General features: G+C 56.5%; 56 protein-coding genes and 1 tRNA gene (1 of these 57 cut by a window edge). 20 read left to right on the plus strand and 37 right to left on the minus strand.

All coding sequences use genetic code 11. From position 1 onward, the window contains the following. A partial coding sequence (gene glyA / locus R5H23_RS01925) for a serine hydroxymethyltransferase (RefSeq protein WP_317214137.1) occupies positions 1-1260 on the minus strand: 1260 nt, incomplete at its 3' end. A gap of 92 nt (positions 1261-1352) precedes the next feature. Between glyA and R5H23_RS01930 the strand changes: the two genes are divergently transcribed. The 3 genes from R5H23_RS01930 to R5H23_RS01940 are packed head-to-tail and all read left to right on the plus strand — an operon-like array spanning position 1353 to position 4178. Beyond that, the gene (locus tag R5H23_RS01930) at positions 1353-2786 is read left to right on the plus strand and encodes an amino acid permease (protein WP_317214139.1); all 1434 of its coding nucleotides are present in this window, start codon (positions 1353-1355) and stop codon (positions 2784-2786) included. A gap of 25 nt (positions 2787-2811) precedes the next feature. Then, positions 2812-3810, plus strand: coding sequence for a porphobilinogen synthase (hemB, locus tag R5H23_RS01935; RefSeq protein WP_167386146.1), 999 nt, complete (start codon positions 2812-2814; stop codon positions 3808-3810). Positions 3811-3866: 56 nt separating this feature from the next. Beyond that, positions 3867-4178, plus strand: coding sequence for a YraN family protein (locus R5H23_RS01940; RefSeq protein WP_317214588.1), 312 nt, complete (start codon positions 3867-3869; stop codon positions 4176-4178). Positions 4179-4180: 2 nt separating this feature from the next. Here the strand turns inward: R5H23_RS01940 and R5H23_RS01945 are convergent, their stop codons facing one another. From R5H23_RS01945 to purB, 9 genes are all read right to left on the minus strand, one after another. Further along, entirely contained in the window at positions 4181-4480 is a 300-nt protein-coding gene (locus R5H23_RS01945; RefSeq protein ID WP_215767377.1) for a hypothetical protein, read from the minus strand. Between the two features lie 192 nt (positions 4481-4672). After that, entirely contained in the window at positions 4673-5008 is a 336-nt protein-coding gene (gene grxD / locus R5H23_RS01950; RefSeq protein ID WP_046901638.1) for a Grx4 family monothiol glutaredoxin, read from the minus strand. An 88-nt stretch (positions 5009-5096) separates the two neighbouring features. Further along, positions 5097-5327: a BolA family protein gene (locus tag R5H23_RS01955; protein ID WP_046901639.1), complete on the minus strand. Its 231-nt coding sequence runs from the start codon at positions 5325-5327 to the stop codon at positions 5097-5099. A gap of 3 nt (positions 5328-5330) precedes the next feature. Beyond that, on the minus strand, positions 5331-7535 hold the full coding sequence (gene purL / locus R5H23_RS01960) for a phosphoribosylformylglycinamidine synthase subunit PurL (RefSeq protein WP_317214142.1): 2205 nt from the start codon (positions 7533-7535) through the stop codon (positions 5331-5333). Then, entirely contained in the window at positions 7532-8233 is a 702-nt protein-coding gene (gene purQ / locus R5H23_RS01965; RefSeq protein ID WP_317214143.1) for a phosphoribosylformylglycinamidine synthase subunit PurQ, read from the minus strand. The genes purL and purQ overlap by 4 nt, the downstream gene beginning before the upstream one ends. Continuing rightward, positions 8230-8619 (minus strand): Rap1a/Tai family immunity protein, encoded by a 390-nt coding sequence (locus R5H23_RS01970; RefSeq protein ID WP_064272889.1) that lies wholly within the window; start codon positions 8617-8619, stop codon positions 8230-8232. The genes purQ and R5H23_RS01970 overlap by 4 nt, the downstream gene beginning before the upstream one ends. Further along, the gene (gene purS / locus R5H23_RS01975) at positions 8616-8858 is read right to left on the minus strand and encodes a phosphoribosylformylglycinamidine synthase subunit PurS (RefSeq protein WP_046901643.1); all 243 of its coding nucleotides are present in this window, start codon (positions 8856-8858) and stop codon (positions 8616-8618) included. Before purS ends, R5H23_RS01970 begins: the two co-directional genes overlap by 4 nt. After that, entirely contained in the window at positions 8858-9619 is a 762-nt protein-coding gene (gene purC, locus R5H23_RS01980; protein ID WP_046901644.1) for a phosphoribosylaminoimidazolesuccinocarboxamide synthase, read from the minus strand. Before purC ends, purS begins: the two co-directional genes overlap by 1 nt. Positions 9620-9762: 143 nt before the next feature. Beyond that, complete coding sequence (gene purB, locus R5H23_RS01985; protein WP_317214144.1) at positions 9763-11094, minus strand: adenylosuccinate lyase; 1332 nt, start codon at positions 11092-11094, stop codon at positions 9763-9765. Between the two features lie 81 nt (positions 11095-11175). Between purB and R5H23_RS01990 the strand changes: the two genes are divergently transcribed. From R5H23_RS01990 to R5H23_RS02000, 3 genes are read left to right on the plus strand one after another with little or no spacing between them, the layout of a single operon-like run. Beyond that, positions 11176-11787 (plus strand): YjbE family putative metal transport protein, encoded by a 612-nt coding sequence (locus R5H23_RS01990; RefSeq protein ID WP_317214145.1) that lies wholly within the window; start codon positions 11176-11178, stop codon positions 11785-11787. Further along, complete coding sequence (locus R5H23_RS01995; protein ID WP_317214146.1) at positions 11768-13642, plus strand: transglycosylase SLT domain-containing protein; 1875 nt, start codon at positions 11768-11770, stop codon at positions 13640-13642. Before R5H23_RS01990 ends, R5H23_RS01995 begins: the two co-directional genes overlap by 20 nt. Continuing rightward, entirely contained in the window at positions 13629-14114 is a 486-nt protein-coding gene (locus tag R5H23_RS02000) for a nicotinamide-nucleotide amidohydrolase family protein (RefSeq protein ID WP_317214147.1), read from the plus strand. Before R5H23_RS01995 ends, R5H23_RS02000 begins: the two co-directional genes overlap by 14 nt. 62 nt (positions 14115-14176) lie before the next feature. Here R5H23_RS02000 and R5H23_RS02005 read toward each other — a convergent pair whose 3' ends face one another. From R5H23_RS02005 to R5H23_RS02060, 12 genes are all read right to left on the minus strand, one after another. After that, on the minus strand, positions 14177-14497 hold the full coding sequence (locus tag R5H23_RS02005) for a hypothetical protein (protein ID WP_046901649.1): 321 nt from the start codon (positions 14495-14497) through the stop codon (positions 14177-14179). Between the two features lie 94 nt (positions 14498-14591). Continuing rightward, entirely contained in the window at positions 14592-15062 is a 471-nt protein-coding gene (locus R5H23_RS02010) for a type II toxin-antitoxin system RatA family toxin (protein WP_046901650.1), read from the minus strand. Then, positions 15062-16030 (minus strand): lipoyl synthase, encoded by a 969-nt coding sequence (lipA, locus tag R5H23_RS02015; protein ID WP_086633185.1) that lies wholly within the window; start codon positions 16028-16030, stop codon positions 15062-15064. Before lipA ends, R5H23_RS02010 begins: the two co-directional genes overlap by 1 nt. Before the next feature lie 5 nt (positions 16031-16035). Next, complete coding sequence (lpdA, locus tag R5H23_RS02020; protein WP_317214148.1) at positions 16036-17442, minus strand: dihydrolipoyl dehydrogenase; 1407 nt, start codon at positions 17440-17442, stop codon at positions 16036-16038. 3 nt (positions 17443-17445) lie between these two features. Beyond that, entirely contained in the window at positions 17446-18678 is a 1233-nt protein-coding gene (locus R5H23_RS02025; RefSeq protein WP_317214149.1) for a pyruvate dehydrogenase complex dihydrolipoamide acetyltransferase, read from the minus strand. Positions 18679-18684: 6 nt separating this feature from the next. Next, positions 18685-20052 carry a pyruvate dehydrogenase complex E1 component subunit beta gene (locus R5H23_RS02030; protein ID WP_317214150.1) on the minus strand — a complete coding sequence of 456 codons (1368 nt, stop codon included), beginning with the start codon at positions 20050-20052 and terminating at the stop codon, positions 18685-18687. A gap of 5 nt (positions 20053-20057) precedes the next feature. Further along, the gene (gene pdhA / locus R5H23_RS02035) at positions 20058-21062 is read right to left on the minus strand and encodes a pyruvate dehydrogenase (acetyl-transferring) E1 component subunit alpha (RefSeq protein WP_317214151.1); all 1005 of its coding nucleotides are present in this window, start codon (positions 21060-21062) and stop codon (positions 20058-20060) included. A gap of 166 nt (positions 21063-21228) precedes the next feature. Continuing rightward, positions 21229-22152 carry an indole-3-glycerol phosphate synthase TrpC gene (gene trpC / locus R5H23_RS02040; RefSeq protein ID WP_317214152.1) on the minus strand — a complete coding sequence of 308 codons (924 nt, stop codon included), beginning with the start codon at positions 22150-22152 and terminating at the stop codon, positions 21229-21231. After that, positions 22149-23240, minus strand: coding sequence for an anthranilate phosphoribosyltransferase (trpD, locus tag R5H23_RS02045; RefSeq protein ID WP_317214153.1), 1092 nt, complete (start codon positions 23238-23240; stop codon positions 22149-22151). The genes trpC and trpD overlap by 4 nt, the downstream gene beginning before the upstream one ends. Beyond that, positions 23237-23833 carry an aminodeoxychorismate/anthranilate synthase component II gene (locus tag R5H23_RS02050; protein WP_203549023.1) on the minus strand — a complete coding sequence of 199 codons (597 nt, stop codon included), beginning with the start codon at positions 23831-23833 and terminating at the stop codon, positions 23237-23239. Before R5H23_RS02050 ends, trpD begins: the two co-directional genes overlap by 4 nt. 48 nt (positions 23834-23881) lie before the next feature. Beyond that, positions 23882-25294, minus strand: a complete 1413-nt coding sequence (gene trpE / locus R5H23_RS02055; RefSeq protein ID WP_317214154.1) for an anthranilate synthase component I — start codon at positions 25292-25294, stop codon at positions 23882-23884. Then, complete coding sequence (locus tag R5H23_RS02060; protein WP_317214155.1) at positions 25294-27231, minus strand: peptidyl-prolyl cis-trans isomerase; 1938 nt, start codon at positions 27229-27231, stop codon at positions 25294-25296. Before R5H23_RS02060 ends, trpE begins: the two co-directional genes overlap by 1 nt. Positions 27232-27354: 123 nt before the next feature. On the opposite strand from R5H23_RS02060, the gene tpiA reads away from it, so the two are divergent. From tpiA to kdsA, 4 genes are all read left to right on the plus strand, one after another. Continuing rightward, a complete protein-coding gene (gene tpiA, locus R5H23_RS02065; RefSeq protein WP_211504188.1) occupies positions 27355-28149 on the plus strand; it encodes a triose-phosphate isomerase in 795 nt (264 codons plus the stop codon). Further along, the gene (gene secG / locus R5H23_RS02070; protein WP_061510564.1) at positions 28146-28496 is read left to right on the plus strand and encodes a preprotein translocase subunit SecG; all 351 of its coding nucleotides are present in this window, start codon (positions 28146-28148) and stop codon (positions 28494-28496) included. Before tpiA ends, secG begins: the two co-directional genes overlap by 4 nt. 62 nt (positions 28497-28558) lie before the next feature. Then, positions 28559-30190 carry a CTP synthase gene (locus R5H23_RS02075; RefSeq protein WP_317214156.1) on the plus strand — a complete coding sequence of 544 codons (1632 nt, stop codon included), beginning with the start codon at positions 28559-28561 and terminating at the stop codon, positions 30188-30190. Further along, positions 30187-31011, plus strand: coding sequence for a 3-deoxy-8-phosphooctulonate synthase (kdsA, locus tag R5H23_RS02080; RefSeq protein WP_215767394.1), 825 nt, complete (start codon positions 30187-30189; stop codon positions 31009-31011). Before R5H23_RS02075 ends, kdsA begins: the two co-directional genes overlap by 4 nt. Here the strand turns inward: kdsA and R5H23_RS02085 are convergent. Next, positions 30999-31484 carry a DUF3429 domain-containing protein gene (locus R5H23_RS02085; protein ID WP_046901665.1) on the minus strand — a complete coding sequence of 162 codons (486 nt, stop codon included), beginning with the start codon at positions 31482-31484 and terminating at the stop codon, positions 30999-31001. The genes kdsA and R5H23_RS02085 overlap by 13 nt on opposite strands. Before the next feature lie 102 nt (positions 31485-31586). Between R5H23_RS02085 and eno the strand changes: the two genes are divergently transcribed. Next, on the plus strand, positions 31587-32867 hold the full coding sequence (gene eno, locus R5H23_RS02090) for a phosphopyruvate hydratase (protein ID WP_317214157.1): 1281 nt from the start codon (positions 31587-31589) through the stop codon (positions 32865-32867). A 147-nt stretch (positions 32868-33014) separates the two neighbouring features. Further along, the gene (locus R5H23_RS02095; protein WP_046901667.1) at positions 33015-33344 is read left to right on the plus strand and encodes a septum formation initiator family protein; all 330 of its coding nucleotides are present in this window, start codon (positions 33015-33017) and stop codon (positions 33342-33344) included. Between the two features lie 114 nt (positions 33345-33458). Here R5H23_RS02095 and rpmG read toward each other — a convergent pair whose 3' ends face one another. After that, the gene (gene rpmG, locus R5H23_RS02100; protein WP_046901668.1) at positions 33459-33626 is read right to left on the minus strand and encodes a 50S ribosomal protein L33; all 168 of its coding nucleotides are present in this window, start codon (positions 33624-33626) and stop codon (positions 33459-33461) included. Positions 33627-33933: 307 nt separating this feature from the next. On the opposite strand from rpmG, the gene lexA reads away from it, so the two are divergent. Further along, positions 33934-34659, plus strand: coding sequence for a transcriptional repressor LexA (lexA, locus tag R5H23_RS02105; RefSeq protein ID WP_317214158.1), 726 nt, complete (start codon positions 33934-33936; stop codon positions 34657-34659). A 52-nt stretch (positions 34660-34711) separates the two neighbouring features. On the opposite strand, the gene R5H23_RS02110 is transcribed toward lexA, so the two are convergent. The 4 genes from R5H23_RS02110 to R5H23_RS02125 all read right to left on the minus strand — a co-directional run bounded on the left by R5H23_RS02110 (position 34712) and on the right by R5H23_RS02125 (position 39375). Next, positions 34712-35320: a hypothetical protein gene (locus tag R5H23_RS02110; RefSeq protein WP_317214159.1), complete on the minus strand. Its 609-nt coding sequence runs from the start codon at positions 35318-35320 to the stop codon at positions 34712-34714. 101 nt (positions 35321-35421) lie between these two features. Beyond that, positions 35422-36024 (minus strand): CDP-diacylglycerol--glycerol-3-phosphate 3-phosphatidyltransferase, encoded by a 603-nt coding sequence (pgsA, locus tag R5H23_RS02115; protein WP_086633199.1) that lies wholly within the window; start codon positions 36022-36024, stop codon positions 35422-35424. A 109-nt stretch (positions 36025-36133) separates the two neighbouring features. Further along, on the minus strand, positions 36134-38053 hold the full coding sequence (gene uvrC, locus R5H23_RS02120; RefSeq protein WP_408874320.1) for an excinuclease ABC subunit UvrC: 1920 nt from the start codon (positions 38051-38053) through the stop codon (positions 36134-36136). Between the two features lie 314 nt (positions 38054-38367). Next, entirely contained in the window at positions 38368-39375 is a 1008-nt protein-coding gene (locus tag R5H23_RS02125) for a dipeptidase (RefSeq protein ID WP_317214160.1), read from the minus strand. Positions 39376-39455: 80 nt separating this feature from the next. Here R5H23_RS02125 and R5H23_RS02130 point away from each other — a divergent pair, with 80 nt between their 5' ends. Further along, positions 39456-40253 carry an exodeoxyribonuclease III gene (locus tag R5H23_RS02130; RefSeq protein WP_317214590.1) on the plus strand — a complete coding sequence of 266 codons (798 nt, stop codon included), beginning with the start codon at positions 39456-39458 and terminating at the stop codon, positions 40251-40253. Between the two features lie 17 nt (positions 40254-40270). Here the strand turns inward: R5H23_RS02130 and R5H23_RS02135 are convergent, their stop codons facing one another. Further along, positions 40271-41005: a response regulator transcription factor gene (locus R5H23_RS02135; RefSeq protein ID WP_086633203.1), complete on the minus strand. Its 735-nt coding sequence runs from the start codon at positions 41003-41005 to the stop codon at positions 40271-40273. 157 nt (positions 41006-41162) lie between these two features. On the opposite strand from R5H23_RS02135, the gene R5H23_RS02140 reads away from it, so the two are divergent. Next, a complete protein-coding gene (locus tag R5H23_RS02140; protein WP_317214161.1) occupies positions 41163-41672 on the plus strand; it encodes a L,D-transpeptidase family protein in 510 nt (169 codons plus the stop codon). On the opposite strand, the gene R5H23_RS02145 is transcribed toward R5H23_RS02140, so the two are convergent. After that, positions 41669-43492 carry a sodium:proton antiporter gene (locus R5H23_RS02145; protein WP_086633204.1) on the minus strand — a complete coding sequence of 608 codons (1824 nt, stop codon included), beginning with the start codon at positions 43490-43492 and terminating at the stop codon, positions 41669-41671. The genes R5H23_RS02140 and R5H23_RS02145 overlap by 4 nt on opposite strands. 97 nt (positions 43493-43589) lie before the next feature. On the opposite strand from R5H23_RS02145, the gene R5H23_RS02150 reads away from it, so the two are divergent. Further along, the gene (locus tag R5H23_RS02150; protein WP_317214162.1) at positions 43590-44120 is read left to right on the plus strand and encodes a GNAT family N-acetyltransferase; all 531 of its coding nucleotides are present in this window, start codon (positions 43590-43592) and stop codon (positions 44118-44120) included. Here the strand turns inward: R5H23_RS02150 and R5H23_RS02155 are convergent. The 3 genes from R5H23_RS02155 to R5H23_RS02165 form a co-directional block, all read right to left on the minus strand. Beyond that, positions 44062-45396 (minus strand): RsmB/NOP family class I SAM-dependent RNA methyltransferase, encoded by a 1335-nt coding sequence (locus R5H23_RS02155; protein WP_317214163.1) that lies wholly within the window; start codon positions 45394-45396, stop codon positions 44062-44064. The two genes, R5H23_RS02150 and R5H23_RS02155, sit on opposite strands and share 59 nt — an antisense overlap. A gap of 56 nt (positions 45397-45452) precedes the next feature. Then, a complete protein-coding gene (gene guaB, locus R5H23_RS02160) occupies positions 45453-46946 on the minus strand; it encodes an IMP dehydrogenase (RefSeq protein ID WP_317214164.1) in 1494 nt (497 codons plus the stop codon). A 151-nt stretch (positions 46947-47097) separates the two neighbouring features. Then, a tRNA-Gln gene (locus R5H23_RS02165) sits at positions 47098-47171 on the minus strand. A 158-nt stretch (positions 47172-47329) separates the two neighbouring features. On the opposite strand from R5H23_RS02165, the gene R5H23_RS02170 reads away from it, so the two are divergent. From R5H23_RS02170 to R5H23_RS02180, 3 genes are all read left to right on the plus strand, one after another. After that, positions 47330-48454, plus strand: a complete 1125-nt coding sequence (locus tag R5H23_RS02170; RefSeq protein ID WP_317214165.1) for a Ppx/GppA phosphatase family protein — start codon at positions 47330-47332, stop codon at positions 48452-48454. Further along, positions 48451-49251, plus strand: a complete 801-nt coding sequence (locus tag R5H23_RS02175; protein ID WP_317214166.1) for an RlmE family RNA methyltransferase — start codon at positions 48451-48453, stop codon at positions 49249-49251. The genes R5H23_RS02170 and R5H23_RS02175 overlap by 4 nt, the downstream gene beginning before the upstream one ends. 85 nt (positions 49252-49336) lie before the next feature. After that, positions 49337-50698, plus strand: coding sequence for a sodium:solute symporter (locus R5H23_RS02180; protein WP_317214167.1), 1362 nt, complete (start codon positions 49337-49339; stop codon positions 50696-50698). Here R5H23_RS02180 and R5H23_RS02185 read toward each other — a convergent pair. From R5H23_RS02185 to hpnD, 4 genes are all read right to left on the minus strand, one after another. Then, positions 50666-51298, minus strand: a complete 633-nt coding sequence (locus R5H23_RS02185; protein WP_317214168.1) for a hypothetical protein — start codon at positions 51296-51298, stop codon at positions 50666-50668. The genes R5H23_RS02180 and R5H23_RS02185 overlap by 33 nt on opposite strands. Continuing rightward, complete coding sequence (shc, locus tag R5H23_RS02190; protein WP_317214169.1) at positions 51298-53286, minus strand: squalene--hopene cyclase; 1989 nt, start codon at positions 53284-53286, stop codon at positions 51298-51300. Before shc ends, R5H23_RS02185 begins: the two co-directional genes overlap by 1 nt. 73 nt (positions 53287-53359) lie before the next feature. Continuing rightward, positions 53360-54655: a hydroxysqualene dehydroxylase HpnE gene (gene hpnE / locus R5H23_RS02195; RefSeq protein ID WP_317214170.1), complete on the minus strand. Its 1296-nt coding sequence runs from the start codon at positions 54653-54655 to the stop codon at positions 53360-53362. A 5-nt stretch (positions 54656-54660) separates the two neighbouring features. After that, on the minus strand, positions 54661-55536 hold the full coding sequence (hpnD, locus tag R5H23_RS02200) for a presqualene diphosphate synthase HpnD (RefSeq protein ID WP_317214171.1): 876 nt from the start codon (positions 55534-55536) through the stop codon (positions 54661-54663). Positions 55537-55672: 136 nt separating this feature from the next. Here hpnD and R5H23_RS02205 point away from each other — a divergent pair, with 136 nt between their 5' ends. Next, positions 55673-55716: the 5' end (the start) of a cupin domain-containing protein gene (locus tag R5H23_RS02205; RefSeq protein WP_064272913.1), read on the plus strand. 400 nt of this gene lie beyond the right edge of the window; 44 of the gene's 444 nt are visible here — the first part of the coding sequence; the start codon lies at positions 55673-55675; its stop codon lies off the right edge, out of view.

The raw sequence follows: 55716 nt of genomic DNA on the forward strand, positions 1-55716 counted from the left end.
CTTCACTTCTTCATGGACACGGTTGGTCGTGTCATTGACATCGCCCTCTTCCAGAGCCGCCGTCAGAACTTCGTCTATCATGCGGGCAATGGTGCGGAACTCGTCTTCGCCGAAACCACGTGCCGTTGCAGCGGGGCTGCCCAGACGAATGCCAGACGTGACGAACGGCTTTTCCGGATCGAACGGAATGGCGTTCTTGTTGGCTGTGATGCCAGCGCGTTCCAGAATTTCTTCCGCAAGCTTGCCCGTCACCTTCTTGGGGCGAAGATCAACCAGCACCAGATGGCTGTCCGTGCCACCCGTCACGATGTCGAAGCCACGAAGCTGGAGTTCGTCGGCCAGTGCCTTCGCATTAGCCACAACGCGCTTCTGGTAGTCGCGGAAGTCGTCCTTCAGGGCCTCACCGAAGGCAACGGCCTTGCCAGCGATGACATGCATCAGCGGACCACCCTGAAGGCCTGGGAAGACCGCAGAGTTGATCTTCTTGGCGAGCTCAGCGCTGTTCGTCAGGATGATGCCACCACGCGGGCCACGTAGCGTCTTGTGAGTCGTGGACGTCACGATGTCAGCATACGGTAGTGGGCTCGGATACAGGCCAGCGGCAACCAGCCCGGCAAAATGAGCCATGTCCACCATCAGATAAGCGCCAACTTCGTCAGCAATCTTCCGGAAGCGCGGGAAGTCGATCACGCGCGGATAGGCGGAACTGCCTGCAACGATGATCTTCGGCTTATGCTCACGAGCCAGCTCTTCCATCTGATCGTAGTCGATCAGACCGTCCTGCGCGCGCACACCATACTGAACGGCGTTGAACCACTTGCCGGAGTAGTTCGGAGCCGCACCGTGGGTCAGATGTCCGCCAGCCGCGAGGCTTAGACCCAGAATGGTGTCGCCCGGCTTTGCCATTGCCATGAAGGCTGCCTGATTGGCATTGGCGCCGGAATGCGGCTGCACGTTTGCAAATTCTGCGCCGAACAGCTTCTTAAGGCGCTCGATAGCAAGGGTTTCAACGCGGTCCACGTCAACGCAGCCACCATAGTAGCGCTTGCCAGGAAGGCCTTCAGCGTACTTGTTGGTCAGAACAGAGCCCTGCGCTTCCATCACGGCAAAAGATGCCATGTTCTCGGACGCGATCAGCTCGATACCATCCTGCTGACGGGTCAGTTCGTCATTCAGAATTGCTGCAACTTCGGCATCAGCCTCTTTCAGAGGCGCGTGGAAAAAAGGATTCAGCGTGGACTGGCTGGCGTGTTCCGACATCGTGGTCCATTCTCCAGGGTGAGTTCGCCCCGTCACTACCGCAGAATGCGCGCGTCGGCAAAAACAATCCGTGTTTCCAACGAGGATCTTTCATGACCAATCCGCTCTGGCGGACCAAGCCTGTGTCTTCCGCTGCGTCTGACAATACAGGCCTGAAACGTGTTCTTGGCCCCTGGCACCTCATCGCACTCGGCGTCGGTGTGACCATCGGTGCCGGCCTGTTCTCCCTGACAGGCGTTGCAGCAGGCCAGAATGCAGGCCCTGCCGTCACGCTGTCCTATCTTATCGCCGCCCTCGCCTGCGGATTTGCCGGCCTCTGTTACGGCGAACTGGCTGGCATGATCCCGTCTGGTGGGTCAGCGTATTCCTATGCCTATGCGTCCATGGGTGAGTTGATCGCCTGGATCATCGGCTGGGATCTCGTACTTGAATATACAGTGGGTGCGGCCGCTGTGGCCTCTAGCTGGTCGGGCTATGTGTCCTCCCTGCTCTCCGGCTGGGGCATTACGATTGATCCGCGGCTTCTGGCAACACCCATGACACCTGTGACACTGGCGGATGGGTCAGTGGTCAGTGCCTGGTTCAATTTTCCGGCGGTTCTGGCTATCTGGGTCGTGACAGCCTTGTTGATGCGTGGTGTCAGCCAGTCTGCCGCCGTGAATAACGTCATCGTGGTGATAAAGCTGGCGGTGATCGCTCTGGTGCTGGTGTTCTGCATCCCGCATATCAAGCTGGCAAATTACCATCCCTATATTCCACCGAATGACGGCACCTTCGGGCATTTTGGCTTTTCGGGCGTGATGCGTGCCGCGGGGATGGCATTCTTTGCCTATCTGGGATTCGATATCGTCTCCACAACCGCGCAGGACAGCAAAAATCCAGCCCGGGATATCCCGGTCGGCATTATCGGAAGCCTGCTGATCTGTGGTGTTGTTTATGCAGTGTTCTCTGCGGTTCTGACGGGCGTTGTGAACTATAAAGTCATGGCGAATGATCCAAGCCCGGTTGCAACAGCGATTGATGCTGCTGGTGCCCCCTGGCTCGCCAGTCTCGTGAAACTGGGGATTACAGTAGGATACGTTTCTGTCCTGTTTGGGCTTCTTCTGGGTCAGGCGCGTGTATTTCTGGCCATGTCGCATGATGGGCTGCTTCCGAAAGTCTTCGCGAAGTTGAACACGCGCACGCATACGCCCTGGACGTCCCACCTTTGCTTTGCCGCCCTGACAAGTGTTCTGACTGCAGTGCTGCCGATTGGTGAGTTGGGCAACATGACCTCCATCGGAACCCTGCTTGCGTTCATCATTGTTTGTGTCGGCGTTCCACTCTTAAGGATGAAGGAGCCTCAGGCCTCACGCCTTTTCCGTGTGCCCGGTGGGCCGATTATTCCGGTTCTGGGCGTGTTGTCCTGCGGTGCGGTTATGGTGTCTCTGGATATGCTGACATGGGTTCGGCTGGTGGTATGGCTCGTGATCGGGCTGGCGATTTATTTCTGTTACGGAGTACGTCACAGCCTGCTTTCCAGATAGAAAATATAGGAGCATGATTGGGGGCATGACGAACGCATCATTCCCCCTCTTCCGCCCGCGGCGTAATCGCCACGATGCCTTTACACGTCGGCTGGTTCAGGAAAATCGACTGCACGTCGATGACCTGATCTGGCCGATTTTCGTTTGTGAAGGCGAAAACCAGCGCCAGAAAGTGTCCTCCATGCCCGGTGTTGAGCGCGTCAGCCTCGACAATCTCGTGGAGCATGTCCGTCCGGCTGTTGAGCTTGGCATCCCGGCGGTTGCCATCTTCCCCATCACGCCCGTCGAACTGCGTGATGCAACCGGTACTGAAGCCCTGAACCCGGACAATCTGATGTGCCGCGCATCGCGCGTCATCAAGGAAGCTTTTCCGGAGCTCGGCGTCATTGGTGACGTGGCACTCGATCCCTACACGGATCATGGCCATGACGGCGTTATTAAGGACGGCCGTATCCTCAATGACGAGTCTGTCGAGATCCTGCGTCAGCAGGCCCTCAATCAGGCCCGTGCTGGAAACGACATTATTGCGCCGTCTGACATGATGGATGGTCGTGTGCAGGCAATCCGCGAAACACTTGATGCCAACGGCTTCGAGACCGTCCGCATCATGGCCTATACCGCGAAATACGCTTCTGCTTTCTACGGCCCGTTCCGTGATGCGCTGGGATCAGGTGGCCTCCTGACGGGTGACAAGAAAACCTATCAGATGGACCCGGCCAATTCGGACGAAGCTCTTCGTGAAGTCGAACAGGATATTCGTGAAGGTGCGGACATGATCATGGTCAAGCCGGGAATGCCGTATCTGGACATTATCCGCCGCATCCGTGACCGTTTCGCTGTGCCGACCTTTGCCTATCAGGTGTCCGGAGAATACGCGATGCTTGCCGGAGCTATACAGAATGGCTGGCTTGAGCGGGATCGGACCATTATGGAGAGCCTTATCGCTTTCAAGCGTGCTGGCTGTAACGGCATTCTGACATATTTTGCGATTGATGCTGCCCGTCTTCTGAAAGAAGACCGCTGATAAATCGTCGCGCACGAGGCGTTCAGGCTTATTACGGAGGCCTGAACGCAGAAGAAATCGCAAGGCGCCATATGGTGGAGGCAGGGCTGGAAATTCTGGCTCAAAGGCTCAGAACGCCATATGGCGAAATCGATCTTCTGGTTGCGGATGAAGACTGGGTTATCGCTGTCGAGGTAAAAAGCCGTTCCACACTCAGGGATAGCGTGGAAGCCCTTCAGCCTCGTCAGGCTGAGCGGCTGATGGCAGCCTTCGAGTATGTCCTTGCGACCAGACCAGACTGGTCACGCCCAAACACGCGTTTTGACGTTATAGCTGTCAATCGTGAGGGGCAGGCGCGACGCATCATAGATGCGCTACGCCTCACATAATATCAGGTGCGACGGCTACGAACGTGGCGATGAGCTGTTGTCGCGGTAGCTGCATGTGGGCGGTAAGCCACGTTACGGATCACAGCGTGATGTCCGCTCCATGCCATTGAGTGGCTTGCAGAGTGACGAGCAAAGTGAACAGCCGGACGGTGGTAAACCGGGGTTGCTGTCAGCGCATCAAATGTCAGCTTGCTGGCTTCGTAATCAGTGATGGCTGCACGGGCATGAGCCTTTCCGGCTCCCATGCATAGTCCAACGCCCATAATGCCGAGAGCAATTCGGCCAGCCCACTGTCGCGCCATTGATGTGTTTCCATCCCTGTTTTGATGGAACTACCGTATGACGTAATCAGAGGGTTCGACAACCCCGATGGGAAAAGTTTTAGAAAAAATCAAGGTCTTGCCACTTTTGGACACATCATGGCTGAATTGTGGCGTCTGCAAGCCTTGAAAAAGGTTGAATTCCGGCCGTTTCAGCGGCCGGAATTAACGAAATCAGGCATTCGCCGTAGCGATTCCTTTTTCGGTCAGCAGAGTCTCAAGTTCACCGCTCTGGTACATGTCCGTCACGATGTCGCAGCCACCAACGAACTCACCTTTGACGTAGAGCTGCGGCACGGTCGGCCACTGTGAGAAATCCTTGATGCCCTGACGAAGCTCAGCGCTTTCAAGAATGTTGCAGGTCTCGAACGGCACGCCAAGGTGGTTCAGGATCTGCACAACGCGCGCAGAGAAGCCGCACTGTGGGAAGAGTTTGTCACCCTTCATGAACAGCATGACCGGGTTTGCGTCGATCAGGTTCTGGATATGCTGGAACACGGTCTCAGACATTGGTTTTTCCTTTTGTCGGCATCAGGGAGAGGCAATGCCCTCCCTGGCTGTCAGCAGTCACTTCAGAAGGGAATGATTCCCCCTGAGTTCAAGGGGTCAGGGTTTTGAGAGCCATTGCATGCAGCTCAGTACCCATGCGGGTTCCGAAGGCATCATAAACCAGTTTGTGCTGGCGTACACGAGAAAGCCCTTCGAATGCCGTGCTGACCACGGTGCAGGCGTAGTGATCCCCGTCCCCGGCCAGATCCTGAATTGTGATCTGGGCATCGGGAATAGCGGCGAGGATAGTCCGTTCGATTTCGGATGCTGTCATCGGCATATGTCAGGCGTCCTCACCCATGAATTTCGGGAAGAATGCTGCGTTGATGTCGCGCAGTCTGCTGGCTTTTAGTGCAATACCATCCGCAAGCTTCAGTTCCTTGCCGCCGGAATGACCCAGCTTGCGGGCGGGGACATGAGCTTTTTCGGCTGCGGCAAGGAGGGCCTGAGCGCTTTTGGTCGCCACAACATAGCACGCTTGATCTTCACCGAACCAGAAAGCATGCAGCGGAATGTTGGATGGGGGTGCATTCAACACGCATCCAACATCTCCAGCCATGACCATCTCAGCCAGTGTCACGAGAAGACCGCCATCTGCAATATCGTGGCAGGCCGTGACCGACCCGGCTTCAATCTGTCCGCGCACAAAGTCACCGTTCCGGCGCTCTGCAACAAGATCAACATGAGGTGGAGCACCGTCTTCGCGATGGCAAATTTCACGGAGCCACAGGGACTGTCCGAGTTCCCCACGGATTTCGCCGATCAGAACCAGATCATGATCTGCAGGCATGGACAGTCCGATGGACCGCGAAGCATCTGCCAGAACACCCAGAGCGCCGATCGCTGGTGTCGGGAGAATAGCCTGGGCCAGACCTGATGGTGAACGTGTCTCGTTATACAATGAGACGTTGCCACTCACGACCGGGAAATCCAGCGCACGGCACGCCTCACCCATGCCTTTGATGGCTTGAGCAAACTGAGCCATGATTTCCGGGCGTTCCGGATTGCCGAAATTCAGGTTGTCCGTCACGGCCAAAGGCTTCGCACCTGTTGCCGTAATGTTGCGCCATGCTTCGGCAACAGCCTGTGCTGCTCCGGTTTTCGGGTCAGCCTGACAGTAACGCGGGGTGCAGTCCGTCGTCAGGGCGAGACCCAGACGCGTTCCTTCCACGCGCACAATGGCAGCATCTGCTGCACCTGGGCGACGCGCCGTATTCCCGCCGACGGATGCATCGTACTGGTTCCAGATCCATGCGCGGGACGCCAGATCCGGGCAGCCGATCAATGTCAGCAGAGCATGCTCAATCCCTACCGGGTCTGCAGGTGGCTGGATGTGCCGTGGGGCGTCCAGCGGAACAGTCGGGCGATTGTAGATCGGAGCTTCATCGGCCAGCGGTGCCAGCGGAATATCCGCTTCGACCTGTCCGTTGTGCTTGATTGTGATGCGGCCACTATCTGTCAGTTGCCCGACGATCGCGAAATCCAGTTCCCATTTTTCAAAGATGGCCCGGGCCTGCTCGGTGCTTTCAGGCTTGAGAACCATGAGCATACGCTCCTGGCTTTCAGACAGCATCATTTCGTAGGCTGACATGCCGGGTTCGCGCTGCGGAACGGAATCAAGGTCAAGCTCAATACCGACGCCACCCTTCCCTGCCATTTCAACAGCAGAAGACGTCAGGCCAGCCGCACCCATATCCTGAATGGCCACGATCGCATCGGTGGCCATCAGTTCAAGGCACGCCTCGATCAGCAGCTTCTCGATGAACGGGTCACCCACCTGAACGGTTGGGCGCTTGGAGGCGGCCTCATCGTCGAACTCGGCGGAGGACATGGTAGCGCCATGAATACCGTCTCGACCGGTTTTGGAGCCAACATAAACAACCGGATTTCCAATGCCTGCAGCAGCAGAAAGGAAGATCTTGTCCTGCTTGGCAACACCGACTGTCATCGCGTTGACGAGCGGGTTGCCGTCATAGGCCTTGTGGAAGTTGACTTCCCCGCCGACTGTCGGAACGCCGACGCAGTTGCCGTACCCACCTACGCCGCGAACAACACCATCGACGATACGGCGCGTTCCCGGGTTCTTTGGGTCACCGAAGCGCAGGGCATTCAGGTTGGCGACCGGACGCGCGCCCATGGTGAACACGTCACGCAGGATACCGCCCACGCCTGTCGCTGCGCCCTGATAAGGCTCGATGAAGGACGGATGGTTGTGGCTTTCCATCTTGAAGACGGCAGCCAGACCTTCGCCGATATCAACAACACCCGCGTTTTCGCCCGGCCCATGAATGACCCATGGAGCTTTGGTTGGCAGCGTCTTGAGATGGATGCGGGAGGATTTGTAAGAACAGTGCTCGGACCACATGACCGAGAAAATGCCAAGTTCTGTAAAGCTGGGCGTGCGGCCCATGATGCTCAGGAGCTTGTCATATTCCGCAGGTGTCAGGCCGAACGACTGGGCCAGTTTGGCGTCGATTGTAACACTCATCCGACGAGAGCCTCCACCAGGCCTTTGAAGAGCGGCACGCCGTCAGTCGCGCCGATTTCCGGGTCAGTCAGGTTTTCAGGGTGCGGCATCAGGCCACACACACGGCCATTTTCACTCAGGATACCAGCGATCGAGCGCGTGCTACCGTTGGGATTGGAGTGGCGATTGCCCTCTGAGACCTGTCCATCAGTAGCACAATAGCGGAATGCAACCCGCCCCTCTCCTTCGAGACGCTCAAGCGTTTCAGGTGAGGCCGTGTAGTTGCCATCGCCATGCGCAAGCGGTGCACGGAAAATGTCGCCGCTCTTCCATCCTTGCGTGAATGCCGACGCGGCATTTTCAACTTTGAGGTGGCAGTCCTGCGACAGAAAGCGCAGGCCAGCGTTGCGAAGCAGTGCGCCTGGCAGAAGATGCGTTTCCGTCAGGATCTGAAAGCCGTTACAGACACCGAGAACATGGCCACCCTTCTCAGCGAAAGCTTTGACTTCGCGCATGATCGGAGAATGAGCAGCCATGGCACCACTGCGCAGATAATCCCCGAAGCTGAAACCCCCTGGCAGAACCACGAGATCCAGATCACCAAGGGATGTGTCCCGGTGCCAGATCATCTTCGGGGTCTGGCCGGAAACCAGCTTCAGGGCGTGCACCATGTCGCGCTCCCGGTTCGTGCCAGGAAATACGACGATACCTGCCTTCATTTCTGAGCCTCCGGAGCCGTATGGCAGGGGTAAGCGTCATGCAGGGCGCGGTAAACGGCCTTGCCGCCCGACTGCGTCAACGCATCATTATGAGCGTGCAGCCAGGAAATCAGCTTGCCGCGGACCTGCGTTGTCGTTTCGCTGACCGGAACACAAAACGCGACAGGCGCGCCAGCGTCATCGGCGTAGCTGTCATATTTCTTGGACCAGACTTCGCTGTCCATGACGCCTGCGAGATACGCGTCACAGAGAGCGGTAGACTTGCTGGCTGAGCACATGTTGCCCAGAGCTTTTCCGGAGACCTTGGAAACGCGCTGTGCATGAGCAGGAGCCGCAGCTACGGTCACGAGACCGGCAGCCAGAAGAGCAGCGGAGAAGAGCTTCATGCCGCCACCTCGACGCTGAAGTCTTCAATGACCTCGTTAGCCAGAAGAGCGCGGGCCATGGCCTCACCCTCCGCAAGAGCTGCAGCATTGTCCTGCGCGGCAACGTCCAGTTCGATCACGCGATTCACGCGGACTTCACCAACACCTTTGAAACCCAGAGACTCAAGAGCGTGGCCCACGGCTTTGCCCTGCGGGTCAAGCACGCCATCTTTCAGAGAAACGAAAACGCGGATTTTCATTATACTGCCTCCGGACCCTTGAGGTCTCCATTACTGGCTTCGGGCAGGATCCCGAGACGCCGTGCAACTTCCTGATAAGCTTCTTCGACCCGGCCCATGTCCCTGCGGAATCGGTCCTTGTCCATTTTCTCGCTGGTCTTGCTGTCCCACAGGCGGCAGTTATCAGGAGAGATCTCGTCAGCGACGATAATCCGCATCTCCTCGCCTTCCCAGAGACGGCCGAATTCCAGCTTGAAATCAATGAGGGTGATGCCAACGCCCATGAAGATGCCCATCAGGAAATCATTGGTCCTGAGAGCAAGCGTATTCATGTCGTCCAGGTCCTGTGGTGAGGCCCAGTCGAATGCGGCAATATGCTCTTCAGAGACCATCGGGTCCCCGAGAGTATCGTTCTTGTAGTAATATTCGATGATTGTGCGCGGCAGACGGGTCCCTTCAGGGATGCCAAGGCGCTTGGCGATCGAGCCCGCCGCAACATTGCGGACCACCACTTCGAGTGGAATGATCTCGACTTCGCGGATCAGCTGCTCACGCATGTTGAGACGGCGAATGAAGTGCGTTGGGATGTTGATGTCGTGCAACTTCATCATCAGGTATTCGCTGATGCGGTTGTTCAGAACACCCTTCCCTGTGATCACGCCACTTTTGGCGCCGTTTCCGGCGGTGGCGTCATCCTTGAAATACTGCACGAGCGTTCCGGGCTCGGGCCCTTCGAAAAGAACCTTGGCTTTGCCTTCATAGAGCTGGCGGCGGCGGGCCATGAGCAATCCTTACTGCGTTGCGCCGTCCCGTTTGTCAGGGATGCGGAAACGGCTGGTCCAGCGACGGTTTTTCGGTTCCATAGCATTGCGGAACCGGAACCGCGAGAGTGCGGGAAAACTATTCCCGCCCCCGTTTGTCCAGATTAACTGAAAATGCGGTTAAAGATGCGATCAACCTGGCTGAGATGCTGCGCCGGATCGAAGGCCCGGTCCAGAACTTCCGCACTGACACGGCCGGCAACTTCCGGATCTGCTTCAAGATTCTCGCGGAACGTGCGGAAGTCAGGGTGTCCCAGCTTCGTCCATGTCTCCATGGCGTTGCGCTGGACGATCCGGTAGGCGTCCTCGCGGGAAATACCAGCGCGGGCCAGAACCAGCAGCACTTCGCCGGAATGAACAACGCCACCAAGGCTTTCCATGTTGGCGATCATCTGGTCCGGATAGACCATCAGCTTTTCCATCATACCAGCCAGACGCATCAGAGCGAAATCAAGCCCGATCGTGGCGTCAGGGCAGATGTTCCGCTCCACGGCCGAGTGGCTGATGTCACGTTCGTGCCACAGGGCAACGTTTTCCAGTGCAGGCGTAACATGAGAGCGAATCAGACGAGCAAGGCCTGTCAGATTTTCGGACAGCACCGGATTCCGCTTGTGCGGCATCGCGGAGCTGCCCTTCTGGCCCTTGTGGAAGAACTCTTCCGCTTCGCGCACTTCCGACCGCTGCAAGTGGCGAACTTCAACAGCCAGACGTTCAATGCCGCTGGCAATTACGCCCAGTGTGCAGAAAAAGGCTGCGTGACGGTCGCGAGGGATAACCTGCGTGGAGACGCTTTCGGCAACAAGTCCCAGCTTGTCGGCAACGTATTCTTCAACGGCTGGGTCAATATGAGCATAAGTGCCGACCGCACCGGAAATGGCACAGACAGCGATTTCTTTGCGGGCCTGAAGCAGACGCTCTTTGTTGCGCGCGAATTCTGCATAATGGCCAGCCAGTTTCAGGCCGAAGCTGGTCGGTTCCGCGTGAATGGCGTGGCTGCGGCCGATCGTCACGGTCAGCTTGTGCTCGTATGCGCGCGTCTTGAGGGCAGCGAGAACGCGCTCCAGATCTTCAAGAAGAAGGTCGGAAGCCTGTGTCAGCTGAACGGACAGACATGTGTCCAGCACATCCGAAGACGTCATGCCGAGATGAACGAAACGGCTGTCCGGACCAACTTTCTCTGCCAACCATGTCAGGAACGCAATCACGTCATGGCGCGTTTCTGCCTCGATCTCGTCAATCCGGGCCAGGTCAGCGTCGGAGAATGCGGCCATTGCGGCATCTCCCTTTTCGCGGATCGTTTTGGCTGATTCGGCAGGGATTGCGCCCTGTTCCGCCATGGCTTCACAGGCCAGGGCTTCAATTTCGAACCAGATACGGTAACGGTTGGCGGGCGACCAGATTGCGGTCATCTGGGGGCGGCTATAACGCGGAACCATGAGAACTCCGGAGGCGAGTGGGGCTTTACGGAGGCTGCTTAGACCAAATACGAGGATATTGCACGGACCCCTTTTGGAAGAATGACAACCTTGCTCCCTGATACTTTCGTTCACGGCCTGTTTGCGCTGGCGCAGGTCACCCTCATTGATATCACGCTCGCGGGAGACAACGCTGTTGTCATCGGGATGGCGGTTCGTAGCCTTCAGGGGCGACAGAGGCGTCTGGCCATTCTGATCGGCACGGCGTTTGCGGCCGTCCTGCGAATTGGGCTGGCACTGGTTGCAGCCCGTCTTCTGGCTATTGTGGGCCTGACGCTTGCAGGCGGCTGTCTGCTGCTCTGGGTCTGCTGGAAAATGTATCGGGAACTCCGGCACAGTGATACGGATGTTGAGGTTGACGCCCCTTCCCGTCTTGGGCCAGCCATTATCAAGATTGTCATTGCCGATCTTTCCATGAGTCTGGACAATGTCCTTGCTGTCGCAGGAGCTGCTGTTGGCCATCCATGGATTCTCATGGGTGGCCTTGCGTTCTCTGTGTTGCTGATGGGCGTTGCCGCGTCGTTCATTGCCGGGCTTCTGGCCCGTTACAGCTGGATCGCATGGTGTGGTCTGTTTGTCGTTCTGGGTGTGGCGATTGAACTCATCATCCGCGGCGGAGGAGAAATCTGGCATCATGTTGTGCTGCCGAACTGACCGACCACTTCTTCTGGCTGCTGCCCTGTTTCTTGGGGCGGCAGCTCCTTTGCCCTCTACACCCACGGTTCAGGACCGACTGGCTCAGTGGCTGTCACTTGTTGCGCCTTCAGCCACAGACCGACCTGCGGACGACTATGCCGCCTTTCTTCTGCAGACCCCGGTCTGGCCGCAACGCGCCAAAATTCTGTGGCGATATCAGAATGCCCTTACGCATACATCTGATCCTGAAACTTTAAACCGTCTCTGCCCGGCTCTTCCCCTGACACTCGTCTCGGCGTTCCTGAACTGTCAGGATCATCTCCCCAGTGGAGTGAATGAAGCGCACAGGCTTTGGGTCTCTGGTGCGGGAACCGCTCAGGAAGAAGGTGCTCTTCTGGCGCGATATGTCACTGTCTTCAGTGCGGATGATCAGTGGCAGCGTTATGCGACTCTTGAAGCCAGGGGTCAGCTTTCGGCGGCGGGACGTCAGATCCCTCGCCTGCCGCCAGAGCGTCAGGCCCTTGCACGAGCGAGACTCGCTGAACGATCCGTCTCCCCTGATGCCGACAGCGCATTTGATGCTTTATCTCCTGCGGAGCGTGCAGATCCCATTTTAATCCGCTATCGCCTGCGGGCTCTTCGGCGCGGAGACCACCTGGATGACGCTTTGGCGCTCTGGAATGATGCAGGTTCACGTCTGCAAGCTGCGGCTCCTTCTCATGAATGGTCCAGTGAAAGAGCAAGTCTCGCTCGCGCCCTACTCCTCGCAGGTCGTGTGCAGGACGCTTATGCCCTGTCGCAGGACACAACACTGCCGCTCACAGAAATCGACCGTCAGGAAGCGCAAAATCTCTCGGGCTTTATTGCTCTTCGACTATTGAACACTCCCGACCAAGCGGAGGAGTTTTTCAAGCCGCTCCAGCAGGCTTCCTCACTCGCGATGCAGGCTCGAGGCTGGTACTGGACCGCGCGCGCGCGCCAGGCCGCAGGGCACTCCGGAGACGCGCAGGACGCATTTGAGCATGCGACACATTTTCCCACGACGTTCCATGGGCAGCTTGCTCAGGCGGCTCTTTCCGGGGAGCAGTCTTTTATTTTGGTCGGAACGACGTCTCAGGAATTCGATAGTGCGCTCCAGCAAAGCTTGCACTCTCTTCCATCGGTGGCATCAGGAGACTTGCAGCGACAGGATCTCGTCGAGGCGGCCACCGACCTGATGCAGTCAGGAGATCAGGAACACGCTAAAGACTTCCTCCTGCTTCTTCTGATCGCTAATCCGACGCCGCAAGGCCAGAAGGCAGTGGCAGACCTTGGCTCACGTCTTAATGTTCCTGCCGCTGAAGTCTTTGCCGCTCATGCCTTGTCACGAAAAGGCGTTGCCCTTTATCCGCAGGGTTTCCCTAATCCATGGCCGGAAGCATCGACTGTTCCAGATGGTTTGCTTCCAGCCGTCATCAGGCAGGAAAGCGGCTTCGATTCTGCTGCGATCAGCGGGGCTCATGCCATAGGGCTGCTTCAGATCTTACCTGGAGCTGCGACGGATGTTGTGAGGCGCGCCCATCTGGGGGGCATGAATGTCTCCGCAGCGGCACTCCTAGATCCTCAGACCAATCTGACCGTCGGGAATGCTTACGTATCCCAGTTGCTCGCGCGCTTTGATAACGTCATTCCCTATGCCTTGGCTGCTTATAATGCCGGGCCGCATCGGGTGGATCTGTGGCTCAAAGCAAATCCACCTGCCGATCCTTTATCTGAAGATGGCATTCTAGATTGGATCGAACGTCTCCCTTATCGGGAAACGCGAATGTATATCGAAAATATCGAAGCTAACATGATGGTTTATCGGGTGAGCGCTTCCAATGTCGGCAACTGATTTTCGATCACTTTGTGAACAAGTACTCGCGCATCTGGCGGCAAGAAACCTTCGCCTTGTGACTGTGGAAAGTTGCACGGGCGGGATGATTTGCGCGGCCCTCACCGATATTGCAGGGTCGTCCAGCGTGATCGAAGGCGGCCTTGTGACCTATTCCAACGCCCTGAAAAGCAGCGCTGCTGGCGTTCCTGCAGACACTCTTGCTCGATACGGCGCAGTCAGTGAAGAGACGGCACGCGCCATGGCGGAGGGCGCATTGTGGCATGCTGCAGATGCGACAGTAGCGGTTTCTGTCACGGGAATAGCAGGACCAGACGGCGGAAGTGCTGAGAAACCTGTGGGAACTGTTTGCTTCGGGCTGGCGTTTTTTCCAGGAAAGGCAATTTCAGAACGACATGTTTTTTCGGGAGATCGAACTGCAGTCAGAAAAGCTACGGTGAGACATGCTCTTGAAATGATCCTGAAGGCCTGAACAAAAAAAAGCCCCCACCGATCTGGTGAGGGCCTTTATGGCAAACCGTGCGAACTGAGGAATTACTGACCGTCAGTCGGTGCCGTTGCTGGCATTGTTGATGCCGCTGGCGGTACGGTCGGGACCGGCGCCGTAGGAACAACCGCAGACGTCGGTGCCGTTGCAACCGGAAGCGGAGCTGCTGGAGCCTGTGCCTGAACTGGCGTCTGAGCCTGCTGGAGCGAGCGAGCGTTCAGAGCGTCTGTTGCAGACGCTTCATCAGACTTCTGCATGTGCGAAGCCGATTTTTTGCCATGGTGATGTCCATGGTGTTCGGCCATAGCCGGAGAAGCAGCAGCAATCAAAGCCGAGAAGGCAAATGCGCCGAAGGTAAATTTCTTCATTGCGTAATCCTTTCATGACACCATTCGGTGCTTGGGGCTCAAAACGCCACATGCGCCAAATGGTTCATGACGTATTACGAATTCTTTCCTGTAATCAGGAAAGTCCCGGCTGCGGAGTACGGGTTTGTGGCGTCTGTACGCCATAGATATCACGAGCCCGCTTGATGAAGGCTGAGACCATCAGACGAACGCCTTCATTAAAAACAACACCCATCGCATTCTGAAGCAGACGAGACCGGAACTCGAAGTCCACAAAGAAATCCACCAGGCAGCCACGCGGGTCAGGTGTGAATGTCCAGACGTTGTTCAGATACCGGAAAGGCCCTTTTTCATAGCGGACGCGGATACGCGAAGGGCATTCCAAGGTCACACGGCTCGTAAAGGTTTCACGGAACGGACCGAACCCGATTGTCAGGTCAGCTACCAGTTCATGCTCCGTCTTGGATTTGATAGTCGCTTTGACGCACCATGGCAGAAACTGCGGATATCTCTCCACATCTGCGACCAGATCAAAAAGTTGCTCCGGCGTGTAGGCAATCAACCGTTGCTCGGCATGTGTCGGCATCAGGGACTTTCTTTCAGACGGCTGTTTCGCGCAGCCTGCAGCTTCGCGAAGTCACTGTCCGCATGATAGGAGGATCGTGTCAGAGGGCTTGCACTGACCTGGAGAAATCCTTTGGAACGGGCAGCCGCAGCATAGCCGTCAAATTCTTCCGGGGTAACAAACTTTTCGACCGATGCATGCTTTACGCTCGGCTGAAGGTACTGTCCCAACGTCAGAAAATCGACGTCAGCGACCCTGAAATCATCCATGACCTGCCATACTTCCATCTTCTCCTCACCAAGGCCAAGCATCAGGCCGGACTTGGTGAAAATGGATGGATCAAGCCTCTTCACACCGTCCAGCAGACGCAGGGACTGATAGTATCGCGCACCCGGACGAATAGTGGGATAGAGACGTGGCACAGTCTCGATATTGTGATTGAAAACGTCCGGTCTGGCTTCCACGACAACCTCAAGAGCGCCTGGCTTTCTCAGGAAGTCAGGAGTCAGGATTTCGATTGTCGTGCTCGCTGAAGCCGTCCGGATGGCTTTGATCACATTGGCAAAATGACGCGCCCCACCATCCGCAAGATCATCACGGTCCACCGATGTAATCACAACGTGCTTGAGACCGAGCTTTGCTACAGCTTCTGCCACCCTGCGAGGTTCGTCTTCGTCCAGCGCCTTGGGCAGGCCGGTTGTGACGTTGCAGAACGCGCAGGCGCGCGTGCAGATCTCTCCCATGATCATCATGGTGGCATGACGCTGAGACCAGCATTCCCCGATATTCGGGCAGGCAGCCTCTTCGCACACCGTAACCAGATTCGCTTCCCGCATCAGAGCTCGCGTCTCGTGATAGACGGGATGATTGGGCGCCTTGACCCTGATCCAGGACGGCTTGCGCTGGATCGGGTTATCGGGGCGATGCGCCTTCTCCGGATGACGGGGAGAAGGCGCTGACCGATGATCAATGGTGATGCGCTGGGACATGATGCTCAGATATGGAGCGGGCCATCGAAGGCCGCCAGAGTCGCTTCATGCATCGTCTCGGAGATTGTCGGATGCGGGAAAACCGTTTCGATCAGTTCTGCTTCCGTCAACTCACTGGTCCGGGCGATAACATAACCCTGGATCATTTCCGTGACTTCGGCACCGATCATATGAGCACCAAGAAGCTCTCCGGTGGTTGCGTCAAACACGGTTTTGACCATGCCTTCCGTCTCACCCATCGCTACGGCCTTGCCATTTGCCATGAACGGGAAACGACCGACGCGGACCTTGTGACCAGCGGCTATAGCCTTCTCTTCGCTCAGACCTACCGAGGCAATCTGGGGACGAGAGTAGGTGCAGCCCGGAATGTTCAGTGCATGCAAAGGCTGCGGCGAACGACCGGCAATCTTCTCGACGCAGAGAATACCTTCATGGCTTGCTTTGTGAGCCAGCCACGGAGCGCCTGCAACGTCACCGATCGCATAGATGCCCGGCTCTGCCGTGCGGCAGAAGCCGTCGGTGATGATATGAGTGCGATCGACCTGGACTTTGGTGCCTTCCAGTCCAAGATCTTCAACGTTCCCGACAATGCCGACAGCGCAGATTACCCGATCTACCGTCAGATCAATCGTGCCAGACGCACTTTCAATCGTGGTGGAGACCTCATTTTCGCCCTTCTGCAGCGCTCCAACCTTTGCGCCGGTGATGATTTTCATCCCCTGCTTCTCAAAGGCCTTGCGGGCAGTGGCGCTGATTTCCGGATCTTCGGCAATCAGAATGCGATCCGCAACTTCAGCAATTGTGACTTCGCTACCCATGTTACGGTAGAAAGACGCGAACTCGATGCCAATAGCGCCAGAGCCAATGACCAGAAGACGCTTTGGAAGCTCAGCAGGGGTCATGGCTTCACGCGCACCCCAGATCAACTTTCCGTCCGTCTCAAGACCTGGAAGCTGACGACCTCGCGCCCCTGTTGCCAGGATCACGTTGGGCGACTTGATGACTGCGACTTTAGCACCGTCTTTTGTGATGGAAACCTTATGTGCTTCCCCTGCCCGTCCAGCCAGTTTTGCACGACCGTCAAAGGTCGTGACCTTGGCCTTCTTCAGCAGGTGAGCAATTCCGCCACCCATACGGCGTGCAATGCCGCGGGACCGGGCCACAATCTTCGGAAGATCAAAAGACACATTCTCGGCGGAGAAGCCGAACGTGTTCAGATCATGCAAAAGATGATGAATTTCCGAGGAGCGCAGGAGCGCCTTGGTGGGAATGCAGCCCCAGTTGAGACAGACACCACCAAAATGCGTGCTCTCCACGATGGCAACGCTCATGCCAAGCTGACTGGCTCGGAGTGCTGCAACGTAACCGCCAGGACCGCCACCAACAACGATCAGATCGAAAGTATCGGACATGGATCAGACCACCAGAGTGTAAGGGTTCTGTACGATGTCGCGCAGGGCATTGAGCCACTGTGCGCCAAGCGCGCCATCAACGGCACGATGATCAACAGAAAGTGTCGCCGTCATGACGGTTGCAATTGCAAGCTGGTCTCCCCGAACCACGGCACGTTTCTCGCCCGACGCAATAGCCAGGATACCAGCCTGCGGCGGATTGATGATCGCGGCGAAATCGCGGACGCCGAACATCCCCATGTTGGAGATCGAGAACGTCCCACCTTGGAATTCTTCCGGCTTCAGCTTTCCTGCGCGGGCACGCTTGGCCAGATCCTTGGCTTCACGACTAATTTCGCGCAGGGACTTCTGGTCCGCATTCCGAATAATTGGGGTGATAAGGCCATCTGGAATGGATACAGCCATCGAGATGTCCACATTATCGAAATGCAGCGTCTCTGAATCTGTAAACTGGACGTTCAGACCCTGCACCTTCTTGAGTGCCAGCCCTACGGCCTTGATCATCATGTCGTTTACAGAGAGCTTGAAGCTATTGTCTTCAGCCGTCGCGTTCAGTTTAGAACGGAGCGCAAGCAGAGCATCAAGCTCAATGTCCACAGATACATAGAAATGCGGCACCTGCGTTTTTGATTCCGTCAGGCGTCGCGCAATGACTTTACGCATCGTGGAATTCGGAACGCGCGTTACGGAACCCTCACTAGCAACAGGTGCTGCGGGCGTAGCTTTCGGTGCGGTCGTAGCCGGCTGGCCGCCCTTCTCCACATCGCGCTTTAGAATACGACCGTTTGGTCCCGTTCCGTTGAGCGACGCGAGAGCAATTCCGCGCTCTTTTGCCATACGCTTTGCAAGCGGAGAAACAAAAATGCGCTCAGAAGTGTCTGCCGTAACTGCTGCCTTGGTGACGAGCGTAGGTGCATTTACGGGAGCAGCAGGCGCATCAACGGCAGCTATTGTGGCGGGTGCCTGTGCTGAAGACGCTGCTGGAACATCTTCGCCTTCTTCGACAAGAATGGCGATAGGTGTGTTAACAGCGACACCTTCCGCGCCTTCCTGAACAAGGATACGGCCGAGAATTCCTTCATCTACCGCTTCAACTTCCATCGTGGCCTTGTCGGTCTCGATTTCAGCGATTACGTCTCCGGCAGAGACCGTATCGCCTTCGTTTTTAAGCCAGCGGGCCAGCTTGCCCTCAGTCATTGTCGGCGACAGGGCCGGCATCAGAATATCGATTGCCATTGTCGGTCAGTCCCCGAACTGCTTGCGGACCGCTTCCACAACCCACTCGGGTTTCGGAAGTGCCAGTTTTTCAAGATTGGACGCGTAGGGCAGCGGCAGGTCAAGCCCGCAGACGCGCGCCGGAGGAGCATCAAGCCAGTCAAAAGCCTGCTCAACGGCGACCGTGCAGATTTCTGCGCCGATACCCGCAACCGGCCAGCCTTCTTCAACGGAAACAATCCGGCTCGTCTTCTTGACGCTCTTGATGATCGTTTCAGTATCAAGGGGCCGCAGCGTACGAAGGTTGATGACTTCGGCTTCAATGCCCTCTTCTGCCAGCTTGGCAGCGGCATCGAGCGCAACGCCAACCATGATGGAGAACGCAACCAGGGTCACGTCTTTACCTTCACGCTCGATCTTGGCCTTCCCGATCGGCAGGATGAAGTCTTCATCCGTAGGGCATGGGAATTTCTGGCCGTACAGGATCTCGTTTTCCAGCACGACGACCGGGTTCGGATCCCGAATAGCTGCGCGCAGAAGACCCTTCGCATCCGCGGCGGACCACGGAGCAACGACCTTCAGGCCAGGAATATGAGCATACCAGCTTGCAAAGCACTGGGAGTGCTGAGCGCCGACGCGTGCCGCGGCACCATTCGGGCCACGGAAGACAATCGGGCAGCCCATCTGCCCGCCGGACATGTAAAGCGTCTTGGCGGCAGAATTAATAATATGATCAATGGCTTGCAGCGAGAAGTTCATTGTCATGAACTCAACGATAGGCTTCAGGCCCGTCAGAGCCGCGCCGACCGCCATGCCAGTAAAGCCGTGCTCGGTGATTGGCATGTCGATCACACGCTTTTCACCAAACTCATCCAGCAGACCCTGGCTGATCTTGTAAGCGCCCTGATACTGGGCAACTTCCTCACCCATCAGGAAGACGTCTTCATCACGGCGCAACTCTGCAGCCATCGCATCCCGAAGAGCTTCGCGAACCGTAATGTTTTTCGTTTCGCCCCAGTCTTTCTCGTCGTCAGCCTGCTTGATAGCCGGAGCTTCGACAATGGCAGGTGCGGATGGAGTTTCGATAGCAACTGATGCACCAACAGCTGGATCGGCTGAACGCGTCACGTTTTCGGCGGCGGCTGCGTCTTCGCCATCTTCAAGAAGGACAGCAATAGGCGTGTTGACAGCAACGCTCTCGCTGCCCTCGGGCACGAGAACCTTCCCGAACACACCGTCATCAACGGCTTCGACTTCCATCGTGGCCTTGTCGGTTTCAATCTCGGCGATCACATCGCCAGACTTCACTACATCGCCAGGCTGACGAAGCCAGCGTGCAATTGTACCTTCGGTCATGGTCGGCGACAGGGCCGGCATCAGAATCAGAGATGCCATGGAAATCAGGCCTCCACCAAAATGTCAGTCCAGAGTTCGGACGGATCCGGCTCAGGACAGGTCTGTGCAAATTCAACAGCGTCCGCCACTACGGCTTTCACTTCGGTTTCAATGTCCTTGAAGATGCTTTCTTCGATGCCGTTGCGCAGCATTTCAGCCTTCAGGGTTTCAATCGGATCACGTGTCCGACGCATTTCTTCAACTTCAGCACGATCACGGTATTTGGCCGGATCAGACATGGAGTGCCCGCGGTAACGGTAGGTTTCCATTTCCAGCAGGAAAGGCCCCTTCCCGGAGCGGCAGTGTTCCATGGCTTCCTGCGCAGCCTGGTGGACGGCAAAAATGTCCATACCATCGACCTTGCGGCTCGCGATGCCCCAAGGCTCAGCATTACGAGAAAGGTCTTTGGAGGCAGAGGCACGCTCAATGGACGTGCCCATGCCGTACCTGTTGTTCTCGATGACGTAGATGCAGGGAAGTTTGTGCAACGCTGCGAGATTGAAGCTCTCGTAGACCTGTCCCTGAGCTGATGCGCCTTCGCCAAAATAGACGATGGAGACTTCGTCCGTGCCCCGATACATGTTCGCAAAGGCCAGGCCCGTGCCTAGAGCCACCTGCGCACCGACGATGCCATGGCCGCCGTAGAATTCTTTTTCGCGGGAGAACATGTGCATGGAGCCACCCTTGCCGCGTGAATAGCCGCCTGCACGCCCGGTGAGCTCTGCCATTACGCCGCGGGGTGTCATGCCGGCCACGAGCATCTGGCCATGATCACGGTACGAGGTGATGGACTTGTCACCCTGCTTCATGTTCAGACCGATGCCGGCCACAACCGCTTCTTGCCCGATGTAAAGATGGCAGAAGCCGCCAATCAGGCCCATTCCGTAAAGCTGGCCAGCTTTTTCCTCAAAACGTCGGATAAGAAGCATGTACTTGTAGGCTTGCTTCATTGTTTCCGGCGAAAGGGCCGGACCATTGCTCCGGTAGGAAGCGGACGTTGTCTCGCCCATGGCAGGTCTCCTGCAAATGCACAAATCTGGGGAAGCTCTTACCGTCACTCGACCCGGAAGGCCAGAGTGGCCCCAGTTACATCTCCGAAAGGAAAAGCAGGAGGGCGTGAGCTCAATGCGGAATGACAAGGCTGAGAGGGGAAGATCGCCCTCTCAGCAGAAAAAATTAGACGAAACCTAAAAGACGGCGTGCAGCCTGGCCTGGATCTTCTTCACGAAGGAGGCTTTCTCCGACAAGCACGGCACTCGCGCCGACTTCCCCGACTTTTAGAAGATCATCCTGGGTTTTAATGCCGCTCTCAGACACAACCAGACGATCAGGTGGGACCATAGGGGCCAGATCAAGCGTTGTCTGAATGTCTGTCTTCAGGGTGCGGAGGTTTCGGTTGTTGATGCCGATCAAAGACGTGTCGAGCGCAAGAGCCCGGTTCAGTTCGTCAGCATCATGCACTTCAACCAGCACATCCATGTCCAGGCCACGTGCAATTCCAATGAGTTCCGATGCCTGCGTTTCTGTCAGGGCGGCCATAATCAGAAGGATGCAATCCGCTCCAATCAGACGACTCTCGTGGACCTGCCAGGGATCAAGAATGAAGTCCTTGCGCAGGATTGGAAGGCTGCAGGCCTCGCGAACGGCACGGATATCATCTGTGCTGCCGTGGAAGCACGATCCCTCCGTCAGAACAGACAGGCACGTTGCACCAGCAGCCTGATAAGACAGCGCAATTTCAACAGGATTGAAATTCGGGCGGAGTACGCCAGCAGACGGAGACGCCTTCTTGATTTCCGCGATTAGTCCAACCTGTCGGTCTGCGGTCAGATGCTGAAGAGCTTGACCGAAGCCTCGTGTCGGCGCCGTGACTTCACGCGCGCGCACCGTGATCTCCTTGAGAGACATGATCTGTGAACGCTGTTCTACATCCACCCGTGTGCGGGCGCAGATGCGAGCAAGAACGTCGCTGCGATCGGTTGTCTCGACGGCGGGATCCTTGATGGGCGGCGTGGTCGTCTCCGGAACTTCCGGGTCAGGAAACTGCTCTACCCCTTCAGGTGCATAGGTCATCGCGGGTCGCTGATGCATGAAGGTCATGATAGTCCTGCGTTTGTTTTTATAAGGGTGGAATTTGTAATGGCCGCTCTGTCCAGAGCTGCGAGCGCGGAGCCATCGTCGATGGCATTTGCTGCCAGAGCTACATTGTTACGAAAAGCCTGTGCGTCAATTGTGCCGTTCTGCACGACGCTACCTCGGCCTGCCACATGCAGGGCAGCTGCAGCATTCAGAAGTACAGTATCACGATACGGGCCAGGAGCGCCATTGAGGAGTGCGCGCAGTGCGACGGCGTTCTCTTCAGCGTTTCCGCCGCGAACGGCAGAGATTGGGGTTCTAACCATTCCCGCCATCTCGGGCTCGAATGAAAGGGAGAGAACTTTCGCATCTTCAAGGCAGACAATCTGAGCTGGGCCTGCCAGCGTTAGTTCATCGCTGCCGCCCTCATCTGTGGTTCCGTGAAGAGCCCAGACATGCGTGCTGCCAAAATTGGCCAAAGTCCGGACGACAGGTTCGCACCACCGGGCATCAAAAACACCGATAAGCTGGCGATGAACCTGCGCAGGATTGCAGAGGGGGCCAAGCAGATTGAAGAGAGTCCTGAAGCCAAGAGCTTTCCGGATCGGTGCGGCATGACGCATCGCGGGATGATGAAAAGGTGCGGCCAGAAAGGCCAGATTGTTTTCACGTAGCCGATGGGACTGAAGCGTCAGGTCATCGGTCGGGGGAATACCCAGAACTTCCAGTACATCCGTGGCGCCGGAGCGGGATGAAAGTGCCCGATTGCCATGTTTGGCCACAGGAACGCCGAGGCCTGCCAGAACGAATGCAACCGCAGTGGAGACATTGAGCGTCCCTAGCCCATCTCCGCCCGTTCCGCAGACATCCAGGGTGTTATCAGGCACGTCAGGCAAGGCCGTCATATACCGTCGGACGGCCTGAACTGCGCCTGTCAGCTCCGCCTCTGTTTCACCGCGAACTTTAAGAGCTGTCAGAAATGCGGCGAGTAAAGGAGCGTCTACGGAGCCGGCCATGATGGCGGAAAATGCGACATCAGCTTCGTGCGATGCTAGACATTTGCCATCAGCAACCTTGCGAAGCACGGCTGCAAAATTTGTCTTTCCTGTCATGCCGCTTCAGTAGCTTTGTGCTGAATACCGGCAATGGTCAGAAAATTAGAAAGAAGTTCACGGCCTGCAACCGATGCGATGCTTTCAGGGTGAAACTGTACACCGTGAATGTCGTAGTCCCGGTGGCGAATGCCCATGATCACGCCATCTTCCGTAGAAGCGTTGACGATCAGTTCGGGAGGAATGGTCGCGGGATCAAGCGTCAGGCTATGATAGCGCACGACGTTTACGGGGTTCGGTAAGCCTGCAAAAACACCCGTCCCGTCGTGATTTACAGGGCTGATCTTTCCGTGCATCGGCACGGGCGCACGAACGACAGTAGCGCCAAAAACCTGACCGATGGCCTGATGTCCAAGGCATACGCCAAACACGGGAAACTTTCCGGCTGCTGCCCGGATCAGCTCGCAGCAGATCCCCGCACCATCTGGTGCACAAGGACCTGGCGAAATCACAATGGCAGACGGGTTGAGCGCAAGTGCTTCGTCCACGCTCAGCGCGTCATTTCGTCTCACATCACATTCAACACCCAGTGCGCCCAGATGGTGGACGATGTTGAATGTGAAGCTGTCGTAGTTGTCGATGAGCAGGATCATGGCAACAGGATGGCCTTCACGTTTCGTTACGTCAAATGCAACATTGTTTCAGGATTTTGCTGCGTTGGAGACAGCAACTTCGGCCGCCCTGAAAAGAGCCCTCGCCTTGACCTGTGTTTCACGAAATTCGGAATTGGGATCGCTGTCTGCGACCACACCGCAGCCGGCCTGAACATACATCTGGCCGTTTTTGAGAACGGCCATACGGAGCCCGATGCAGGTGTCCATTTCCCCGTCTGCTCCGAAATATCCGACGCATCCTGAGTATGGCCCCCGACGGGTCGGTTCCAACTCATCGATGATCTGCATGGCGCGGATTTTTGGCGCTCCGGTCAGGGTTCCTGCCGGGAATGCCGCGACGAGGGCATCCATAGCCGTTTTGCCTGCTTTGATCTGCCCTGTGACGGTTGAAGAGATGTGCATCACATGGCTGTAGCGTTCGATCACGAACTGATCCGGAACTTCGACTGTGCCAAGTTCGGAAACACGTCCGACATCGTTGCGGCCCAGATCAATGAGCATCAGATGTTCAGCCAGCTCTTTTTTATCGGCGAGCAGTTCTCTCTCGAGTGCCAGATCATGCTCCCGATCCGTTCCACGAGGACGTGTCCCGGCTAGCGGACGAACCGTGACTTCCCCTGCCCTCAAACGAACAAGAATTTCGGGGGAAGATCCGACCAGCGCGTAATCTTCCAGCTCCATCAGAAACAGGAACGGCGCCGGATTGACGCGGCGCAGGCTGCGATAGAGGGCAAGCGGTGAAAGTGGAAACGGCGTAGTAAACCGTTGGCTCGGGACAATCTGGAAGGCATCTCCCGCCGCAATGTAATCCTGTGCCTTGCGGACGTTCGCTTCAAACTGCTCCTGCGTCATATTGCATGACGGCGGTGACAACTCACTTCCTGCTGGAAGTGTCTCGCTGGCATTTTCCAGTGGAGCAGCAAGGGCTTCACGCGCGCGATCCAGAAGCGCATGGCCTTCTGCTTCTGTCATTGAGCCCCGGATAGGCACTGCAAGGGTCAGCTCATCACGCACGGAGTCAAAGACCGCGAAGAGCTGCGGACGGATCATGATCCCTTCCGGCAGGTCCAGATCGTTGATGGGAGCATTCGGCAGAAATTCCATCTGCCGCACCATATCGTATCCCAGAACGCCGAAGACACCGCCGATCATGGGAGGCATATCGACCGGCAGCGTCATCTGGCTCTGGTCGATAATGTCCTTCAGGGTCTCCAGCGGGTTCCCCTCCAAGGGCGTCCCGTCCAGAACCGCTTCGCCGTTACGGCACTTCCAGACCAGATCAGGCAGAAGTGCAATCACGGAATATCGACCACGCGCGGCTCCACCCTCCACACTCTCCAGAAGCATCCGATACGGATCATCAGAGAGGCGTGACAATCGAAGGTAGGCTGAGACAGGCGTTAGAAGGTCTGCGGCTTCAATGCTGTGAACGATGCTCATCACTGCGCTCCGCCTGCGTTCCCCGGTGACGTGGACGCCACGACCTGATTGAAGAGGTTGGTGTTCAGGTGCGACACCGGCACTGTTTTTTCAAGGCTGGCGTCCAGGGCCGCAGGGATATCAGCCTGAAGAGCCTGAACGTACTGGGCCGACAGTTCCTTTTGGAGAGAGGCAGCATCTGCTTCTGCACCCGGCTTCTGTCCTGTCACGTTGACGATCCAGAACGCATCCGGCCCTTCATACATTCCTGTTGTGCCGACCTTCAGGCCGAATGCGGCACGAAGAACATTCTGAGGAAGAGACTGGTCCGGGTGGATGCGGGAAATTGTCACATCCTTGCGAAGGCTGGACGCTTCAGCCTGCCCGTCGAGTGCCTTTGCAAGAGTGCTTTTCTTGGCTTCTGTAAACAGGGCTGTGGTGCGTGTATCAGCGGCATGACGCTGCTGCTCGGCCGTCCAGGCCTGAACGATCTGATCCCGCACATCAGCGAACGGACGGCGCGTTCCAGGATGGACTTCGTCCACCACTACGGCGAAGGCAGATCCATCCGGGCCGTTTACTACAACTGGCTGGGCATCTTTCTTCTGAGAGAAGATATGCTGAACGATGGACTGACGCAGGCCTGCGTCGCCCGGGATTGGTGCCGGGGTTCCGTCCTGCATCAAGCCATGGGAATCAAGTGAGCCAGCTGCTGGCACCGCACCAAGGTTGGATGGAATTTTCTCAAGCGTTGTGGAGCCTGCAATCGCGTCCTGAAACTGCTTCAGGCGCGCCTGAAGTGCTTCGGGAGCTTCCTGCTTCTGGACCTGATCGCGCAGTTCAGGCTTAGCCTGCTCGAAAGTAGTCTGATGAGGGGCGACGACATCCGTGATGTTGAATACGACCCAGCCTGCTGCCGTTTTCGTCGGACCGCTGATCTGATTAGCGGGCGCTCCAAAAGCTGCCTTGGCGAGTTCTGGGTTTGGGATGTCGCTCTCGCGGACGTGCGGAAGAGCGACAGCCGCTGCATCCGGATAGGCCTTCTGGATCGCGTCCCACGCATTGGTGTTGCGCCATGCCGTAGCCGCAGCATTGGCTTTGCTTTCGTCCTGGAACGTCAGAACCTGAAGCGTGCGTGTTTCCGGCATGTTGTACGTGCGGGACTGAAAATCATACAGCTTGTGTAGAACGTCATCCGGCACTTCAATTGTCTTGGCGACGCTGTCCGCCGTCATTACGACCATCTTGGCATGACGATATTCCGTGGTGCGGAAATCCTGCGGATGATTGTCGTAATAGCGATGAAGCTGCTCGTCGGTTGGGGACGCTGACACTGCTGTTGAGGTGAACGGAACGCGCAGAACATCCATGACGCGCTGATCTGCATCGAAGGCGAACAGACGGTTCAGAAGGGATGTTGGTGCCTGAACGGAAGCGCCCATACCCTGAAGCAGGGCACGGGAAATAATGTCCTCGCGAATCATCTGGATCAGGCGTTTTTCGGTAATGCCAATGCGGGCCAGTCGGTCATTCAGCATGCTGCGATCAAACTGACCTGCTGCATTGTGAAAAGCCGGGATTGCGAAAATTTCTTTCCGGATCAACTCATCTGGCACAACCATGCCAGCACGCTCGCCTGCAAGCTGTACCTCGTTCTGGATCACGAGATTGTGAAGAGCCTGACGTGCAATCTGCTGCTTCGTGCCGTCCGGCAAATGCGATGGATCAGACAGTCCCATCTGCTGGGCTGCTGCCGGTAGCTGTGCGGAGAGTGCCCGCGCAAGGTCATCCGGCGTGATCGTTCTGTTCCCGATCGTGACGATCGTATTGGAGCTGCTCGTCCCCATATTGGAATAGACGTCTCCTACACCCCACCCGATGAAGGCCAGGAAAATCAGGATTGCGGCGGCACGGCCGGCCCAGGAGTCAACAAGGAGGTGGCGTAGGGTGGTAATCATAGGGTCAGGACGGATCCGGATGGCGGGATGGTGCGGACGGGGAAGGCCCGCTAGAACTTGCCGCACCATAATGTCGTGAGCCGCGCTTGACCAGAAGCGGACAGGCCACCCCCAGGAGGAAGCATGAATGTAACGCCGAAACTCGTCATCGGGAACTGGAAGATGAATGGCTTGCGGGAGGCGTCACTGCAACTTGCAACAGCTGTGGCCGAAGGTGCGCGTTCGCTGCCTGACGATGTACGGATGGTCATTTGCCCACCCTTCACGCAACTGGACCGTGTGGCTGAGGCACTTGAGGGCGCAGGAGCATCCATAATGCTGGGAGCGCAGGACTGTCATACTGCGGTTTCCGGGGCTCATACAGGTGATATTTCGGCTGAAATGCTCGCCGATACTGGCGCGCGTTACGTTCTCCTGGGGCATTCAGAACGTCGGCAGGCCCATGGTGAAAACGACGCCCTGATCAGGCAAAAGGTGCAGGCGGCAGAAGCTGCCGGGCTGATTCCTGTTGTCTGTATCGGGGAAACGATGGCCGAGCGGCAGGATGGTCGTGCGGCAACAGTTCTGGCCAGCCAGATTGACGGTTCTTTGACCGATAATTTTAATGGCGTGCTGGCGTATGAGCCGGTCTGGGCAATTGGAAGTGGCGTCACTCCATCCCGGGAAGAGCTTGAACGGACGCTGCTTTTGTTGCGTGGTCTGTTGCAGTCCCGTCTCAAGATGGATGACATTCGCGTGCCAATCCTGTATGGCGGCTCCGTAACACCGGCCCAGGCGCCGACTATTCTTTCCATCGGGGTGCTTGGCGGAGTGCTGGTTGGTAGTGCCAGCCTGGAGGCCAGAAGCTTCCTGCGCATTGCCGAAGCGGCATCGCTCCGTCTCTCATCCCAACCATTGTCCGGACCCTATCGTTCATGACCACTTTTCTGCTTGTCATCAATCTGCTGGTCACACTGGCCCTGATCGGTACGATCCTGATCCAGCGCAGTGAAGGCGGCGGCCTCGGCATCGGTAGCAGCCAGGGCATGGGCTCCTTCATGACTGGCCGCGGCACGGCAACGCTGCTGACGCGTGCGACATCTGTGCTTGCTGGCGTTTTCATGCTGCTCTGCCTCGTTCTGGCCCTTCTGAACCGCGGTGCTTCCTCGGGTGTCGGTGGCCATGATATCCTTGCAGATCCGCCTGCCCCGGCTGCTGCAACGACGGCTCCTGCTGCGCCTGCAACCCCTGCTGCTCCGGCTCCTGCCGAGACGCCTGCTCACTAACTGAATCGGGAAGCATCTCGACGCTTCCCCTCGCCCCCACCTTCGGTGTATGAGGAGCGCCCATGACGCGCTTCGTATTCATCACCGGCGGTGTGGTATCTTCTCTCGGCAAGGGCATCGCTTCTGCGGCTCTTGCTGCTCTCCTCCAGGCACGCGGTTACAAGGTCCGCATGCGTAAGCTGGACCCTTACCTGAACGTGGATCCGGGCACGATGAGCCCGTATCAGCATGGTGAGGTGTTCATTACTGACGACGGGGCCGAAACCGACCTCGACCTTGGTCATTATGAGCGCTTTACGGGCGTCCATGCCCGCCGTGCAGACAACACCACAACAGGTCGCATCTATTCCGATGTCATCGCCCGCGAACGTCGCGGCGACTATCTGGGCGGAACCGTTCAGGTCATCCCGCACATCACGGACGCCATCAAGGACGTCGTGGTGGCTGGAACGGAAGAATATGATTTCGTTCTGGTGGAAATTGGCGGAACGGTGGGCGACATTGAAAGCCTTCCCTTCCTTGAGGCCATTCGTCAGCTTCGCAATGATCTGGGCCATAACCAGACCATGTGCGTTCACCTGACGCTCCTGCCCTACATCCCCTCAGCCGGTGAGTTGAAGACGAAACCGACGCAGCATTCCGTCAAGGAGCTGCAGAATGTCGGCATTCAGCCGCAGGTTCTGCTCTGCCGTTCGGATCGTCCGATTCCTGAAAACGAACGCCGCAAGATCGCGAACTTCTGTAACGTCCGTTCGGAAGCTGTGATTGCGGCGCTGGATGTGGATACGATCTACGCGTGCCCGATTTCGTACCATAACGAAGGCATGGATCGCGAAGTTCTGCGTTATTTCGGTCTGCCGTTCGAAGGCTCGCCGGACCTGACACGCTGGGAAAAGATCGTCCACGCGATTCGTGAGCCTGAGGGCGAGGTCAAGGTTGCTGTCGTCGGCAAGTACACGGCGCTTCTGGATAGCTACAAGTCGTTGGCGGAAGCCCTGCTGCATGGCGGTATTGCGAACAATGTGCGCGTCAAACTCGACTGGATCGAATCGGAAGAGTTCGAAAAGTCAGGTGATATTGCCGAGCGCCTGAAAGATGCGGATGCCATTCTGGTTCCGGGCGGTTTCGGTGAGCGTGGCGCAGAAGGCAAAATTCAGGCCGTCCGCTATGCGCGTGAAAACGGCATTCCGTTCCTTGGCATTTGCTTCGGCATGCAGATGGCCGTGATTGAATGCGCCCGTTCGCTTGCTGGCCTCACGAAAGCGTCTTCTACCGAGTTCGGCCCCACGAGTGAGCCGCTGGTTGGTCTCATGACGGAATGGGCAAACGGTAATGAGCTGATGCGCCGCCGTGAAGGCGGTGATCTTGGCGGAACGATGCGTCTCGGTGCATTCCCGGCAAAGCTGGCTGCAGGATCACGCGCCGCTGAGATCTATGGCACGACCGATATTCGGGAGCGTCACCGTCATCGCTGGGAAGTGAACCTTCACTACAAGGATCGTCTGGAAAAGACGGGTTTGCGCTTCTCCGGAATGTCTCCGGACGGCGTTCTGCCGGAAGTCGTGGAATACCCGGATCATCCGTGGTTCATCGGTGTGCAGTACCATCCGGAACTGCTCTCCAAACCATTTGATCCACACCCGCTTTTCGCCGGATTTATCGGGGCAGCTCGCAAGCGGGCTGAAAACAAGTGAGCTTCCAGATTGGAAAGCTCGAGATTGGTCAGGACCGGCCCTTCACGCTGATTGCAGGGCCGTGCCAGATTGAATCTCGAGATCATGCCGTGGAGATGGCAGATGCTCTCTCCACGTTATGTCGAGAGCTGGATATCGGGCTGATCTACAAGAGCAGCTATGACAAGGCGAACCGTAGTTCCGTGAATGCGGCTCGCGGTGTAGGCATGGAGATGGGGCTGGATATTCTGGCTTCTATCCGTGAACGCTTTGACGTTCCTGTTCTGACGGATGTTCACGCTGCCGAGCAATGTGCTGTCGCTGCGGAAGCGGTGGACGTGCTTCAGATCCCCGCTTTCCTGTGTCGGCAAACTGACCTGCTGCTTGCTGCCGGTGAAACGGGTCGTGCCATCAATGTCAAAAAGGGGCAGTTTCTTGCACCTTGGGATATGGCAAATGTCGCGGCTAAGCTGGCTTCAACCGGGAACGAGCGAATCATGCTCTGTGATCGTGGCACGAGCTTCGGTTACAACACGCTCGTCAGTGATATGCGCGGCCTGCCAATTATGGCTCAGACGGGCTATCCGGTTGTTTTCGATGCCACTCACTCTGTGCAGCAACCGGGTGGCTTAGGTGCCTCCACGGGCGGCCAGAGGGAGTTTGTTGAACCCCTCGCCCGTGCTGCCTTGTCTATCGGTGTTGCGGCAGTTTTCATCGAGACACACCAGGACCCGGATCATGCTCCGAGTGATGGTCCAACAATGGTGCCGCTTTCAGAAATGCGGGCCTTGTTGACTCGCCTTAAAGCGTTTGACGCTTTGGCCAAATCCTACAGCGTATAATTCTGTAAAGGTGCAAGGGCTGCCATAAGGAGACTTATGACGGCCCCCACCGTCAGAACGCCCCTTAGGGGCATGTACCCCGGTGGCAGCGCGCCATTCTTCCAGGCCATTCGTTCTACAGCAAACGTTGCCAGAAAACCGATAACCTCAAGCAGGTATCCGGCGCGCAGCCCTCCAAGCAGTCCGACGCAGAGGGAAAGCCATGCCCAGAGTGCAGGGCAGACTCCCAGAAGGAGTCTCTGGCGGTCGCGATCTGCTGTTCCCTGAACTGTGATGATATCTGGCCGTTCCATGGCGAGGCCCCAGTGGACTGCACCGAGAAAAGACAGGATGCATGCCCCATAAGCCAGAAGAATAACGGTTAGATGCGGGAGCGGAGAGAAAAGTCCGGCGAGGAAAATCCACCCTCCAAGGGTCAGGAAAGGTATAAGTCCTGCCAAACCGAGGATCAGGGCGAGGAAAGGAAGACGCATGTCGTCGATTGACCTTGTGTTCTGATTTTGAGACGAGACGTGTGGTCCGTCCCGAACGGTTATGAGCCACCCCCGGTTCACGCATATCCAGGAGAGCTTCCATTGAGCGCCATTGTTGATATCACCGCCCGCGAGATCCTGGACAGCCGTGGTAACCCAACCGTTGAGGTTGAGGTTGAGCTGTCGTCTGGTGCCCGCGGTCGCGCCGCAGTTCCTTCCGGTGCTTCCACTGGCGCCCACGAAGCCGTTGAGCTGCGTGACGGGGACAAGTCCCGTTACAACGGCAAAGGTGTTCTGAAGGCCTGTGGTTTTGTCGAAGACGAAATCCTTGAAGTGCTGCAGGGTGCCGAATCCGAAGATCAGATCGCAATCGACAATGCGATGATCGAGCTGGATGGCACACCGAACAAGTCCCGCATTGGTGCGAATGCAATTCTCGGCGTTTCTCTCGCGGTTGCCAAGGCGACGGCCGAAGAGCTGGAACTTCCCCTCTATCGCTACGTCGGTGGCGTTTTCGCGCACACGCTTCCGGTTCCCATGATGAACATCGTGAATGGTGGCGAACACGCGGATAACCCGATCGACATTCAGGAGTTCATGATCCAGCCGGTTGGTGCGCCGACCTTGGCTGATGCCGTGCGCATGGGGTCTGAAATCTTCGCCGCCCTCAAGAAGGGTCTGTCTGCTGCTGGTCACAACACCAATGTTGGTGATGAGGGCGGGTTTGCTCCGGGTCTGAAGTCTGCCGATGAAGCTCTGAGCTTCATTACGAAGTCTGTTGAGGCTGCCGGGTATCGTCCGGGCGATGACGTGACGTTTGCCCTCGATTGCGCAGCGACCGAGTTCTACAGCAACGGCCGTTACAACCTGAAGGGTGAAGGTAAGGAGTTCGACTCTTCAGGCATGATCTCCTACCTCGAAGATCTCGCCAAGAAGTATCCGATTGTCTCCATTGAAGATGGTCTGGCTGAGGATGACTGGGAAGGCTGGGCTGAGCTGACGTCCCGTCTGGGTGATCGTCTCCAGCTTGTTGGTGATGATCTGTTCGTGACCAATCCTGAGCGTCTTCGTCGCGGCATCAAGGCCAAGACAGCGAACTCCCTGCTCGTGAAGGTCAATCAGATTGGCACACTGACGGAGACGCTGGAAGCAGTCGAAACAGCGCACAAGGCTGGCTACACCTGCGTTATGAGCCATCGTTCTGGTGAGACTGAAGACGCCGTCATTGCAGATCTTGCTGTTGCTACGAACTGTGGTCAGATCAAGACGGGTTCCCTCTCCCGCTCTGACCGTACGGCTAAGTACAATCAGCTGATCCGTATTGAGCAGCAACTCGGAAGCGCAGCCCGTTATGCGGGTAGCAGCATTCTGAAGTCCGCCTGATCAACAAACGCCGGCCTCCATTCAGGAGGCCGGTTTTATATGCGCGCTAAAATAATCTACTGTCTTGAACAACAGTGATTGTTTCGCAGCCTCTCTCTGAGCTAGATTGATGGGAAGTTTTCAAGCCAAGGGAGCCTGTTACCCCGCGTGAGACCCGTCAGACTTATCAAGCGTGCCATCCGCGCGGTTGCTCCCCCTGTGCTCTTTCTGTCCCTAACTGCTTATTTCGGGTGGAACGCCCTTCACGGCGCTCATGGTATCCGTGCCTATCAGGATCAGCTTGTGCTTCAGCAGCAGGCAATCCAGGCGCAGCAGGATGCCAAGGATGAACAGGCGGTGTGGCACCGTCGCGTGCTGGCTCTGAAAGAGAAAGCTCTTGATGCTGACATTCTGGATGAACGTTCCCGTGCCATGCTCAATCTGACGCGTAACGGTGATATCGTTATCCCCTACGGTCCGCACGACAAACTATTTTAAGAGCCGTTCTCGGCTCTTTTTTTATGTTCAGAAAAGTCTATTCGTCAGAAATTGAGCTAATAAAAAAGGCGACCCAAAGGCCGCCTTTTTTAACGTCGTATGATCCGCGAGATCTTACTTGATCTTGGCTTCGCGGAAGGTCACGTGCTTGCGGGCAACCGGGTCATACTTACGGACTTCCATCTTGCCCGTAGCAGAACGTGCGTTCTTCTTCGTGACGTAGAAGTAGCCGGTGTCAGCCGACGAGACGAGACGGATCTGAATAACGTTGCTTTTTCCCATGATACCCTCGGGCTTGCGCCGTCCTGATGCCGCTCGCAAGTGCCAAAGCAGCAGGTTGATCTAGTTCGGCGCAACATGCTGATTTGTATGTCCTAGGTCAAGGCTTTCTGAAGAAAATCCAGGGATAAGGTGCATTTTTCCGCAAAAACCGGGGTTTTTAGCCAGATAAAAGCTTTGTTGATGCCTGGTAGATGTTCTTGCAGGTGGACGAACAGGAACCTATAAGGAACAAAAGAGCGTCGCATAAGTTTATGCAGTGTCTCAATCTTCAGATTTTGCCTCCACCGAGGCGCATGGGAGCGCCTGTATGCTGACGCGTAAGCAGCACCAGCTTTTGCTATACATTGACGAACATCTTCGGCGGACGGGCTATTCCCCTTCCTTCGATGAAATGAAGGACGCCCTCGAACTTCGTTCCAAATCAGGAATTCATCGCCTCATTTCCGCCCTTGAAGAGCGCGGCTTTCTGCGACGGCATCACCATCGTGCAAGAGCGCTTGAAGTTCTTCGTTTGCCGCATATGGGGCTTGAGGCCCTGGTTGTAGATGCCGTGGCTAATCCGGCGCCTTTCGTCCCCACAGTTGTTGAGGGTGGTCGTCAGGATCTTCCTGGGACATTTTCCGAGGCGCCTCGCTCTCCCGTTGAAAACACAAGCGTTCAGCTTCCACTGTACGGACGTATTGCTGCCGGCCTCCCTATTGAGGCCTTGCAGGATGATAGCGCACAGATTCAGGTACCATCGTCCCTGCTCGGCACTGGAGAGCATTATGCTCTCACGGTTGCGGGTGATTCCATGATTGAAGCTGGCATTTTGGACGGTGATGTTGCCATCATCCGTCGCGGCGAAGTGGCGGATAATGGTCAGATCGTTGTTGCGCTGATTGATGATCAGGAAGTGACGCTCAAGAAGCTGCGCCGTCGTGGTTCTACGATTGCTCTGGAAGCCGCTAATCGGGAATACGAGACACGTATTCTGCCGGCTGCGCGTGTGCGCATCCAGGGACGGCTGGTCGCCCTTTTCAGGCAGTACTAAGAAAACTGCCTTGCTGGTTTAATTCTCCTGCAAGGCAGATAACTTCTGATGATTATTTATTAGGAACTGACGGCACGCCGCGCACAACGCGGACTTTGCCATCCGGAGCAATAAGCGTGCTCGTTCCATCCCCATTCGGGATGATGATGGTTTTGTCAGGGTTTTTGTTCAGGAAACGACCAGCATTATCCGGAACGCTAGTGGGAAGCGTCGGGACAAAGTGACTGCGATCTTCTGACACACCACGCATCGCATCGATTTTTTCACCGACGGACATGGTGTCGCCTGGCTTCATTTGAGGGCCAGAGACGCCGAGAGCACCGGTACCAGCAATGCCACCGCCCATGAAATTCTTGTCGAGCGTTGCACCGCCAAAATACGTAGCCGGATCGCCAAGAGATTTATTAAAGACGCTGTCAGGGTTCACAACATCTTTGAGGGTTGGCAGAGGCTGAGGTGAACCGGGCCACATGTTCCCGCCTTCTGGCAGGATTGGTGTAGCTGCTACGAATTCACCGCGTGCCCTGCGAAGGTTTTCACTATCGCCATGGGGAGCATTAGGGTTGCTTCCCGACCACAGCGCGGTGTCATTGAAAAACTTGCCCATGCCCGCACAGCCGCTCAGGGCCAGAGGTAATGCCAGTAGAGCGGCCTTACGCATTGTGTACTCCCATAAGGTCGATCCCTGAACTTTACCTGTCATCGATTAAAAGCGCCAGATGACGAGCTGATAACTGCAATAATAATCACAGATAGTCCAGATCAGGAGACGATCTTTGAGGACTTGCGAGGCTCAGAGGCCATCATTCTGGAAAGTCCGGCGGTGAGATAGCCCCACCCACTTAGAACTGTTGGAATAACTGAAACCCAGAGAAGAATACCGCCGATTAGTGTGGCCGGCAGGAATGAAAGATGAAGCGTAGCCGCAGCTTTGTCTCCGCCAATCAGGAAGCCGATCGCAACCATCTGAATTCCGGTCTTCCATTTTGCAAGGCGGGTGGATGGAAGGGTTGCGCGTTGGGAGGCCATGTATTCACGCAAGCCACTGACCAGAATCTCGCGCAGCATGATGATGATGGCAGCATAGAGCGAATACACTGGAAGTGTGGTCAGGCCAGCGAGTGCGAGCAACAACGCACCGACAAGAAGCTTGTCGGCAATCGGATCCATCATCCGACCCAGTTCGGATAGCATTTGCCATTTCCGTGCCAGAGCACCATCCAAATAGTCCGTAATGCAGGCAGCCGTGTACACAACGCAGGCTGCGACGTTACCGAGTGCGGAATGCAGCGCCAGCAGGGCAACCAGAACAGGAATGGCCGCAATACGGAGCAGAGTCAGGACGTTTGGCAGATCAGTCAGCATCACGAAGCAGTCTAGAACAGTTTATCCGTCTCCGGTATGCGCCAATCCGCTCTGAATGTGTGTATTTTTTATGCCAAGCCAGCGTTCAGGGCGTGACCTCACGGAATTGTCAGCTCTGTGTCCGAAGCCATTCGGGATGAAAGTGCCCGTAGATGGCTCTGGCGGTTCCAGAGCTGATTCCGGGTGCAGTTTCAAGCTCTTCGAGACTGGCCTGTCGCACGGTCTTGGCTGACCCGAAGTGATTCAGAAGCGCCTTTTTGCGGGCACCTCCGATTCCCGGAACATCATCCAGTTCAGATTTCCGAAGTCCTTTGGAGCGCCCTGCCCTGTGTGTCGTAATGGCGAAACGGTGGGCTTCGTCTCTCAGGCGTTGAAGATAATAGAGAACCGGATCACGAGGTGGAAGCTGGAACGGTGGCTGTGTTTCAGTGAAAAACCATTCGCGTCCAGCATCACGATCCGGGCCCTTGGCGATTGCCACAATGGGAATTCCCGTAACGCCAAGGTCTGCCAATACGTTGCGCACTGCGTTGAACTGACCCAGGCCGCCATCAATTAGCAGCAGATCTGGCCAGTCTTCAGGTCGTTCTCCATCTTCCCTGTTTTTTCCGAAGCGGCGTTCCATGACTTCCCGCATCATGCCGAAATCATCACCGGGAGTGACTGGGCCCTTGATGGCGTATTTTCTATAGGAGCGCTTTTCAAAACCTTCCGGCCCGCCCACAACCATGACGCCATAAGGTGCCTGACCCATGATGTGTGAATTATCGTAGGTTTCGATCCGCTGGGGTGTTTCAGCGAGGCTGAAAACCTTCGCGACGCCCTCTAGAAGTTTGCGCTGTCCGGTATTCTCCGCGAGCTTTCGCTCCAGTGCTTCACGCGCGTTCAGGGTCGCATGGTCTACGACACTTTTCTTTTCGCCGCGTTGAGGGCAGACAACCTCGACTTTCTGCTCCCTCTTGATGCTGAGGGCTTCTTCGACGAGCTTCTGTTCTGAGATCTCCTGATTCACCAGGATGACAGGCGGTGGAGGCTTGTTGTCATAGAACTGAATGAGGAAGGCGGAGAGCACGTCAGCCAGGGTCTCTTCCTCCGCGTGCACGGGATAGAAGGCACGGTTGCCGTTATTGCGGCTTCCACGGATGAAAAAGACCTGAATGCAGGTTTGCCCTGCGGCCTGCCAGATTGCCACGATGTCGGCGTCGTGAATGGAGGCAGGATTGATGATGCCTGAATTCTGGATGCTGGAAAATCCACGAATACGGTCCCGAATGGCTGCAGCCCGCTCATATTCCATGGCTTCGGAAGCACGTTCCATTTCAACAGCAAGTTCCTGCTGCAGCTCGGTATTTTTACCCGAGAGGAATTGCCGAGCCTGCACGACTAGCTCGCTATAATTTTCTTTGGAAATGCGATCCACACATGGGGCAGCGCAGCGTTTGATCTGAAACAGCAGGCAGGGCCTTGTCCGGCTCTTAAGAACAGCGTCGGAGCAGGATCGCAGTAGAAAAGTTCTCTGCACAAGGTTTAGAGTCTGGTTCACCGCCCATGCGGAAGCAAAAGGTCCCCAGTAGGTGGCGCCTTTCACGGGTTTTCCACGCTGTTTGGTGATCTGAGGAAATTCGTGATTTTCAGTGAGCATCAGCCACGGATAGCTTTTGTCATCCCGCAACAGGATGTTGAAGCGTGGCTTCATACGCTTGATGTAGTTTGCTTCCAGCAGAAGCGCGTCAGCTTCCGTCCGGGTAATGACAATCTCCATCGAGACCGTCAGAGACACCATACGGCGCAGACGCTCTGGCAACTGGGTTGTGCGCGTATAGGAAGAGACACGTTTCTTGAGGCTTAACGCCTTGCCTACATACAGAACCTCCCCTTTCTCACCGAGCATGCGATACACGCCAGGGCTGTAGGGAATGGTTTTCAAAGCGTCCCGAATAGCCTCGACGCCCTGCTTTTTCACAACGGGAACAGGAGCTTCTTCAGGTGTCATTGAGGTTTCTGTCTCTGTGGGCGTAGGGTCAGTCATGCCAGTTCTTCAGTCATCCACTGATCCTGTGGACAAGTCTGTGGGTTGCTCCATGACAGAATCATGAAGGCCAAGGTTTCCCGGCCTTGCCATCAGATTGCCTAATTTTTAATCAGTAAACGTAAGATATTGATAATAATGGAAAATATTTTCCGTTCCGTCAGGGGGCGGAAAAATTTCTAGTTTGAGGTTCGTGTTGAACGGGACATGACAGCTTTCCGAAACATCGTGGATGAGTGCACTCCACATTAAGTCTGAATGGTCCCGTTCTGTTCCCGTTAGGGCGCACTTTTTTGCTGAACAGAGCTGTCTTTTCAGGCTGAAATTGATGCTTGCTCAGCCTTTTCCATCAGGCGCAGCATATTACCACCCCAGATAGCAGTCAGCTCTTCAGGGCTAAACCCGGCCTTGAGGAGCGCCTGTGTCACAGCTGGTGTTTCAGTGGCATCCTGCCAGCCCGGTATACCACCGCCGCCGTCGAAATCTGATGACACACCAACATGGCGAACGCCCACCCGCTCGGCGACATAGGCAACATGGCGCGCCAGATCTTCTACGGTGCCCCCACCGCCTTTACGCAAAAAAGATCCCATGGCGGTAATCTGGATCAGTCCGTCGGTTTCTTTCAGACGATCGAGCTGCTCGTCGTCGAGGTTGCGAGGATGATCGCAGAGACTTCTGACGCAGGAGTGGCTGGCGAATACCGGCGTGGTGGAAAGTTCTGACGCCTGCATCATGGTGGATTTTGCCGTGTGTGACACATCCACCAGCACACCGTGGCGATTCATCTCGCGAATGGTCTCGCGGCCCAGTTCAGACAGTCCACCATGAAGTTCAGGACTATCATTCAGGTCTTTTCTCGGAATGGCCGCGTCTGCGAGAGCGTTATGCCCGTTGTGGGTCAGGGTCAGGTATCGGACGCCATACTCTGCAGCCAGTTGACCGATCCGGGACGGTACACCACCAAGCGCATGGCCATTTTCAATGGCGGGAACAATAGCGAGCGCTCCTGACTGGAATGCTGAACGGACATCCTCCGCGGTTCGACAGACATTTGCGCTCAGTCCGTCCTGATGTCCGCCGAGGGCGTTGATGACCTTGAGCATCGCCTGAACACGGTGCCAAGCCTCTTGGTGGCCCGCTTCATCGCGTGGTCCCTGCGGAATATAAGCCGCAAGGCAGACAGAGCGAAGTTTGCCATGATCGCATTTTCTTACATCCACTTTTCGGTCCGTGTGCAGAGACCAGGCATCCGCCTGATCGGGCCATGGAATGTCGATATGGGTATCGAAAGTCAGAAGCGTGTCGCGCAGTTCAGTCATGATCCGTCCTAGATCGGGTGTGAGCGGGTCTGACGCAAGAGGTGCTTGTCAAAGCGCTCAATTCAGACGATCCAATGGTGATGCGTCTGATTACATGGAACATCAACTCCCTCCGGCTTCGTCTGCCGCTGCTGAAGAAGCTCGTTGAGGAGGAAAATCCGGACATCGTCTGCCTTCAGGAGACGAAAGTGCCCGATCCGCTCTTCCCGGCCGAAGCTCTTGTGGAGCTTGGCTTTCCGCATCAGCTCTATCGAGGAATGAAGGGATATAACGGGGTTGCAATCCTGTCCCGCCTGCCCCTCAACTCAGTTGCGAATACGCCTGACTGGTGCAGCCGGAGCGATTGTCGGCATATCGCGGCATCAATCCAGACACCTGGAGGGCCAGTGATGCTGCATGATTTCTATGTCCCTGCGGGTGGCGATATCCCGGATCCGGCAGAAAACGAAAAATTTGCTCACAAACTCGCGTTTGTAGAAGAAGCCGCGAAATGGTTCACGGATAGCCCACCAGTTCGTAGCATTGTGGTTGGAGATCTCAACATCGCTCCGTTGGAGCATGATGTCTGGAGCCATCGTCAGCTTTTGAAAATCGTCAGCCATACGCCGCCGGAGACAGAGCGACTTAATACGTGGATGGCGGCAGGGTTTGAGGACGCCATGAGGCGGATTACGCCTGAGCCCACCAAATTGTACACATGGTGGTCCTACAGGAACAAAGATTGGAAGAAGTCTGACCGTGGAAGGCGCCTAGATCATGTCTGGCTCACGCCAGATCTGATGCCAGGCCTTCGGAATATTCGTGTTCTGCGGGATGTTCGCGATTGGGACAGCCCTTCAGATCACGTGCCGGTCGTGCTGGATTTCGATCCAGCCTGACCGGCAGGGCCTGAGTATCAGGCTGTCAGTGATTCGGCCGTAGCAACAGTGCGGCCTTCCGGGTCAAGACGATACCCGCCACCTTCTGTGATCAGCAGGGACGTCTTGGTGGGGTCTGGCTCGATTTTCTGGCGAAGACGATAGATATGCGTCTCAAGCGTATGGGTCGTGACTGCAGCGTTGTAACCCCAGACTTCGTTCAGAAGCACCTGACGGGCGACGGGGCGCTGACCGGCCCGGTAAAGATACTTGAGAATCGCAGCTTCTTTTTCCGTCAGGCGAATGCGGCGATTACGGGCCGTCTCAACCAGAAGTTTGGCCGATGGACGAAACGCGTAAGGACCGATTTCAAAAACGGCGTCTTCGCTATTTTCAAAGATCCGGAGCTGTGCCCGAAGTCGCGCCAGCAGTTCCCCGATACGGAATGGCTTTGCGACATAGTCGTTTGCGCCTGCATCAAGCCCGCGGACAACATCGCTTTCATCGTCTGAACCGGTCAGAATAATGATCGGCATCCGAACGCCTTCGCGACGAAGCTCCGCACAGAAGTCGCGGCCGTCTCCGTCTGGAAGGGTGATGTCCAGCAGCATGGCGTCGTAACGGGCACCAGGCTTCTTGAGGAGCTCCCTTGCTGTTGCCACAGAGACTGCTTCCACAGCCTCAAGTTCGCCACCGTGCTGGAGTTGCTCTGTCAGCAGGCTTCGTAGCGTATCGTCATCATCTACCACGAGGATGGGCCGGGGACCTGCCATAATACCTGTCTCGTTTTATCTAGGCGGAAAACGTCACATCCGCATGTGTTCGCGTTAATAGGCCACGCATCCAATTCTGCCTATCCTGCACCGCAGGACCAGCAGCACACTTGCCATCTGAGATATGACAAATACTTATCCGAAAGGGAACAGCAACATGACTAAAGCTATTTTGAGAATCACTGAGGGCCGCGCTTTTCTTCACTTTCGTAATGTAATCATTCCGGCTTTGATCGGGGCTGGTGGTATTCGCCTTGACAAGCGTGAAGGTGATCACGCGACCCCTGTAGGTGAACTACCCCTCCGCCGTATCCTGTATCGCGCAGATCGCGTGGAAAAGCCTGTTTCCGGCGCGGGTTTACCTATCGAGCCAATAGCTGCTTCGGATGGTTGGTGCGATGACGGATCGCACCCGGATTATAACCGTCCGGTGACACTTCCTCACCCTGCATCATGTGAGAAAATGTGCCGGGATGATCATGTTTATGATCTCTGCATTGTGATGGGGTGGAATGACGTCACCATCGAGTCGGGACGTGGGTCTGCAATTTTCCTGCATTTGCCTCCCGCCAGCGGTGTGACGGAAGGCTGTATTGCATTGCAGGAAAAGGACCTGCGTTATGTGCTGGCACAGGGTCTGACAGCAATTGTCGTGGAAGCGCCTTAAGCGGCCTCTTCCTCTGTGTGTGGAGTGTCAGTCGGCGGTACCATCGAGATCATCAGGTCCCCAGGCATCGGGGTGATGACAGTCGGATCTTCTGCCGAACGAATGAGAATGGCAGAGCGTCTGCTGACAAGGATATCGAGGCGATTGTCGTCCGTTCCAAACCCTGCCGCATTGGCCTCATTGGCTGCACGGGATACGAAGCGCCAGCCCTGCTCGAACAGGGTATCGAACAGGGTGTAATTCCAGGCAGGTTCTCCCAGAACCTTTCCTCGGGAGTCACGGGAAAGCCCATGATAAAAATCCAGTCGGGCGACACCCGGGCTGATCTGGAACACTCGTTCCCGCCCCATGGCTGGCGCGAGATGTCCGCAGATCATCCCGTTATAGATGCCGTCTCCGGTCGTTGCGATCAGGTAGTCTGCCGGTCGTTCTTCCAGTGCTTCCTGCCCGTGCTGGGACAGTAGCTCAGTTCTTAGAACTGGAATGTCGAGTTGTGCGGCTGCCATAAGCGCACTGGATCGGTTGTCTACCAGAAGAACAGGTATGTTTTCCCTGTGAAGGCAGGCTGCAAGGTCGATAGACCATTTGCTCGCCCCCAGAATGGCAATCGCCGGATCGTTCGAGAGCGTGAGCTTGAGGGCGCGCGCGATTGGGCGAAGCGAAAAGCCATGAAGGATCATGGTGACAGCTATGACGGCAAAAACCGCCGGCATAATGAGGTCAGCCGACTGATAGCCCGTTTCTTTCAGACGAATACCCGCGGCGCCAGCAACGGCCGCCGCAACGATGCCTCGGGGCGCAATCCAACCGACGAAGAGGCGCTCTTTCCAAGGCATACTGGTGCCCAGAGTGGAAAAGAAAATTCCCACCGGACGGACGACGAACAGTACGACAAGCGTCAGCATCAGAATGGGAATGGAAAGATGCTTGAGAACGTCGCGATGAAGATCTGCCGTCAGCAGGATGAACAGTACAGACACGACGAGGACCACCATCGATTCCTTGATGCGCCTTAGTTCTGCGACGCCTGGAATGTGAAGGTTGGTCAGTGCCATGCCAAAAATGGTGACCGCGACCAGGCCTGCGCCCTCCATTTCCAGATTGCAGGCCGTGAAAATCAGCAGTGCCATTGAGATAAGCACTGGCGTTTTGAGAATCTCCGGCATCATGTCGCGAGTGAAGAGATAACGGATCAGATAGGCTGGAAGAATGCCTGCCGAAATCGACTCAGTTGCAGCAGCGAGCAGATCAGGAAGTGTGTGGGTAAAAAAGACGCCGGTATGCAGGTCAACATGCAGAAGCATGAGCTGCAGCACAACGGCTGCGAGAATCGCTCCCAGCGGATCATTGACGATGGCTTCCCATCGCAGGAACGCCGCGACACGAGGCTGGAGCTTGGCACTACGCAAAAGCGGGAGCACCACGGTTGGGCCTGTGACGACAATGATGGCGCCAAACAGCATCGACGTGCCCCATTCAAGGTGGGCAACGTAATGGGCCGCCAGCGATCCCAGAACCCAGTTGATGGGCAAGGCCAGCATCGTCAGGCGTGCAACACCTTCCCCAGCCTCACGGAGCTGCCGGATGTCCAGAGCCATGCCGCCTTCAAAAACGACAATAGCAACCAGGAGGGAGACCAGTGGCCTGAAGACCCAGCCCATCGTCTCTGATGGGTGCACAATGCCCAGCCCAGGGCCGAACAGAAGCCCAATGGTGAACAGGAGCACGATTGCGGGAAGGCGAAACCGCCAGGCAACCCACTGGGCCAGCATTCCGGCCCCGAAGGTCGAGGCGATGCCGATGAAAATATCATACTGCATGTGTAAGAGCGCGTCGGTCCCGTGCTGATTTTGGAAACCGTATCATAACCCGGATAATGTGTTGGGCCTAACTGCGTGATTTTGAGAGTGTTATCCGATGGTTGAAACGATACTGACCATTCGTCCGGCACAGTCCCTGGATCGGGAGGGTATCTGGCGTTTGCTGGCACCGGTTCTCAAGGCTGGGGAAACGTACGCTCTGCCGCGAACGTGGGGCCGTCGTCAGGCCCTGGCGTATTGGATGGCCGTCGAGCATCGTGTGTATGTTGCCGAGACAAAGACAGGCCAGATTGTGGGCACATTCTATGTGCAGGACAATCAGAAGAGCGGCGGTCAGCATGTTGCTAATGCTGGTTTTGTCGCAGCGCCGGGATATGGTGCGGGAACGCAAATGGGAACATATGCCCTGAAAGAGGCTCAGGCGCTCGGATACAGGGCGATGCAGTTCAACTTTGTCGTCAGCACCAATCTGCGAGCCATTGCGCTTTGGACGCATCTTGGTTTCAGGGTGGTTGGAGCGCTACCCGGTGCGTTCAACCACCCTGAGCAAGGGTATGTGGATGCGCTTGTTATGTGGAAGGAGCTTCTTCCTGTGACGTTTCATCCTTCTGTTCAACCCGCTGCATGACGCAGGCAAAGAAGCCATCCGTTCCGTCACGAAGAGGCGTAAGGGAAAACTGAGCCTTTTCGCGGAGTTCGGCTGGCAGAAGATCGGGTAGGTCTTCGGTAGCTACACGAACAAAATCTGTCCGACGCTTCAGGAATGCATCAATCTGCTGCCCGTTTTCAGCGGCCAAAAGAGAGCACGTCGCATAGATCATCCGGCCGCCGGGTTTGACCAAAGATGCTGCACGATCAAGGATTTCTGACTGTTTTATCACAAGTTCCTGAATGTCTTCAGGTGTCAGTCGCAGTCGCGCATCCGGGTTGCGGCGCCATGTGCCGGTGCCCGAACAGGGTGCATCTACCAGAACGCGATCGAAGCTTGCTGCCCGACGCTTGGCCCATTTGTCGCCTGTGGTGAGCAGGTGTCGCTCAACATTATGCACCCCTGCCCGACGCAGACGTTTTACAGCCCCTTCAAGGCGCTTTTCATGAACGTCACAGGCAACGATATGGCCCTTGTTTTCCATGGTCATGGCAAGGGCAAGAGTCTTGCCGCCAGCGCCGGCGCAGTAATCCAGAACGCGGTGTTCCGGTTTGGCGCCAGCGGCTGCGACAACGAGCTGGGAACCTTCGTCCTGAATTTCTACCAGTCCGTCTTTGAAAGCCTGTGCTGCCGTAACCGGCTGACGGCCATCGAGACGCAATCCCCATGGCGAGAGCTTTGTTGGGACGGCGTTCAGTCCCTCGCTCTTCAGCGCACGCAAACCGTCCTCGCGAGTGCCCTTCAGGAGGTTCACGCGAAGATCCAAAGTCGGGGTTCCGAGCATGGCTTCCATTTCGTCAGCCATTCGGGATCCGAAAGTTTCGCGTAGGGCTGGCTCAATCCAGTCCGGATATTCGAGGCGGACTGCTACAGGTTGCTTCTGGGTAGAAAGTTCTTTTCCTTCCAGATGCTTAAGGTTCACATCTTCACGCGGCGTCAGAGGCTTTTGAGCATACCGCTCGCCACTGAATAACATGCGAACCTGATCCATCGTCGTGCCGGTTAGTAGCATGGATGCAGCACATAGCAGGCGTGGAGAAATTTCGCCCTGGCTGCCTTCCAGGTGCCAGTGCAGCCGCCGCCAGCCACGCAGCACATCCCAGGCAAGCGTGGAAATGGCGCGCCGGTCTCCGCCGCCTATATAACGGCGTTCACGGAAAAAAGCGTTGGCGGTAGCGTCTGCGGGACGGCGGGGCGCATTCTGGATCGCACAAAGCAGATCAATGGCGCCGGAAAGGCGAGCTGCGGGGGTCATATCGCCCCCGTAGCCGGTTTGGCCTCTCAAAGCGAGAGGCCAATGCACAGGAAATGTCAGTCCCGGCGATAGTTCGGAGCTTCACGCGTGATTGTCACGTCATGGACATGGCTTTCACGAAGGCCCGCATTTGTGATGCGACGGAACATGGTGCGCACCTGAAGTTCCGAAACCGTAGCCGATCCAGTGTAGCCCATGCCGGCTTTCAGGCCGCCAACAAGCTGGTGCACGACTGGCGCCATGCCGCCCTTGTAAGGAACCTGTCCTTCGATCCCTTCCGGCACGAGCTTCAGCGTGTCACGGACTTCTGCTTGGAAATAACGATCCGCTGAACCTCGGGCCATGGCACCAAGAGACCCCATCCCACGATACGACTTATAGGAGCGGCCCTGATACAGGAACGTTTCGCCCGGGCTCTCATCCGTACCGGCCAGCAGCGAGCCAACCATCACTACGTCAGCACCGGCACCAATGGCTTTGACGATGTCGCCGGATGTCCGGATGCCACCATCGGCGATGGCCGGAACATCAAGCTCATGACAGGCTGCTGCCGTTTCCATGACAGCGGAGAACTGCGGAACACCGACGCCTGCAACAACGCGGGTTGTGCAGATTGACCCCGGACCAATACCGACCTTGATGCAGTCTGCGCCTGCTTCAATAAGTGCGCGCGCTGCCTGCGGGGTCGCGACGTTGCCTGCAATGACCTGAAGGCCTGGGTGACGCTCCTTCAGTGTCCGAACAGTGCTCAGAACGCCGTGGGAGTGACCGTGAGCGGTATCAACGACAATAACGTCCACACCGGCTTCCACGAGGGCGTTAGCACGGTTCAGACCGTCCTCTCCAACGCCGACAGCCGCGGCACAGCGAAGCCGTCCCTGCGCGTCCTTGATGGCGAGCGGATGCGTCGTCGCCTTGTCCATGTCCTTGACGGTGATGAGGCCGATGCAGCGGCCGCCCTCATCAACGACCAGTAGCTTTTCGATGCGGTGACGATGCAGCAGAGCGCGAGCTTCTTCAGGAGCAGCGCCATTCAGAACCGTGACAAGATTGTCCTTCGTCATCAGATCACGGACGCGGGTGTTCAGGTCCGTGGTGAAACGGACGTCACGGTTGGTCAGGATGCCAACCAGGATACCGGTTCCCTCTTCCACAACCGGCAGGCCAGAGACACCGTGGCGCGCCATGATGGCATTCACTTCAGCCAGTGTCTGGTCCGGACCAACGGTGACCGGATTAACGACCATGCCAGATTCGAAGCGCTTTACGCGGCGGACCTGTTCGGCCTGCTCTTCAATAGAGAGGTTCTTGTGAATGACGCCCATGCCGCCTTGCTGGGCCATGGCAATTGCCATGCCATCTTCCGTGACTGTGTCCATGGCCGAAGACATCAAAGGGATGTTCAGCTCAATGGTGCGCGTCAGGCGTGTGCGGGTGGATGTCTGGGCCGGAAGCACGGACGATTCAGCCGGTTCGACGAGAACATCGTCGAACGCAAGTGCTTCACGTATGCGTGCGTTAAAATCAGTTGTGCAGGAAGAGGATGTCATGCCCGCTGGCCCCCGTTGGTCATGCGTCGTGGGACGCTTGAAGTCTGAACCGGGGGCCAAGAGGCCCAGCCGGCCGTTGGCGGGTCCTCATAGACTAATTCCCCCCTGGAGGGGAAGTCTCTTTTTTTGCGGTAGATTTTAAGGAATTTGTTGGCTGGGAGACCTGGATTCGAACCAGGGCTGACCGGGTCAGAGCCGGTAGTTCTACCGCTAAACTATCTCCCAAGCGGTGAGTGGGTGTTTACCCATCACGGCTGAGTGACGCAAGGGGGTCTTTCCACTTTTTTTGAAAAAACTGATATTTTTCTTGCGGTAAGACGTTTTCCCGTCTCATGCTGCATATTCAAGGTCCCAGCACGGGCAAAATCGGGAGCCTAAACAAGATGATGAGGCAAGGAACGGAGCAAGGGCTTTCAGGTCAGGCGCAAATTCGCGCGTCTGGTGCCCGTCAGGCCGGTCCGTTCTTTGGGGCCATTGATCTTGGAACGAATAACTGTCGGCTGATGATTGCCGCAGGCACACCGAATGGGTTTCGGGTCGTGGACAGTTTCAACAGGTCTGTCCGGTTAGGGGAAGGTCTGCGTGTCAGCGGGCGACTGGCTGAAGAGTCTATGACACGCGCGCTTGATGCCCTGCGCATTTGCGTCGAGCGCATGCGGCAGTGGCCCCTCTCCCACGTTCGCGCTGTGGCCACCGAAGCCTGCCGTCGCGCCGTGAATGGTCGCGAGTTCCTTGAGCGTGTGCAGAGTGAAATCGGCCTGACTATCGATATTATTACGGCGCGTGAGGAAGCAGAGCTCGCGCTGGAGAGCTGTTCTCCCCTCTTCCGGATGCCGTCACGGCCACCTTCTCAATCCGAACGTGGCGTTCTGTTTGATATTGGTGGTGGCTCCACTGAAGTGGCATGGGTGCGTGTTGATCAGGAGCGTAAGTCTCAGACACTGATTGGCACAACCAGCATGCCTGTGGGTGTCATCACGCTTCAGGAGATGTTCGGTGAAGGCCATGGCTCTTCCTATGAAGAGATGGTTTCTCATGTGCAGAGCCACCTTGTAGGTTTTGAGAATGTTCACCGCATCCGCCGTGAAGTTGCACAGGGAAATGCGTGCCTGCTGGGTACGTCTGGTACTGTCACGACCCTTGCCGGTGTCGCTTTGGCCCTGCCCCGTTATAATCGCGCGGCGATTGATGGCCTGACTTTGCCGGGGCAAATCATGCGAAGTGCCATCGATACGCTTCGTAGCCTTTCGCGCGATCATTTGGCGATGCATCCCTGTGTCGGACAGGATCGCGTAAAGTATGTTCTTCCCGGATGTGCAATTTTCGAGGCAATTCATCGGACATGGCCTATAGAAGAGGTCACGATTGCCGATCGGGGGTTGCGTGATGGCATGCTGCTGCGTATGGCCCGCGATCATGGTCAGCGTTTCACTAGAGAACGCCGCAGGACCCATCGACATGTAACGCCCCGTTCGAGGGGCCCTCTCGGGAATTACGCCACGATATGAAGCCGCCCAGATCCCGCTCCGGTTCTTCCAAAAAGGATACGGGACCCAAGCGCATCCCTGGAAAAGCTCTCAAGAGTGCTGCCGCACCAGGTGCAGCTGACGCTACTCAGGACGCCTCTACTTCACAGACGGCCCGTAATAAGGTCGTCACCCTCAGAACAGCTCGTGGGCGCACCACGGCACAGCAGCGCTGGTTGAACCGGCAGCTCAACGATCCCTATGTCGCGGCAGCCCGTAAACAGGGCTGGCGTTCACGTGCAGCCTTTAAGCTTATCGAAATCGATGATCGGTTTCACATCATCAAGCCAGGTGCGCGCGTCATCGATCTGGGAGCGGCCCCAGGCGGCTGGTCTCAGGTTGCAGTCAAACGTGGTGCTGGCAACATCGCAGGCGTGGACCTCCTCCCTGTCGATCCTGTCAGCGGTGCCGAGATCATTGAAGGGGATTTCACTGATCCGGAAATGCCTGATCGCCTGAAAGAAATTCTCGGCGGCCCAGCAGATCTTGTCATGTCTGATATGGCTCCCAACACAACTGGCCATGCTGCGACAGATCACATGCGGATTATGGGACTGGCAGAGGGTGCGCTGGATTTTGCAGTTCAGGTACTGGCTGAAGGTGGGAGTTTCGTGGCCAAGGTCTTTCAGGGTGGTTCTGAAAAACAGATGCTTGAGTCCATGAAGAGAGCCTTCTCTTCGGTCAAGCATGTCAAGCCACCTGCTTCCCGCAAGGAATCAAGCGAACTTTACGTCATTGCCACGGGTTTCCGCCCTGAGCGACTAAGCGACGAAGGCTGATCGTTGAACTGACGAGCGCTTTTTTAAAGGCGCTCGTCAGTTCCGGTGCTTGACCGGATCACGTTCCACCTACAGAACGGACAGGATGATCCAGAGCCTTACTGTCATCCTGCTTTACCTCGTGTCGTTGCCGCTTTTTGCGCTCACTCTGGCGCGGCAACCTCATAAAGATCTTCCGCCCTGGGCTATCTGCCTCTCGTTAGTTGCAACCGAGACATCCACATTGACGATCGTCAGTGTTCCTGGCGTTGCATACCTGCACGGATATGTTTTTCTGGGGCTGGCAGTCGGGTATCTGCTCGGACGCGTGGCTGTTGCCTGGTGGTTTTTGCCTCTGCATGAGCGGGGGGCGACATCCATCTATCGGTATGTCGGTCAGCGGTTCGGAACGCGTCTTCAGAAGCTGGTGTCTGGCACCTTCCTGCTAACCCGCCTTCTTGCCGAAGGTGTGCGTTTGTACGCCGGCATGATTCCGGTTTCCCTTTTGTGTGCGAGTATCGGCTATCCCATTCCGGATATTGTCCTGCTCATGGGGATTGTCATTCTCACGCTGGCTTACACGCTGGCGGGCGGTCTGAAAGCTGTCGTCTGGTCCGACACGCTTCAATTGCTTCTTTATCTCGGCGGCAGTGTCGCGTGTGGGGTCGTGCTGTTCAGCCGCTCAGGGACTGATATTTTTCATGTAGCTCCCATGTTTACCGCGGGATTGCCAGCCTTCACGAATCCTTTTTCCGTAGCCGGAGCTGTTGTCGGCGGCGCAATTCTTTCCCTTGCCTCACACGGTACAGACCAACTCATGCTTCAGCGTTGCCTCGCCGCAAAGACGCTCAAAGGCGCGCGGGCAGCGATGATTGGAAGTGTGTTCGTCGTGGCGTTGCTGTTCGCCCTGCTCTCATTTGTTGGGGTGGGGTTGAGAGCACTTTGGCCTGATTATCATGGTGCTCCAGATGCACTCTTCCCGCAGTTTGTTCTGACATTGCCCCCTATTCTGCGCGGACTGCTCGTAGCTGGCATTCTGGCTGCGACAATGGGATCTCTTTCCAGCGCCATGAATTCAATGGCAGCCGCGACAAAAAGCGATTTTTTTCCGAAGAAGACGCTGTCCCTGCGGACGGCGACCTGTTTCTGGGCCGTTCTGCTTGTTGTGACCGCGCTGTCTTTCTCTCACCCGACTGGCTCTGCCGTCGTATTCGGGCTTTCAATCGCATCTTACAGCTATGGTGCGACGCTTGGGGTGTTTTTGCTGGCTATTGTCGGACATTCACGAAATGAGGCAAATGGGATTGCCGGTTTTCTGACGGCCGTTGTTGTTTTGGTCGGTCTGGCGATGGTCAGGATTGGAGGTCATCCCATCGCCTTCCCTTGGCTGGTGCCCGGAGGCGTTCTGGCGACTTTTGCGGGAGCTAGAGTTTTCTCACAGCTGCGGCGGATGGGCTTCCAGAAATAAGGCCATTGCTTTCTGAGCCATGGCAGCATCCTTGCCCAGCTCGATGAGCGCAGGAATCTGCGATGGCTGCCTGACGAGAGAGGACAACAATCCGCCAAGATGGATGGCGCCATCCTTGAGGCCATCCCGTGCAGCTGGCGGTAAGTTTCGTGATGAATCGTCGCAGACGACACGAAGGACGGCAAACGGCTTGCCGGTTCTGGCTATTGCGCCGCTTTCCATATCGACAGCGATGCAGCCCGTGGCCTTGTAGAGACGGGATTTTTCTTCCGCGGTTTCGATGAGGCTGTCGCTATGAAGAATGCGTCCTTGGCGGGCATGCTCTGCTCCGAACTGCCTGCTCAGACCCGCATCGGCCTCATAACTTGTACCAGTCATGACAACATGATCCGCCACGATGATCGTGCCCGGTTTTACGCTGGTTGACAGTCCGCCAGCGCAGCCGAAGGATAGCAGACGTGTTGCCCCAGCGCGCAGAAGCCTCTCGGCTCCAGCCACAGCGCCTGATGCTGTAGCGTTGCTCAAAGCAATCGGTGCGTCCGGCAGGAAGCGGCGAATGATGCGCGCTTCCTGCTTCATTCCCACTAGAATGCCGAGCATCAGAAACCGTATTCCACGCGACCGGTGTTGCTGGTTCCCAGATTGCGGTAACGCGACAGAGCCTGAAGCGGGAAGAACTGCTTGTAGCCGTGATAGCGGAGGTAAAATACCTTCGGGAAGCCAACAGCGTTATAGGCGTCTTCCTGCCATTCGCCGTTATCATCCTGCTTTGATGTCAGGAAGTTGATGCCACGCTTGACGGCTTCACTATCACGGCGGCCCACAGCCATCAGCGCGAGAACAGCCCAGGCGGTCTGTGACGGCAGGCTCTCCTTGTATGTGCCTGGAGGCGCGCCTTCATAGGTTGCGCAATCTTCGCCCCATCCGCCATCTGCACGCTGAACGTCTTCCAGCCATGTGACGGCGCGCTTCACCATCGGATCATCATAGGAGATGCCCGCAATGTTCAGGGCGCAGAGAACAGACCAAGTGCCGTAGATATAGTTCGTGCCCCAGCGACCGAACCAGCAGCCTTCTTTTTCCTGCTCTTTGCGAAGGTAATCCAGTGCCTTGTCGATGACTGGCCGGTCTTCCGGATGGCCAAGCTGACACAGGAAAGAAATGCACCGTGCGGACACATCGGCAGTTGGTGGGTCCAGAAGCGCGCCATGATCCGAGAACGGAATATGGTTCAGCATTTCGAGATCATTATCGATGTCGAACGCGCCCCACCCACCATTGGTGCTTTGCATTCCAATGATCCATTCCCGTGCGCGTTCAATGGCTTCACGGTTCTCTTCAGGATCAACACGATGCAGAAGCATACCGACAACAGCCGTGTCATCCACATCCGGGTAGTAATCGTTTTCGTACTGGAAAGCCCAACCACCCGGACGTAGATTGGGCGCGTTGACTGCCCAGTCTCCTTTGACATCCAGGATCTGGCGGTCCCGTAGCCATTCAGCACTTTTCTTGAGCTTCGCGATGGTTTCGTCCCGTTTGGTGGGATGAGCACCGGATGCCGCTTCCATCATGGCAAGCCCTGACAGTCCTGTATCCCACACAGGTGAGACGCAGGGCTGGCAGTAAATTTCGTCTTCTTTTTGAACAAGAAGGTCCTGAATGGACTCCCATGCCGTGACCACGCGCGGATCGCTGTCGGGAACGCCAAGCGCGCGATACATCATGACCACGTTGGCCATGGCAGGGTAAATCGCCCCAAGGCCGCCACGACTCAGGCGTGGTTCGATAAAGCTGATGGCAGCCTTGATGGCCTTCTCATGGATGCGGTTAGGGATGAGCGGCAGGACAGGCCGAAGCGCAGAGTCCAGATGTTTGAAAGCCCGTCCCCAGATTGAGCGGTATGGGCCTCGGATCCAGTCCTTGACCAGCTCAGGTGGTTTGACGAACAGTTCCTGAATATGAATGCCACGCGGATTGATGGCAGTAGGCTTCATGGCCCCCACTGCCAGCATCGGCGCCAGCACACATCGTGACCAGTACGACATGTTCCAGACTGAGAAGAACGCCTTCCGCGGGAGCAGCATGAGCTCGACCGGCATGACAGGCGTGGCATCCCAGGGCACTTCACCATACAGGGCAAGCTGGATGCGTGTGAACACATTGGACCGGGCGGCCCCGCCGTGGTCCAGGATGGCTTCGCGGGCGCGACGCATATGTGGCGCGTCTATACTGTCCCCGATGGCCTTGAGCGCGAAGTAAGCTTTTACACTTGCGGACAAGTCAAAGCCGCCACCAAAATAAAGCGGCCAACCCCCATGTTCGCCCTGGATACGGCGGAGATAAACGCCGATCTTGTCCTGCTTTTCCTGATCAATACGATCAAGATAATGCTCTAGCAGAACATATTCGGCAGGAATGGTCGCGTCTGCCTCAAGTTCAAAAACCCAGTGTCCGTCGTCTTTCTGGCGATTGCCCAGAGCGGCGTGGGCCCCCTCAATGGCACGGTTGACGTTTTCGGCGTCGACAGGCTTGTGGGAAAGGGTCTCGCTCACACGGTCCTCCTTTTCATCAGGATAGATCAGCATTGTTCAGGTCTCACGGGACATGCAGCCCTCATTATCGGGAGTTGTGTTACAGCCATGGTTTGGAGAGCACTCATCACGTTTCCGTGTTTTTCACCGCAGAACGGAAACCCAGAGCGCTGACAGCTGCCAGCCCGGATTGAATGGCCCCTTCGATTGTTGAGGGAAGCCCCGTATCCGTCCAGTCTCCCGCCAGCGCCATATTGGCGGTGTCTGTTTTCGCTTTGGGGCGACGGCGGTTTTGCTCTGGTGTCGCGGCGAATGTTGCGCGTTTTTCCCGTAGCAGCCGAGCAGGTGGCATCGCGACCGGGAGTGGCTGAGGCAGGATAGGATCAAGAGCGCGTCGGATTTCAGACCAGATGGTGGCGAGCATCTCGTTGCTGTCCCGATCTGCGTAGCGATTAGCGGCGCTGACCGTGACGGAAAGGACGTCGCCTTTCAGAAAGATCCACTCCGAAATACCACCCACGAGACCTACAAAACCTGCCTGAGCGACGACGCCCCTCGCCTCTACGGGCGCAGCAAGTTTGAAATGCGCGTTTGCAATGCTCTCGAACGCGTCTGGCACAACCAATTCTGGCAACAGGTTCTGGGTGACCGGAGCGGGTGTAGCGACAATGACGTGGTCTTCCGGTCCAAGCTCAATGCGGCCTTCCGTCGTCTCAATGGCAGTCGCGCGACCATTCTCTCTGATGATGGTACTAACACGGACGCCCGTGCGGACCGTCGCATGATACCGGTTCAGGTATGAAATCGCTGGGTCGACCAGTGTTTCAGAGAGGCCAATTTTTGGGAACCAGGGGCAGCAGGCCATACCGCCTTGTGCCAGAGACTTCCGGATGACGTTTCCCAACAACAGTGCACTACCAGTGTGCAGGTCTGTGTTCAGAACCGAAATGGCGAAAGGCTCCAGGAGGCGTCGGCTCAACTGACCGGGTTTTAGGCATTCTTCCACAACGGTCGTGTCACCAGCCTTCAGGAAACGCCCGAGGGATGCCAGTTCGGAAAGCTTCATGCCTGGAACGCGGCGACCGCCAGGTAATGCCCAGAATGGGACTTTTCCTTTTGAAAGGCGTAGGGTCCAAGCCAGATCTTCTGCCAGATCATAGTAAGGAAAGATTGGAATGCCGGGGCCTGCCAGTGTGTGACGGGCGCCGAGAATATCCAGATACCGGAATGTCAGGCCGTTGGCCGACAGCAGCAGGTGGTTGCCGTTGTCGATCAGGGTATCGAGCGTGCGGTCATGAAAAGAGCGTGCGCGTCCGCCACAGGCAGGGCCTGCTTCATAGATCGTGACCTGGGCCTGGGCGGCAAGTTCTACGGCAGCAGACAGGCCGGACAGGCCTCCGCCAATAATATGAACGTGGCTCATCGGGCTTACTTCACGTATGCCGCCAGAGCGCGGACTGCCCTCCAGCCCTTACTGACTTTCGGAGAAAGCTCTGGATTTTTCCATCCACGCTTTTCGAGTGCGTTCAGGACTGGCTCATAAGACGCTGCCATCATGCGTGCTGGACGCATGGCGGTGCTGTCGCATTCTTTCATTGCGCGGCGCGCTTCTCGGAAATGATCATGAGCGCGGCGGCTCAGGATACGTGCCACATCATCCAGGCCGTGTGCGTATAGAGCTTCTTTTGGATTGGTGGGTACGTTGAAGCGTTCCAGCAGTTCTGACGGAAGGTACAGCCGGTCCCGTGTTGCATCTTCAGCAATGTCGCGCAGAATGTTGGTAAGCTGAAGGGCCCGCCCCAGATGTTTGGACACACGGTCAGCCGCAGAGGAAGAGTCCCCGAAGGCACGAACCGAGAGGCGACCTACGGCTGACGCAACGCGATCGCAGTACAGATCCAAGGTTTTCTCGTCAGGTGCAACAATCGGGGCACCGCAGTCCATGGCCATCCCGTCAATAACAGCGTGAAAATCCTTGGCTTGGAGCTGGAACCGGAAAATTGCTGCCACAAGAACACGATCGAGTGCGTCCTGCGTTTCCCCCTGATACAGGCGGTCTATACGTTCATGCCATTCCTGCAGGGCCTGTGCGGGGTCAGCGACGTTTGTGTCACCATCCGCAATGTCGTCGACCTGCCGGCAGAACGCATAGATTGCAAACATGGCCTGCCGTCTTGCAGCCGGTAAGACCTTCATACCTCTGGCAAAAGACGTCCCGGAGGCTGTGACAATGTGCGCAACATGGTCAAGATCGGCCTGCGCGCAGGGAAGACCAGAAAAAGCACGCGCCCTGCTGAAAACCATGTCTGTCACCTGTTCTGTTTCAGAAATTCTGCGTTCTAGCCCCAAACCGGGATGTCACAAAGCCGACACGAACGGAATGGGTTGCCATACGTTTGTATGATGCCAAATGGCAACACTCTGCCCAAAGGAGTATCCGATGAATTTCCGTTTGTCTCTGATCCTTCTGTCCTGCCTGACTGC

The sequence above is a fragment of the Gluconobacter sp. GP1 genome (assembly GCF_032913585.1).
GTDB lineage: Bacteria > Pseudomonadota > Alphaproteobacteria > Acetobacterales > Acetobacteraceae > Gluconobacter > Gluconobacter cerinus.

Coding starts and splice junctions, on each gene's coding strand:
- R5H23_RS01930 (WP_317214139.1), top strand. CDS start 1,353: ATGACCAATCCGCTCTGGCGGACCAAGCCTGTGTCTTCCGCTGCGTCT.
- hemB (WP_167386146.1), top strand. CDS start 2,812: ATGACGAACGCATCATTCCCCCTCTTCCGCCCGCGGCGTAATCGCCAC.
- R5H23_RS01945 (WP_215767377.1), bottom strand. CDS start 4,480: ATGGCGCGACAGTGGGCTGGCCGAATTGCTCTCGGCATTATGGGCGTT.
- grxD (WP_046901638.1), bottom strand. CDS start 5,008: ATGTCTGAGACCGTGTTCCAGCATATCCAGAACCTGATCGACGCAAAC.
- R5H23_RS01955 (WP_046901639.1), bottom strand. CDS start 5,327: ATGCCGATGACAGCATCCGAAATCGAACGGACTATCCTCGCCGCTATT.
- purL (WP_317214142.1), bottom strand. CDS start 7,535: ATGAGTGTTACAATCGACGCCAAACTGGCCCAGTCGTTCGGCCTGACA.
- purQ (WP_317214143.1), bottom strand. CDS start 8,233: ATGAAGGCAGGTATCGTCGTATTTCCTGGCACGAACCGGGAGCGCGAC.
- R5H23_RS01970 (WP_064272889.1), bottom strand. CDS start 8,619: ATGAAGCTCTTCTCCGCTGCTCTTCTGGCTGCCGGTCTCGTGACCGTA.
- purS (WP_046901643.1), bottom strand. CDS start 8,858: ATGAAAATCCGCGTTTTCGTTTCTCTGAAAGATGGCGTGCTTGACCCG.
- purC (WP_046901644.1), bottom strand. CDS start 9,619: ATGGCCCGCCGCCGCCAGCTCTATGAAGGCAAAGCCAAGGTTCTTTTC.
- purB (WP_317214144.1), bottom strand. CDS start 11,094: ATGGTTCCGCGTTATAGCCGCCCCCAGATGACCGCAATCTGGTCGCCC.
- R5H23_RS01990 (WP_317214145.1), top strand. CDS start 11,176: ATGACAACCTTGCTCCCTGATACTTTCGTTCACGGCCTGTTTGCGCTG.
- R5H23_RS01995 (WP_317214146.1), top strand. CDS start 11,768: ATGTTGTGCTGCCGAACTGACCGACCACTTCTTCTGGCTGCTGCCCTG.
- R5H23_RS02000 (WP_317214147.1), top strand. CDS start 13,629: ATGTCGGCAACTGATTTTCGATCACTTTGTGAACAAGTACTCGCGCAT.
- R5H23_RS02005 (WP_046901649.1), bottom strand. CDS start 14,497: ATGAAGAAATTTACCTTCGGCGCATTTGCCTTCTCGGCTTTGATTGCT.
- R5H23_RS02010 (WP_046901650.1), bottom strand. CDS start 15,062: ATGCCGACACATGCCGAGCAACGGTTGATTGCCTACACGCCGGAGCAA.
- lipA (WP_086633185.1), bottom strand. CDS start 16,030: ATGTCCCAGCGCATCACCATTGATCATCGGTCAGCGCCTTCTCCCCGT.
- lpdA (WP_317214148.1), bottom strand. CDS start 17,442: ATGTCCGATACTTTCGATCTGATCGTTGTTGGTGGCGGTCCTGGCGGT.
- R5H23_RS02025 (WP_317214149.1), bottom strand. CDS start 18,678: ATGGCAATCGATATTCTGATGCCGGCCCTGTCGCCGACAATGACTGAG.
- R5H23_RS02030 (WP_317214150.1), bottom strand. CDS start 20,052: ATGGCATCTCTGATTCTGATGCCGGCCCTGTCGCCGACCATGACCGAA.
- pdhA (WP_317214151.1), bottom strand. CDS start 21,062: ATGGGCGAGACAACGTCCGCTTCCTACCGGAGCAATGGTCCGGCCCTT.
- trpC (WP_317214152.1), bottom strand. CDS start 22,152: ATGACCTTCATGCATCAGCGACCCGCGATGACCTATGCACCTGAAGGG.
- trpD (WP_317214153.1), bottom strand. CDS start 23,240: ATGACAGGAAAGACAAATTTTGCAGCCGTGCTTCGCAAGGTTGCTGAT.
- R5H23_RS02050 (WP_203549023.1), bottom strand. CDS start 23,833: ATGATCCTGCTCATCGACAACTACGACAGCTTCACATTCAACATCGTC.
- trpE (WP_317214154.1), bottom strand. CDS start 25,294: ATGAGCATCGTTCACAGCATTGAAGCCGCAGACCTTCTAACGCCTGTC.
- R5H23_RS02060 (WP_317214155.1), bottom strand. CDS start 27,231: ATGATTACCACCCTACGCCACCTCCTTGTTGACTCCTGGGCCGGCCGT.
- tpiA (WP_211504188.1), top strand. CDS start 27,355: ATGAATGTAACGCCGAAACTCGTCATCGGGAACTGGAAGATGAATGGC.
- secG (WP_061510564.1), top strand. CDS start 28,146: ATGACCACTTTTCTGCTTGTCATCAATCTGCTGGTCACACTGGCCCTG.
- R5H23_RS02075 (WP_317214156.1), top strand. CDS start 28,559: ATGACGCGCTTCGTATTCATCACCGGCGGTGTGGTATCTTCTCTCGGC.
- R5H23_RS02085 (WP_046901665.1), bottom strand. CDS start 31,484: ATGCGTCTTCCTTTCCTCGCCCTGATCCTCGGTTTGGCAGGACTTATA.
- rpmG (WP_046901668.1), bottom strand. CDS start 33,626: ATGGGAAAAAGCAACGTTATTCAGATCCGTCTCGTCTCGTCGGCTGAC.
- lexA (WP_317214158.1), top strand. CDS start 33,934: ATGCTGACGCGTAAGCAGCACCAGCTTTTGCTATACATTGACGAACAT.
- R5H23_RS02110 (WP_317214159.1), bottom strand. CDS start 35,320: ATGCGTAAGGCCGCTCTACTGGCATTACCTCTGGCCCTGAGCGGCTGT.
- pgsA (WP_086633199.1), bottom strand. CDS start 36,024: ATGCTGACTGATCTGCCAAACGTCCTGACTCTGCTCCGTATTGCGGCC.
- uvrC (WP_408874320.1), bottom strand. CDS start 38,053: ATGACTGACCCTACGCCCACAGAGACAGAAACCTCAATGACACCTGAA.
- R5H23_RS02125 (WP_317214160.1), bottom strand. CDS start 39,375: ATGACTGAACTGCGCGACACGCTTCTGACTTTCGATACCCATATCGAC.
- R5H23_RS02130 (WP_317214590.1), top strand. CDS start 39,456: ATGCGTCTGATTACATGGAACATCAACTCCCTCCGGCTTCGTCTGCCG.
- R5H23_RS02135 (WP_086633203.1), bottom strand. CDS start 41,005: ATGGCAGGTCCCCGGCCCATCCTCGTGGTAGATGATGACGATACGCTA.
- R5H23_RS02140 (WP_317214161.1), top strand. CDS start 41,163: ATGACTAAAGCTATTTTGAGAATCACTGAGGGCCGCGCTTTTCTTCAC.
- R5H23_RS02145 (WP_086633204.1), bottom strand. CDS start 43,492: ATGCAGTATGATATTTTCATCGGCATCGCCTCGACCTTCGGGGCCGGA.
- R5H23_RS02150 (WP_317214162.1), top strand. CDS start 43,590: ATGGTTGAAACGATACTGACCATTCGTCCGGCACAGTCCCTGGATCGG.
- R5H23_RS02155 (WP_317214163.1), bottom strand. CDS start 45,396: ATGACCCCCGCAGCTCGCCTTTCCGGCGCCATTGATCTGCTTTGTGCG.
- guaB (WP_317214164.1), bottom strand. CDS start 46,946: ATGACATCCTCTTCCTGCACAACTGATTTTAACGCACGCATACGTGAA.
- R5H23_RS02170 (WP_317214165.1), top strand. CDS start 47,330: ATGATGAGGCAAGGAACGGAGCAAGGGCTTTCAGGTCAGGCGCAAATT.
- R5H23_RS02175 (WP_317214166.1), top strand. CDS start 48,451: ATGAAGCCGCCCAGATCCCGCTCCGGTTCTTCCAAAAAGGATACGGGA.
- R5H23_RS02180 (WP_317214167.1), top strand. CDS start 49,337: ATGATCCAGAGCCTTACTGTCATCCTGCTTTACCTCGTGTCGTTGCCG.
- R5H23_RS02185 (WP_317214168.1), bottom strand. CDS start 51,298: ATGCTCGGCATTCTAGTGGGAATGAAGCAGGAAGCGCGCATCATTCGC.
- shc (WP_317214169.1), bottom strand. CDS start 53,286: ATGCTGATCTATCCTGATGAAAAGGAGGACCGTGTGAGCGAGACCCTT.
- hpnE (WP_317214170.1), bottom strand. CDS start 54,655: ATGAGCCACGTTCATATTATTGGCGGAGGCCTGTCCGGCCTGTCTGCT.
- hpnD (WP_317214171.1), bottom strand. CDS start 55,536: ATGGTTTTCAGCAGGGCGCGTGCTTTTTCTGGTCTTCCCTGCGCGCAG.